The organism is Archangium sp., from assembly GCF_057119385.1.
On sequence record NZ_DBNGVP010000004.1, the window covers coordinates 1 to 56,218 of the forward strand.

Below are 56,218 nucleotides of genomic sequence, written 5' to 3' on the forward strand. Positions count from 1 at the left end.
GTGTACGACAACGTCGGCGGCGCGGTGATCATCGAGAAGGTGCCGACCCCGCAGACGGACCCCGGCGTGCTCGCCACCGTCTACTCCGGTGACAATTTCAGCGGCAAGGCCGTGGCGATCCGCTCCCTGGGAGCGTATGCGATGGACAGCGTGTGCGGCCCGGCCCTGGGATTGGGCGCGAGCAATGTGCTGGGTTTCCGTCCCCGCTCCATCCGGCTGGCCAGCGGCCGTCAGGTGAAGCTCCAGGGGTGGTACGGCAACCCCGGGGACACGCACTGCGCGGGACCCAGCGCCTCGCTGGTTCCATCCACCTGCGTCAATTCGAAGAACCTCTATGACGCGGGTTGCATCAGCAGCTGGGTGTACGACAACGTCGGCGGCGCGGTGCTCGTCGAGTAGAGCGAGCTGCCCTTTCAGGGGAGGGGGCGAGCGGGCAGTCTCACGGAGAACGTCGAGCCCTTGCCCGGCTCGCTCTCGACGTCCAGCGAGCCGCCGTGTGCCACCAGGATCTTCCGCGCCACCGCCAGCCCGAGCCCCACGCCGGGGATGGTTTCACGCGTGGAAGCGCTCCGGCGGAAGGGCTCGAAGATGCTCTCCTTCTCCGAGGGCGCGATGCCCACTCCCGAGTCCGTCACCTCGATGCGGTGACCCCCCTGCTCCGGCACGACGCGGATGCGCACCGGCCCTCCCTCGGGTGAGTACTTGATGGCGTTGCTCAGCAGGTTGTTGAGGGCCCGCTCGGGCGGAATCGTCCCGGAGCCGGCCCCGCTCGCGGCCAGCTTCAAGGCGGTGATGGGGTTGCGCAGATCATGGGCCACCCCCGCGAGGAAGCTCACCTGGGCCTCCCGCTGCCGCTCCAGCCGGGCCACCATGTCGTTGAAGGCCCGGGCGATGTTCCGCAGCTCCCGGGCGCCGAGCTCGGGTGCCGGCGTCCAGGAGGAGCCGAGCTGGAAGCCCACCAGTGCCCGCTGGAGGAGCTGCATCGGGCGGTAGACGAGGCGCTGCTCGGCCCAGAGCACCACCCCGACGCCCGTCAACAGCATCAGCACGGCGAGCAGCCCGATGAGATCGGCACGGTCGTCGCCGCATGAGGACGACCCCCAGGAGGGAGCCGTCACCATACCGATACGGGTGGGCAGGGGCTCCTCCCTGGCCGCCGGGTGACGACTTCTGGCCCATGGGCGCACCCACCGCATCGGCGGAAGAAGCAGGGGAGAGGATTCCTCGTTTTACAAGAATATCTTCTTGTGGTATGGATATCTTCCGTTGAGCCCGGAAAGCCCTGGACCCGGGTTTTCGGAGGAATACCCCCATGATGAGAGACCGGACTCGCTCCTCGTTCTCGCTCGTGCTGTCTGGACTGTTGCTGGCGGCCTGTGGCGTTGCCCCCGAGCCCGGGTTGGCGCCCACGGAGCCCCTGGGAACCCGGGAGGCGGCGATGTGCTCCGGCACGAGCGTCTCGGCCCTCGACTTCTACGGCATCAGCACGTACCAGGGCGAGATGGCGGGGAATGGAGGGTGGGCGGTGTCCGGCGGGGCCAACGCCATCTATCTGGACTACTACGTGGATGGCGCCCTCTACAGCTCCGAGTTGCGCATGGGTCTCTCCGGCACCTGGTACTTCAGCCAGGGGGGGATCTCCTGCGGCTCGCACTTGTTCGAGGTGAAGGCCTCCCCGGCGGTCATCGACAGCAGTGGGAATCAAACCTATTGCTGGATGTCCGGTCCCCGCGCGCTGTCCCAGTACGTCCAGGACGAGACCTGTGCGCCCCCTGCTTCCGGTGGCAATCCGTTCCGGTACGTGTCCGCGAGCGATCAACGCCAGGGCTGCTATGGAATCGCAGGCAGGAACTCCGCCTCTTGCGCGAGCATCAGCGACTTCAATGATCGGCAGATGTGTTACGGCCTCGCGACCGCCTCCCAGCAGCCCTGCACGTCCATGACGGATCGCAACATGCAGCTGGCCTGCTACGGCATGTCCATCAAGTACCCGTCCAACTGCCGCGACATCACTGACGCGAACATGCAAGCCTTCTGCTACGGGGTGTCGTACCAGAATGGCACGTATTGCAACAGCATCACCGACCGCAATACGCAGTTGTTCTGCTACGGGATGTCGAACCGGATCGGCTCCAACTGCCGCGACATCACCAACGCGAACGATCGGCAGTTCTGCTACGGCGTGTCGAGCAGCTACACCTCCGACTGCGCGTACATCCAGTAGGGGTTGCGGGCGGCGGGTTCGATTCCCGCCGCTTCCACTAGAAGTTGCCCGCCGCTCTGAGCCGCGCCCCTCTCCTGTGTTACCGAGCACGCTGGATGAGGGAGAAGTGGGCCTGGGTGAGCGCGCAGAATGATGGAGAGGCCCATGGCCGTGGCCAGGATTCCATCAGCAAGCCTGACGAAGAGGGAAGGAGGGGGAGGGTCCTGCGTGGAGGCCCGCCCCCGCGGGTCCGTGTCAGGCCGCGCCAGCACGCGTAGAGCACGTCGCCAGGAGGGCGGGCGGGGGCTCAGCGGCGGCTCAGTAGGAGTAGCCCTGGAAGCCGCTGCCGTTCCAGGTGATGTAGCCACCCACGAAGTTCTGCCGGGGCGCGCCGTTGGCGGAGTACTCGTCACCCGTGGGGAAGCCCAGCCAGCCCTCGCCACCGCCGTTGACCATGTACGCGTCACGGATGCCGCCGCGGACCATGTACGCCGTGCTGTAGCCGTTGCGGCGCATGCACATGTTGGGGCCGAGGTAGCCTCCCGTCATGTCCTGCGTCACGCCCGCGCCCCAGGTGTGCACGTACGCCGTGCCACCGCTGTCGAAGGGCAGGCCCGCCGCCGCCTGGCCCCCATTGCGGTTGTAGCAGTCCACGATGGACGGCTCGTACGCACCGCTGGCCCAGTAGCCCACCCGCGCCGACGTGTTGTTGTTGGCGTGGATGAAGCAGCTCGCCTGCGAGAGCGCGTACTGGTTGCGGCCGCTGCACGAGGCGTTCTGCTCCACCACGTTGGCGTACCCGCCGCTCACCGAGTCCACCACCGCCACGTGGCCCCACGTGTTCCAGTTGAACACCATCAGGTCTCCGTGCATCGGCTGGTAGCCGCTGCCCTGACGGTACACCGTGGAGCCCGCGGGCGCCCGGTCACACATCTGCGCCGCGTAATCCACCGGCCACATCTTCGGGCCCACGCCCCAGCGCTTGTAGAAGTAGCGCTGCGCCAGCTCCACGCACTGGTAACACAGGCCGAACTCGCAATAGCCCACACAGGAATAGCCCGTCCCCTGGCTCCCCGCGTTCGAGTACGCCGCGTGTCCGTCGATGCTCGCCATCACCGCGCCACACGCGCTGCTGCACGCCTCCTGCTCCCCGGTGCCCAGCTCCTCCCGCGTTGCCAGCTCCTCCTGCGTGTCCTCGACTCCCGCGCAGCCTGCCGCCACCGCGAGCAGCACCGCCATCAGCGTCGCGCGGATGAATCCATTCCGTGTCATCGGACTTCTCCCTTCCATACGGAGCCCTCGTTCCGGCCAGGCCCGACGGAGTCGTTGAAGGTGGGGTTTCCCGGCGCTCGTCTGGCGTCGGAGTGGGAAAAGCCATACACGATGACACGCGGGAATTTCAAGAAACGGGCGGATGGAAGGATTCCAGCGTCTTCGTATGTCCTTACATCCCTTACACGCCTTACATCCTCCCTTACAGCCCTTACAGCGCCTTACGCGCGCCCGTTTCCATGCAACTCGCGAGGGGGAAGATGCGATGATATGTCTCGAGCCGGGCATCGCATTGATTTCCCCCAGGCTCCGGATGGTTCCATGAGCTTCATTTCGCGCAAGTCCTCCCATTCCCCCTCCAACACGGCGAGTTCCCGGTCCCAGGGCACTGGGGACACCCCGCGCACCCACCGCGCCCCGAGCGAGTCCAAGCCGAACACGCCCCCGGGCTACTCGTCGCGCAGCTCCTTCGAGTCCAGCTCCGCGCCGCGCCGGTCCACCTTGAACATGATGGCGGCCGCGCGGCCGTCACCGGCCGATGGCATCCGCCCGAAGCCGGCATATGCCGCCGCCTTCCAGCCCCACCAGGTCGCTCCCAACGTCTCGGTCCCCACGAAGATCGGCGTCCACTGGGGCCCGGCGACGGCCTACTCCGACGTGGGCCGCATCAACGCGGTGGCGGATTCGCTGAAGGAGCGCGGCGTCGGTTTCGTCACGGTCATCGTCAACAGCGAGAACGTCGAGGCCCAGCAGGCCAGCATCAAGGCCCTGTTGGATCGCGGCATCGAGCCCGTCATCCGGCTGCTGCCCGGCAGCGACTACAACAAGACGATGGACCAGCTCTCCGACGCGGAGATGGAGTCCATGGCCAACGCCGCCAAGAAGCTCCAGGACATGGGCGTCAAGCTCATCCAGCTGGACAACGAGCCCAACCACGACGAGGGCGGCAAGCAGCTCTTCTCCAAGCTCGAGGCGCGCTACTCGCCCAACGCCACCGAGGCGCAGAAGCAGGAGTACGAGCAGGCCATGAACCGGTACGCCGACAATCTGGCGAAGACCATGTCCCTCATCGAGCAGAAGGCTCCTGGGATGGCGGTGGGCTTCGCGGCCTTCGCGCCGGGACGGCCGCACCAGGAGGAGATGTTCAACGATCTGGTGTGGAGGATGAAGTCGCACAACGATGCCTCGGGAGGCGAGCTCCTGAAGAACTCCTGGCTCGCCACGCACCCGTACAGCACCGGCCAGGAGGGGGACGGCGTCGCCCTGGCGGAGCACTGGCGGCACACGGCGGAGCAGGTGCTGGGCTTCCCCATCAAGTCGCTGGCCACCGAGGGCGGCAACGCCATCCGCCATGATCGCGCCACGACGGAGCAGCCCAGCTCCGACATCAACCTGGCCCAGATGCGCGCGGTGGCCAATGATCCCAACGCCACGCAGAACTACTGGCTCATCGGTGATCAGGTCCTCACCGGCAGCAGCGAGCCGGGCCCCTGGGAGATGGACTCGCTCGTCTACCTGAAGGAGGAGAACGGGCAGCTCGTCCAGAAGGAGAGCATCTTCTTCCAGAACATGCTCAAGGTGACCCGGGGCGAGATCGGCTGAGCGTCCGCCCCCGGACTCCACCCGACACCGGCGGCCCGCTCACACGAGGTGCGGGCCGAGGCTCAACGTTGGGCCTGGAGCGTCTGGACGCTCCGGGTACCGCCTCGCGACAGGGGGGCCTCGGTCTCCACCTGCAGCACGCGGCGCGCCTCGCTTTCGATCCACAGGATCATCTTCCGCGGCGCCTTCTCCGGCTCCTTCTCGCCGGTGGACTCGCGCAGCTCGACCTTGTAGCTCGCGACGTCCTTCTTCAGTCTCGCGAGACCCGAGACCGGGCCGGCGAAGGGAACGGAGACCCGCCAGGTGGAGAAGGGCGCTCCCGTCTCCATTCCCCCCGGGTCGAGCACCCGGACGCTCCCGGTGAAGCCCGGTGCCAGGGGAAGCGTGGAGAGGGCCAGCTCCAGCGGCGCACCCGGGAACAAGAGCGGCGTGTCTCCCACGTGCTGGTTGAACTTCACCGCACTGGCGCCCTTGCCCTCCGCGCGCAGGAAACCGTCGATGACTTCCAGCCGCCTCGAGGCACCGGGAGACCGGCTCACCCACCGGTAGGGAAGCAGGGTCTTCGCATCGAGCCAGAAGCGCTGCTCGAACGTCCCCGCCTGGGTGCGGCCCGTCTCGATGATGATGAGCGCGTCACGCTTCTTGTCGCGCTTGCGCTGGATGATGCGTTTGACCGTCGCCACGGAGAAGCTCCAGGGCATCCCCTCTCCGGGGAGCTTCTCCTGGATGCTCTGGTACTGGAGCATGCCTGGCTTGAGCAGCGAGGCCTGCACCCGCGCGGTGATGGAGGGAAGAGAGGGCTCGGGCCGGACCGAAGCGGAGGGCTCCGGGGTGGGCTGGGGCTCCGGAGCCAGGCTCGCGACGGCCTCGGACTTCCCCGGCGGGCCCTCCAGGCGAAAGGTGTTCATGAAGCGCTGGATGGCGTCCTCGGGGGGCAGCGTTTCACCGCCCACCTCGATGGCGGCGATCCGCGCGCCGATGAGCACCAACCGCCCCACTGTCCGATAGGTCGGCTCGTCGGTGGACTCGAGGCGGTAGTCGAGCGCGGGGAGATCGCCGACGTGTGTGGCCTCCTGGCGGACGATCCGGAAGCTTCCTTCCTCCGCACTCGTGTCCAGATGCTTCTGGAGGGACGCGGCGGGTGGCTTCGAGGACTCGGCCTGCGAGAGCGACGCGCTCAGGACCCACCCCTCCGCGGGGTACACATAGTGGCAGCCCGGCTCGTCCGCGTTCGCGTTCGCGTCGCAGGTGGGCGCCGCGGGAAACTCGATGCTGAACGGCCCGCCCGCGGGCGTCACCCGCTGGGGCGCGTCTCCGGGGGAGGGCTCGGCGGCCGAGGACGTGCCGCACAGCAGCGACAAGCCTACCGACAGACACAAGGACGCGACGACTCGCCGTGAACGGAAGCGCATGAGGGGGGTGTGTACCACGGTGGCCCCCGTGCCGTTCTACCCCGGGAGCGCGGGAGGAGCACCCGTTGTCAGCCCTGTCCCCGAGAGGCTAGAAAGTTCGGACCATGCCGACGAACGCTCCCGGACATCTGCTGCCCCTCGCGAATGGCTGGTCTCTCTGGAAGGACTTCTGCGTTCGTGGCGCGGGCTTCCCCGCGGAGGATGTGCTGCGGCTCGCCAGCCGGGAGCTCGCCTCGGCGGTGGACGCGTGGTTGGAGCTCGAGGAGCGCATCCGCGAGCTCCGTCAAACGCTCATCGCCACCCTCGACCGTGAACGGCAGGGGCTGCCTCCAGACGAGGCCCGCGCGCTCAACGGCGCCATCAAGCGGCTGGCCCGGGGAGGACTGCCCCAGGAGCTCCAGGCCGGGGACGAGGCCCGCACGCGCTTCGAGGCCCTGCGCTCCAGCCTGGCGGAGCTGGAGGCCGCCCGGGCCCGCCTGGACGCGCTGTTCGAGCGCGAGAGCACCCGTCTCGGCGAGGTCCTCCGGGCCCAGGCTCGCGACAGCCGGTTCCGCGAGGCCCTCGTGTGGCAGAACCGCGCCGCGCTCCACTCGGCCATCGAGCCGTTGCTGCGCAGCCCGCCGGATGAGCGTGGCGCCAAGGTCCGCACCCGGGAGCAGCTCGTCGCCAACTACCTCCAGCGCTACACCGTCAAGAACGACTCCATCGGCTTCTTCGGCCCGCTCGGCTGGGGCACCTTCTCCGAGGAAGGCCCCTCCGTCATGGCCCGGCCCGGCCCCTCGCTCATCGAGGGCCGCCGGGTGTCCCTCGACTTCTGGGCCATCGAGGCCCTGGCCCAGAAGTTCTCCAAGATGCCCGGCATCCGGCCGTGGCTCGCCCCCCGCCTCATGGCCTATGCGCGCATCGAGGGGCGCACCTTGCACATGCCCCTGGGCAGCGACGAGCTGTCCCCCACGGTGTTGCGCCTGCTCTCGCTGTGCAATGGCGAGCGGCTGGCCCGGGAGATCGCCCCCCCGGTGATCGCCGAGGGGCTGTTCACCTCGGAGGCGGACGTCTACGCGGCGCTGGAGGAGCAGCGGTCCCGCGGCGTCCTCGTCTGGGAGCTGGAGCTGCCCACCCTGGCGCTCGGGCGCGAGCGGGTGCTGCGGCAGCTGCTGGAGCGGGTGGGCGATGAGGCCGCGCGCTCCACCGCGCTCGCCCAGCTCTCGGAGCTGGAGGAGGCCCGCGAGGCCGTCGTCCGCGCGGCCGGAGACCCGGACGCGTTGGACCGGGCCCTCGGCGAGGTGGAGAGCCGCTTCAGCCGCCTGACGTCCATGGATGCCACCCGCAACGCCGGCATGACGTACGGCGGGCGCACCATGATCTACGAGGACTGCCGCCGGGGCCTCTCCGTGACGTTCGGTCCCGAGCTGCTCGACCGCATCCGGCGGCCCCTCTCGCTGCTGATGCTCGGCGGGCGCTGGTACAGCCACCAGCTCGGCCGCCGGTGTCATGAGGCCCTGCTCGGAGTCTTCCGCTCCCTGTGCGAGGGCCTGGGGACGGACACCGTGGAGGGCGTCCTGTTCTGGCCCGCCGCCGCCGAGCTCTTCCCCGAGAATGGCAAGCACCCCGCCTTCGCCGAGCCCCTGGTGGCCGACTACCCGGCGCGCTGGGCCCGCGTCTTCGGCCTGCCCCAGGCCCAGGGGCAGCGCGTGGTCGAGCTCACCTCGGATGCGATCGAGCCCCTCGTTCGCGAGCTGTTCGCCGCCCCCCATCCCGGCTGGCCCACGTCCCGCTACCACTCGCCGGATCTGATGATCAGCGCGAGGAGCCTGGAGGCCCTGCAGCGCGGCGACTATCAGGTCGTCCTGGGAGAGCTCCACTTCGCGGTCAACTCCCTCGAGCAGGAGTTCTTCATGGACTCGCACCCGGAGCCCGCGCGGCTGCGGGGCGCCATCGCCGAGGACGTGGGGCCGCGCTTCATCCCCGCCGTGATGAAGACCGACCTCTACAGCGGCCGCGGTGTCACGCCCCTCTCGGATCACCCCGAGGACGTGGTGTTCGAGTTCGGCGCCTCACGCTCCTGGCGTCCCCGCTCGCAGGTGGTGGCGCTCAGCGACCTGGTGATGCGGGTGGTGGACGGACGGCTCATGTCGTGCACCCGGGACGGCTCCCGGTGCTGGGACGTCATGCAGGTGGCGCAGATCATCCTCCCGGCCATCATGTTCCCGTTGCTGCCCCCGATGCCGTATGTGCCGCGCGTCACCCTCGACGGCCTCGTGGTGGCGCGCGAGGCGTGGCGCTTCCAGGTGGCCGAGCTGCCCTTCGTCCAGGCGCCCACCACCGTGGAGCGCTTCATCGGCGTGCGCCGGTGGGCCCGCGACCGGGGTCTGCCCCGCTTCCTCTTCTTCAAGGCCTCCTCGGAGCGCAAGCCCAGCTACCTGGACCTGGAGAGCCCCCACGCCGTGGACAACTTCCTGCGGATGCTCCAGGGCTCGCAGTCGGTGTTCGTCTCCGAGATGCTCCCGGCGATCGATCACACCTGGCTGCCGGATGCCGAGGGCCACACGTACACGAGCGAGTTCCGCATCGTCGCGGTGGACCCGGAGACCTGGCGGCCGGACTGAGGGCCTGCTCGAGCGCGTGTGGAGTGACGTCGCCACCTCGAGTGCTCTCCGGCCGGCGGGACAGGCTCCAGCCATGCTTGGCCCGGAGGGCCGTTTCGAGACACTTCCCGCGAGGCCCTCGCAGATGCCCCGGCGCTTCTGCCTCGGCGTGGCGAGCTGCCACCAGCCCTTCGATGACACGGGCGAGATGCACGAGCAGGGGCAGCGCCGCGGGCGCTACGGGACCCAGCCGGGCAGGGCGGCCGCCTGACGGATCCACTTCGCCAACCGCGCCTCGTCGAGCGGATCGTCCTCGTGGATGTCCAGGTAGCGCACTTCCTTTTGCTTGGACTCGCCGGGAGGGACAGGGCGAAGCGACGCGCCGCGGAAGAACGTCACCTTGATGTATTTCGTGAAGGTATGGAAGCTGAGGAACCAGCCCTGGCCCTCGACTCCGTAGAAGGGCGAGTTCCATTTGACCGCCTTGCGCACGCCGGGGACGGTGCGTGTGATGAGCGCGTCGAGGCGGCGCCCGGCGTCGCTCTTCCAGCCCGGCATGGCCGCGATGTAGGCCTGCACGGGGGCGTCGCCGTCGGCCTTCGCGATCTGAGGGTTGCCGCCCGCGAGGAGGGTCGGCTTCGCGGCCACCTTGCGTGGTTTGGCCGCCTTCGCGGCGACCTGCCTGGTGACGGCCTTCTTTGCTGCCTTCGCCGGCTTCTTGGATGTCTTGTTGGCCATTGCGTTCAATCTCACTTTCATCCGAGCCAGGAGAGGAGGGCGCGGACGGCGTCCTCGCGGCGCCGGGAGCTCTCCTGGACGCGCTGGAGCGTCCCCGCGAGCGCGCCCATGCCCTTCGAGGCCCGCTCGGGAGCGGTGCGGTAGTTCTCGGCGAGCTGCTCCAGTTGCTCGCGCAGCCGCGGGTGGCGCTCTCGCACCTGCGCGGGCCCGGTGTCCGGCTTCACCTCGGAGTGGAGCGCCGAGGCCAGCCGCTGCCACTCCTCGAGGCTCTGCCCTGTGCGTCTGGCGAAGCCACCGCGCACCATGGGCCTGACGAAGAACGGCATCGACGAGAAGTCGCGCCCCGTGTCCTCGAGGATGTTGCGGAGCGCGGCGACGAGCGTGACGGGGTCCTGGTTCATGGGGCGTGCAGCCTAACCCCACCGGCCCCCGGCTTCAGGCGGAACGTACAGGGGCGCCGGCCGAGGTGTTCTCGAGTGAAGCGATCAGGGACGAGGGCTCCAGGCGGAGCGGCAGGGCACGAGGCCCCCGGGCGATGATCGACCGCGACCAGTCGAGCTCCTTCCGCTGGAGCGAGAAGCCCCGGATGCGCGAGAAGAGCGCCTCCAGGCCGAGGCGTGCCTCCAGCCGTGCGAGCATCGCCCCCAGGCAGTAGTGGGGCCCGTGGCCGAAGGCGAGGTTGCTCGGGCTGTCGCGGTCGAGCAGGAACCGGTCCGCCTGGGGGAAGCGGCTCTCGTCGCGCATGGCCGCGCCCACCAGGGCCACGACGAGGGAGCCCCGGGGAATCGTCACACCGGACAGCTCCACGTCCTCCGTCGTCAGCCGGAGGCTGCTCTGTCCCGGTGGCTCGAAGCGGAGCACCTCCTCGATGAGCCGGGGGATGAGCGCGGGATTCTCGCGCACGCGCTCCAGCTCCCGCGGATGCTCCGAGAGCACCACCATCGTGTTGGCGAGCAGGTACACGGTGGTCTCGACGCCGGCCGGCACCAGGCCGAAGAGGAAGCTCAAGACCTCCTCGTGCGTCAGCTCACCGCGGAGCAGCTCGCTCACGAGATCCTCTCCGGGCCAGGCGCGCCGCTGCTCGATGAGCGCGTTGAAGCAGCGCTCCATCTCCTGGAGGCTGTGGCGGATCTCCTCCTGGCGCTCGGGCGAGGGCTGGCTGGCGGGGATGCTGACCAGATCATCCGCCCAGTGCTTCAAGCGCGGGGCCATGGCGGGCTCCAGGCCGAAGAAGAGGTTCAATACGCGGGCCGGGAGGGGCAGGGCGAGCTCCGCGATGAAGTCCACCTCCTGGCGGCGCACGGCGGCGTCGGCGAGTTCCTCGGCGATGGCGCGGATGCTCGGCTCCAGCCGGCTCAGCGCCGCGCCGTTGAAGGTCCGGCTGACGAGGGCCCGCAGGCGCGTGTGCTCCGGTGGATCCTTCATGACGAGCGAGTCCGCCGTGGGGTTCCGCTCCAACCAGGGCGGCCGGAAGCTCCGGCCCAGGCCCGCCGAGGAGAAGCGCCGGGGATCCTTGAGCACGGTCACCACGTCGTCGTAGCGGCTGACGGCCCACATGCCGCCCGGCTCCACCTGGCACACCGGCCCGCGCCGCAGCTCCGCGTACAGCGGATAGGGATTGGCTCTCACCTCGGGGGTCATCAGGTTCAGCGGCTGGCTCATGGTTCCGTTCCTCGTGTGAGGGGTTGCGGAACCCAGGAGGGCAAACGGCGGGCCAGCGCTCATCGCTCCGGAGTTTCAGAGGAGAGCGGGTTCACGAAGGTGGCGCCCGGGCCGGCGGTATCGGTCGAATCGACCGGGTGGGTCTTCCAAAGTGGAAGAGCGGGGGGGGGCTCCGTGGGGTGGGAGGCTCTGGTAGAGTCCGAGCGCTCGGGAGGAGCGTGTCATGTTCATCACGGTGCTGTGTGTGCTGCTCGCCATGCTGCAGCCCTTCGTGTTGTCGGTGCTGGCGCGCAGCTCCACGCGGAGGGGTGACTACCTGCCCAGCCCTCGCGAGTACAACGAGGGCCTCACCGGCTGGCACAAGCGGGCCCACTTCGCCCAGCTCAATGCCTTCGAGGCCTTCCCGCCGTTCGCCGCCGCCGTCGTCCTGTCCTGGTTGGCCGGCGTCCCCCACGGGCGCATCACCCTGTTGGCGGTGCTGTTCGTCGTGTTCCGCATCGGCCATGCCGCCTTCTACCTGGCGGACAAGCCGGGCCTCCGCAGCCAGAGCTGGAAGCTGGCCATGATGGCGGTGGTGGCCCTCTACGTGCTCACGCTGGTGCAGCTGGGCTAACGCTCGAGAACGAGCAGCTCCACGCGCCGGTTGAGCTCCCGGCCGCGCGCGGTGAAGTTGGGCGCCTTGGGTTGCGTGTCGGCGAGGCCCTGCGTCTCGAGGCGCGATGGCTCCAGGCCCGCGCCCACGAGCAGCTCCATCACCGCGCGGGCCCGTGCCTCGGACAGCTGCTTGCGCGCGCCCTCGTCACCCTCCTGGTTGTGGGTGTGGCCCTCGATGCGCAGCCGCCAGGTGGGGTTGCGCACGAGCAGGTCCACCAGCTGCGAGAGGCTGGCGCTGTCCGGCAGGGGAACGGGCTTTCCCTCGGGGAATCGCAGGGGTTTGGGCAGCTCCACCCGGCCGTTCTTGTCCTTGGCCAGCGCCTTCTTCGGCGCGCGTACCAGCGCGAAGTCCAGGGGCTGCGCGGTGCCTCCCTCGAGCCTCACCCGGCGCGTCTGGGCGAGGAGGCCGGGCGCGAGGACGTCCGCCACGTAGTCGCCCGGCGCCACCTCCACCTGCACGGGCGCCCGGGCCCCCTTCTTCAGCGACACCTGCTGCGCCGTGGCCCCGCGCAGCGAGACGGTGGCCGCCACGGGTTTCAGGCTCGACAGCACCCGCACCAGCAGCTTCGCCTTCTGCTGCCGTGCCGGGGGGGCCGGAGTGGGCGCTGGCCGCGGTGCCTCGGCCTTCTTCGCCGGGGGCGGAGGCGGAGGCAGCTCGGGGAGCGCGACGTCCTCGAGCTTGGCGATCATCTCCATGTTCACGCCGTGCGCCAGCTTGACCTTGAGCCGCGGATCCTTCGCCTCCGGGACCAGCACGGTGGTGGCCGTCACGTCCACGCGCAGCCCGTTCTGCGTCTGGAAGTTGAGTGTGGAGGTGAGGTTCCACAGCAGGCCGGACGTCGGGCTGAACATGTTCCACGACGCGTCCATGTAGACGACGTTGGTCACCAGCGTGTGCGGCCCATCCTTGACCTGCCGCGTCACCAGCACGTGCGGCCCCGGCGAGCCGATCTTCTCCACCGGCGGCGTGGGGAGCGGCTCTCCGTCCAGCGTGAAGTGGACCTCATCGAGCCGGTACTGCGTGGGATCCAACCCCACGAAGAGCAGCCGCATCTCCGGCGGCGGAGTGTTGACCATCTCGCTCAGCTGCCGGTCCAGCTCCGTGCGCACCTGGTCGACGGAGGGCGGCTCCGCGGCGTGCACCACGCCGACAGAGAGCACCAACGAGACCACGGTGGGCTTCAGCAGGGAGTCCAAGGGAGCGAATTCAGGCCTTTGACGCATAGCATCTCACGCCGGACGGCTCCTCCCCACTTCTCGGACAAGCCCGGTTGGAGGACAGGCGTCCTGTCTTCCTGCTATAACTTCTTATTCTCGGCCACTTCGAGAGGCTCCTTCACCCCCCCCGCCTCCAGGAGGTTCTTCCATGCACTTGTTTCCCAGGTCCGCAGGCCTGGCCCTCGTGGCCGCCTGCGCCGTGCTGCTCGGTGTGAGCGGCGAGGCCCATGCCACCGCGGGCGTGGTCTTCGTTCACGGCACCGGCGATCAGTCCGTCAGCTCGGCCACCAGCGGCTATTGGACCCAGAGCTCCATTGACACGATGCGCAATGGCCGGCCCTACCTCATCGTCGGCTATCCCGGCGCGAGCTGCGCGGGCTTCAGCCAGTGCAGCTGGGGCTCCATCGTGGATCAGATCGTCCCGTGGGTGAACGCCAACGGCATCTCCAGCTTCACCGTCATCACCCACTCCAACGGCTCGAGCCCGCTGCGCTACATGCTGGCCCACACCGGTGCGGTGAGCGCCAAGGGCTACGCCGTCAGCCAGGTGACGAGCAAGATCTCCCAGGTCATCTTCTCGGCGCCGGATCTGGCGGGCACGCCGCTGGCGGACCAGGTGACGACGAGCGGCTCGTTCCTCAACATCGCCAACAGCGTCGTCGAGTTCTTCGGCGGTGGCAGCTACAACAACCCGGCCGTCGTGCAGCAGCGCATGGACAACATGCGCGTGTACAACTCGAACGGCACCTTCGGCGGCACCCAGGGCGCCACCTCGGTGGGTGGCAAGCCCATCTCCGTGGTGCGTGGCAACCGCGTCTACGCCAACCTCTTCTCCAGTGACGCGCACTGCGGTGGCTACCTGTACTCCATTGGCCTCAAGGCGGCGGCGCTGCTCGGCTGGGGCAGCTTCAACGCCGGCACGGACGGCTTCATCGGCAATGACAGCTCCGGCTACTTCGGCAACATCATCATCGACGACGGCCGCCTCAACCACCACCAGTCGCGCCGCAGCTGCCACAACAGCGGCAACATCATCGCGCAGAAGGTGGCCAACGCCCCCATCCCCGCGCCCTCGCAGCAGACGTACGCCCCCGAGTACGCCGTGTCGGAAGCGGCCCAGGCCTGCAACAACTACGCGTCCGGCTACGCCACGGACTTCATGACCGGCAACACGGTGTGGAAGTACGGCTGCACCACCACCCAGCTCAACAACGGCTACATGGAGCCCGACTGCCTCATCGCCTATGGGCGCTCCAGCGGCTACACCATTCCGAGCACGGCGAGCTGGAACCCCTTCATCAACCCCTCCTACTACCCGACCTGGAGCCAGGTGTGCCCCGACTCGTGGCATGGCGACGGCATCTGCGACGCGTGCCTCGTGGCCAAGTACGGCTTCGATGCCACCACCGGCTCCACGGGCGCCAATGACTGCGTGCGCTCGCCTCCGGGTGGCTCCAACTGGTGCGGTGCCCTCGCCTGGGACACCTGGTACGGCTTCCACAACTACACCGTCGTGAAGGCGCTTCACTGAGCCCGAGAGAGAACGACCATGATCTTCCACCGCTCCATCGTTCAGTCCGCCAGCCTGTCGCTGGCGGTCCTCCTCCTCGGGGGCTTCACCCAGGAGTCCAACGTGTCCTCCACCCTGCGCAGCGCCTCGGGCGCCACGCTGGCCCCGGGTGACGTGGCCCCGGGCAAGCTGTACGCGCGTGATGCCACCGAGGCGCTCGGCAAGGGCCTCGTGTCGGTGTCCAACCCGGCCTCGCCCAAGCAGCCGCTCGCGGCGCCGCTCGCGCCCGAGACGCGCCGCTCCAAGTCCACCATGCTGCACGTGGCGCCGGGCTCGGCCCCCACCGAGGTGCGGCTCCCCATCACCGCGCCCGAGGACGCGTGGGTGATGTTCATCCCCAAGAGCAACAACCCCAAGCTGGGCGAGGAGGCGCTGCATGACGTGGCGCTCTTCGATCCCCAGGGCGTGCGCGCGGACCAGCGGGCGTCGCGTGCGGCCCACGCGGCGCTGGGCATGGACGCCGAGCGCATGAAGGCCGAGGGCGTCTCCCGCCCCATCTCCATGCTGCGCATGGACGCCAAGAACACCCGCGGCCTCTACAAGGTGAAGGTGGGCGCCAAGGCGGCCGCGCTGGGCCTCGCCATCGAGGTGCGGGAGCCCTCGTCCTCCATCGAGCTGTCGCTCACGGCCTCGGCGATGCAGCTGTTCCCGGGCAGCGACGGCTACGTGACGGTGGGCGTGACGTCGGCCGAGCCGGTGAAGCACGTGCGCTACGAGGCCTCGCTCTACAACCCGCGCTTCGAGCGCGTCCGCACGGTGCCGGTGGTGAAGGTGGGCAACGAGTACCGCGCCATGGTGTCGCGCGCGATGGACGAGCGCGATGAGCCGGGCTCGTGGGTGCTGGAGGTGCGCGCGGTGGGCTCCGCCGGTGGGCAGGACTTCGACCGGCTGGCGCAGACGGCGTTCGGCTTCGCGGTGCCCACGGCGCGCATCGCGTCCGCGGGCAAGGCGCGGCTGGTGCGCGAGGCGGGCGGCAAGGTGACGGCGCTCGAGCTGGACGTGGTGCTCGAGAGCCAGGCGCTGGACCGGTACGAGGTGACGGGCACGCTCGTGGCCACGGACGCCCAGGGCGTGGAGCGCCCGGTGGCCGAGGCGCAGGTGACGGACCTGCTCGGCGCGGGCACGCACACGCTGACGCTGCGCTTCGAGGCGGGCCACGCGGGCCTGTCCAAGCTCGAGGGCAGCTACGCGCTGCGCGGGCTGCAGCTGTACTCGCTGGGCACCAACACCCTGTACCACCGCCTCGCGAAGGGCCTGGACATCCGCATGCCGGCGGTCCGCGCCTCCGAGCTCGCCGCCGCCGAGGTGACGCCCGCCATCGACGGCCTGCTGCGCGCCGGTGAGTTCGACGTCGGTCAGTAGTGTAGGGTAGGGGAACACCGTTCGAGGTGTTCCCCTATGGCCCACCGCGATTTCAGCCGGGGCGAGTTCCTCGCCCTCTCTGGCCTGCTGGCCGGCTCCACGCTCCTGAAGGGCACGGCGCACGCCGCCGCGCCCAAGCCTCCCCCCGCGCCGAAGAAGGAGGTTCCAGCGGCCAGCCCGGCTCCGGCCACGCCGCCCGGCCCCACGCGGGAGGACTTCGAGCGTCTGCGCCGCGGCTGCCGCGCGTCTCTCACGCTCGGCACTTCCGGCAACGAGGGCGCCGAGCTGATCCGCATCGGCGAGTGGGTGCAGCGCCAGGGCCTCATGGGGGACGTGTACGGCAATGGCGAGCTCGTCCAGTCGCTGGAGAAGCGCGTGGCGGGCCTGCTCGGCTTCGAGGACGCGTGCTTCATGCCCACGGGCACCATGGGCCAGCTCATCGCGCTGCGCATGTACGCGGACGCCGGGGGCAAGCGCACCTTCGGTGTGCACCCCTCGTCCCACCACGTGCTGCACGAGAACGACAGCTACGCCGTGTTGCACGGGCTGCGCGCGGTGAACCTCTTGCCCTGGACGCGGCCGGTGCTCGCCGCGGACGTGCGCGAGGCCCGCGAGCCCCTGGACGTCGTCAGCGTGGAGCTACCGGTGCGGTGGCTGGGCGGGCAGCTCCAGACGTGGGAGCAGTTGGAGGAGCTCAAGCGCACCTGCCGCGAGCAGGGCGTGAAGCTGCACATGGACGGCGCGCGCCTGTGGGAGAGCCAGCCCTTCTACGGGCGCTCCTACGCGGACATCTGCCGGGGCTTCGACTCCGTCTATGTGTCCTTCTACAAGATGGTGGGCGCGCTGGGCGGGGCCATGGTGGCGGGCTCCCGTGACTTCATCCGCACCGCGCGCCTGTGGCGGCACCGGCATGGCGGCAACATCTTCCAGCTGTGGCCCTACGCGGCCTCGGCGGCCATGCGCCTGGACGACACGCTGGCCCGCATCCCCGGCTACGTGCAGCGCGCGAAGTCCCTCACCGAGGCGCTCGCGGCGGACCCCCGGCTCACCGTGCTGCCCCGGCCCGTGCAGACGAACCTCTTCCGCGTCTTCGTGCGCGCCGACGCGGGGGCCCTGAACCGTCAGCGCGATCGCATCGCGCGCGAGACGGGCATCTGGGTGGCCAACGGCTTCAGCCCGACGCGGGTGCCCGGCGTCGTCGAGACGGAGCTGCAGGTGGGCGAGGGGCTCACGGGAATCGACGACGCGGAGGCCACGCGGGCCTTCCTCCGGTTGCTCGAACCGGCGTAGCCGCCAGGGGCGTGACTCCGGGCGCCCGCATGCACGGACGCTCGGGAGACCGGGGGGCTTTTGTGAACTTTCCTGATGCTTCCCGTGCGGCCTAGAAGTTGGAATCGCGTCCTGGTGATTGTTTGTGTATCCAGCGTCTCGCGGCCGAGTCGCCCCCCACCATGTCCGACACCCTCGACTTCCAGGCGCTCTTCAACCACTCCCCCAACCCCTACATGGTGCTGGAGCGTGAGCTCCGGTACGTCGCCGCCAACGAGGCCTATCTCCGGCTCACGGTGAGCCGGCTCGAGGAACTCGTGGGGCGCTCCATCTTCGAGGCGTTCCCCCTGATCCCGCGGACCCCGACAACGCCAACGCGCGGATGCTGCGCACGTCGTTCGAGCGGGTCCTCACCCGGCGGGCGCCGGACATCCTGGCGCTGCTCCCCTACCGGGTGCCCGTGAGACGCCGGAGGGCGTGGTCGTGGAGGAGCGCTTCTGGAGCGCCACCCACACCCCCATCCTCGACAAGCGGGGGAGGTGGCCTTCCTCCTCCAGCACATGGACGGTGAGGCCGCCCCCTCCCGGGGTGCCAGGTGACCCGGGAGTGTCCGGCGGATGACACTTCCGAGGGGGGCTCGTTATGCTCGCCCCGCATGAGCGCCCGTTCCAACCCGGCCTTGCCGCCCGACGAGGTGGCCGAGAGTCTCTTCCATGCCGAGCATGAGACCCTGTTGCGCGCCATCCTCGGCAACTCCACCGATGGCTTGTTCGTGGTGGACGCGCAGAACCGCATCCTCTACGCCAACGACATGGTTCGGAGGATCCTCGGCCCCGGGTTCATGAACCACACGCACTACGACCCGAGGAACTGGAGCGAGCGCAACGGCCTCTTCTACCCGGACACGCGCACGCCGTACCCCGCCGAGGAGCTTCCGCTCTACCGCAGTCTCCGGGGTGAGCAGCCGCCCGAGGTGGACCTCTTCGTCCGCAATGCCGCCCACCCGGAGGGCCGTCACTTCCGCGTGAGATCCAGGCCCGTGCGCGACAGCCACGGACAGCTCCTGGGGGCCATCACCAACCTGAAGGACACCCACGATCAACGCCAGGCCGAGGCCGTCCAGCGCCGCAGCAAGCTGCGCTTCCAGCTCATGCTGGAGACCGCCCAGGAGGGCGTCTGGATGATCGACGCCGACAGGCGCACCACCTACGTCAACCAGTACGCGGCCACGCTGCTCGGCTACACGCCGGAGGAGATCCTCGGCAGGCACCTCTTCGAGTTCATCTGCCAGGAGGAGCTCGCCCGCTCGACCCAGGAGCTCGCGACGCAGGAGAGCGAGGGCCAGGCCGTCCTCGTCCATGACTTCCGGCTGATGCGCAAGGATGGGACGCCCGTGTGGACCCTGATCGCCGCCTGCCCCGTCCAGGACGAGAGCGGCGGATACCTGGGCTCGCTGGCCATGATCACCGACATCTCCCAGCGGCGCGAGAACGAGGAGAAGGCGCGCCGGCTCAACGCGGAGCTGGAGCAGCGCATCAGCGAGCGCACGGCCCAGCTCGAGTTCTCCAACCGCGAGCTGGAGTCCTTCGCCTACTCGGTGGCGCATGATCTGCGCGTGCCGCTGCGCAGCATCTCCAACTTCACCCAGGCGCTGTCCGAGGACTACTCCGCCACGCTCGACAGCACCGGCCGGGACTACCTGCAGCGCATCCGCGCCTCGTCCCAGCGCATGGCCGAGCTCATCGACGGCATCCTCGCGATCTCCCGCGTCAACAGCGCGGAGCTGGTGGAGACGGACGTGGACCTGTCCGGCCTGGCGAACACCGTCGCCGAGCAACTCCAGCGCTGGGCGCCCGAGCGCACCATCCGCTTCCAGATTCAAGAGGGGCTGGTGGATCGCGGGGATGCCCAGTTGCTGCGCCTGGTGCTGGAGAACCTGATGGGCAACGCCTGGAAGTTCACCCGCGAGAAGCCGGTGGCGGAGATCGCGTTCGGCACGCTGCCGGGGACGGGGAACGGGCGCGTCTACTTCGTCCGGGACAACGGGGCGGGCTTCGACATGGAGTACCAGAAGAAGCTCTTCGGTGTCTTCCAGCGGCTGCACACGCAGCAGGAGTTCGAAGGGCACGGGGTGGGGCTGGCCACCGTGCAGCGCATCATCCGCCGCCACAAGGGGCGCGTGTGGGGCGAGGGCCGGGTGTTGCAGGGCGCCACCTTCTACTTCACCCTCCACGAGCTCGCTGGCCCTCCACCCGCCTCCCGCTGAATCCAGAGGAAACCCCATGTCGAATCTCGATCCGAACCTGCGCCGGGAGACTTTCGGTTGGTACAGCCACCGGCTGGGCATGGACATGCCCATCGTCCGCTACGGCCACTGGGGCCCGGCCCTGCTGCTCTTCCCCACCGCCGGAGGTGACTTCCTCGAGGCCGAGCGCATGGGACTCATCCAGAGCGTGGCGCACCACCTGTTCGCCGGCCGGGTCCAGATCTTCAGCATCAACAGCATCAACCCCTGGGCGTGGATGAACGAGGGCCTGCCGCTCCACCAGAAGGCGCACAACCAGGCGCGCTTCTCGGAGTACGTGGAGGAGGAGGTCGTCCCGCACATCCGCCGCTGTCTGGGGAACGACCACGCGCGCCTCGGCGTGGCGGGGGCCAGCTTCGGCGCCTTCCACGCCGCCAATGCCTTCTTCCGGCGCCCGGACCAGTTCGAGCTGCTGCTCGGGCTGGGCGGCTTCTACGATCTCCAGGGAGAGTTCCTCCACGGCTACTGGAGCGACGACGTCTACTTCAACAACCCCGTCTCCTACGTGCCGAACCTGCCCGAGGGCCAGCGCATGGACCTGCTCCGGCACCACAGCCGCATCCATCTGGTGACGAGCCGCGGCGCCTGGGAGAACCCGGGGTACTCCGAGCACCTCAGCCAGCTGCTGCACCAGCGGGGCATCCCCCACAACCTGGACATCTGGGGCCACGACATGCCCCACGACTGGCCCACGTGGTACCGGCAGCTGGACCACTACATGGCCGAGCGGCTCGGGTACTAGACGGCCTTCCGGGGAGTCATCCCCTCCCGTGCCTGGAAACTATCCGTTGCATCGGGGGAGTGAGAAAGGCATGCATCGGGGATGCCTCATTTCACGTCCCGATTCATCGACTCGATGCCTGGAGATCCGCTCCAGGACGCGCGGCCGCGCCAGGTCCAGGGCGCCCTCTGGTCGAAGGTGCAGCCGACGCCCGTGTCGGCGCCCCGCATGGTGGCGTACTCGAAAGAGGTCGTGCAGCTGCTCGGCCTCGAGGAGGAGACGCTGCGCTCCCCCGAGGTCGTGCGGGTGCTCGCGGGCAACGCGCTGTGGCCGGGCATGGTGCCGTACGCGGCCAACTACGGGGGACACCAGTTCGGCAACTGGGCGGGGCAGCTCGGAGACGGCCGCGCCATCGTGCTGGGGGAGCTGCTCGCTCCGGACGGCCAGCGGTACGAGCTGCAGCTGAAGGGCGCGGGCCGGACGCCCTATTCCCGCCGGGGGGACGGGCGCGCGGTGCTGCGCTCCTCCATCCGCGAGTTCCTCTGCAGCGAGGCCATGCACCACCTGGGTGTGCCCACCACCCGCGCGTTGTCGCTGGTGGCCACCGGGGACGAGGTCATCCGGGACATGTTCTACGACGGCCATCCCGAGGCCGAGCCCGGTGCCATCGTCTGCCGGGTCGCTCCGAGCTTCCTGCGCTTCGGCAACTTCGAGCTCTGCACCAGCCGCGATGATCTGGGGCTGCTCGAGCAACTGGCCCGCTACACCGTGAAGCACTTCTTCCCCGAGCTCGGCGAGCCCGGGAAGGACACCTACGCCGCCTTCTTCCGCGAGGTGGCGCGGCGCACCGCCCGGCTCATGGCCCACTGGCAGGCGGTGGGGTTCGTGCACGGGGTGATGAACACGGACAACATGTCCATCCTCGGCCTCACCATCGACTACGGGCCCTACGGGTGGCTGGAGGACTTCGATCCCGGCTGGACGCCCAACACCACCGACGCCATGGAGCACCGCTACCGCTATGGCAACCAGCCCAACATCGGCATGTGGAACGTCGAGCGGCTGGGGGTCGCGCTCCTTCCGCTGCTGGAGGACCAGGAGGCGCTGGTCGAGGAGGGGCTGATCGAATACCAGCGCACCTTCTCGGAGGAGCTGTCGCGGCGGTTCGCGGCGAAGCTCGGGCTGTCCGCGTTGGAGGGCCAGGGCGATGTCGGGCTGGTGAACGAGTGCTTCGCCTGGCTCGCCGCGCACGAGACGGACATGACGATCTTCTTCCGCGGGCTGTCGCAGGTGGTCACCCTGCCGGAGGCTCCGCGCGAGCTGCCCCGGCCGGTGCGCGAGGCCTTCTACGGGCCCGTCCCGGAGGCGCACGCGGCCCGGGTGCTCGAGTGGCTGAGCGCGTGGTGGCAGCGCACGAGGAGTGAAAAGGCACCGCCCGCGGAGCTGGCGCGGCGGATGGACGCGGTGAATCCCAAGTACGTGATGCGCAACTGGCTCGCCCAGGAGGCGATCGACGCCGCGCACGACGGGGACGACAGCAAGGTGCACGCGCTGCTCGAGGTGATGCGCCGGCCGTACGAGGATCAACCGGGCCGCGAGGCCTACGCGGCGAAGCGGCCCGAGTGGGCGCGCTCGAAGCCGGGCTGCTCGGCCCTCTCGTGCAGCTCTTGAGCACGTTCTGCTAGGTTTCCTCCCATGGGAGTGGACATGGATCGAGCCAGAGACTTCGCGCGGCAGGGCTACCTCGTACTTCCCGGTTTCGTCCCGCCGGCCGCCTGCGATGCCTTGAAGGCCCGGGCCGAGCAGCTGGTGGCCGGCTTCCAACCGGAGACGGTCTCCATCTTCACCACGAATGATCAGACGCGGACCTCGGACGAGTACTTCCTCGGCTCGGGGGACGACATCCGCTTCTTCTTCGAGGAGAACGCCTTCCGGCCGGATGGCTCGCTGCGCCAGGACAAGGCGCTGTCCATCAACAAGATCGGCCATGCGATGCATGATCTGGATCCGCTCTTCGAGCGGTTCTCCCGCACGCCGGAGCTGGCGGGGCTGGCCTCGGAGCTGGGCCTGACGCAGCCGGTGCTGCTCCAGTCCATGTACATCTTCAAGCAGCCCCACATTGGCGGTGAGGTCAACTGCCACCAGGACGCGACGTTCCTGTACACGGAGCCGTCCACCTGTCTGGGCTTCTGGTTCGCGCTGGAGGACGCCACGCTGGAGAACGGCTGTCTGTGGGCGCTGCCGGGCGGGCACACGCTGGGCTTGAAGAAGCGCTTCGTGCGCGCCGCGGGAGGCGGCACGGCGTTCCAGGTGTTGGATCCCACGCCGCTGCCCGAGGAGGGGATGGTGCCGTTGGAGGTGGAGAAGGGCACCCTGGTGGTGCTCCACGGGCTGCTGCCCCACAAGAGCGGCGCCAACACGTCGTCCAAGAGCCGCCACGCCTACTCGGTCCACCTCATCGATGGAACGGCCCGCTACCCGGAGGACAACTGGCTGCGCCGCGCTCCCTCGCGGCCGCCCCGCGGCTTCGGTCCCCTCGCGAACGGCTGAACAGGCTTCAACTCCCGCGCAACTGCCGCCCGTTGCTCCGGGTACGCCTTCCCGCGGGTGACCCTCTGAACTTTCCGTATCCGTGGAATCAGGGAGGTCCGTGGATAGGGTCCAACACGGGAGACACCTGTCAGCCCGGTGGTGTATGGGGGTACCTCCCCTCGCAGTCCCCCCCAGAGGAGCCCCCCATGCGTCATCTTGGAACAGCCCTTCTCGCCGCGAGCCTGTTGGCCGGTTGCGGTGGTACCGAGCCCGAGTCGTCCAACGCGTCCATCGCGCGGCAGCAGGCGCCGCTCACCACCACGGACGTGGACGTGTCCCCGGAGTGCCAGGGCATCCTCCAGTTCGCGAACACGGCGTCCTACGAGACGCTGGACGCGTACCTGCCGAGCGATGTCGTCTCCAACCTCGTCGCCCGGCGGTCGGTCTCGCCGTTCGTGTCCCTGGCGGACATCTCCTCGGTGCGGCTGGTCGGTCCGGCCCGTCTCGAGCAGCTCGCGGGCGGCGCCCGGGCCCAGGGCTTCATCGGCTCCAGCTGTGTCGGCATCCTGGACGGCCTCGCGGTCTCCACGGATGACGCCGCCGCGATCGTGTCCCTGGTGAACACCATCAGCGACTCCGAGCTGCACGACGTGCTGCCGGACGCGTGGAATGGCGCCGTGAACCTGCTCACCCTGCGCCCGTTCACGTCCGTCCAGGCCATCTCCAACGTCGCGGGCATCGGCGAGGTGAGCCTGCGCAACATCCGCAACTCGGCCACGCTGAGCCGGCCCCTCGAGGCGCTCATCGACGCGGCGAATGCGGTGGGCAACCAGGGGAACAGCGGTGCGTACATGGCCCGCCACTTCGACTGGTGGCAGGAGGTGACGGGCAACGGCTCCTACCGCTACGGTGGGCTGGAGTGCTTCGGGCTCGAGCCGAGCAGCGTCCCGTATGGCGCCACCGTCCGGCCCTACCTGGCCGACGCCGCCGAGGTGCGTGCCGAGTTCGTGAGCACGCTGTCCTACGCCAACCGGTACAACCAGCTCTCCAGCAGCGTCATCTCCGCCGGCCTGGCGAACCTGGATGAGCGGATCGCTGGCCGCTCGTTCAAGGGCTGCTACTTCAGCTACGCGGACGATCCCTGGAGCGGGCACAGCGCCGCCATCTTCGTGGACACCGTGAACGGCTTCAGCCTGATGACCGACACCTACTGGGTCGAGTGATCGCACCGCGCTCCGGGGTGAGGGGCGCTCCCTCCCCCGGAGTGGCGGCTCCCTACGGCCAAGCGAGGAAGGCCCCCTGCTTCACGGACCACAGCTCCCGGCCATGCTCACCGTCGTTGGCGACGAAGAAGAGCCGCGAGCCGGAGGCGGTGAGCTGGAGCGGGGCGGCGCTCGCCGGGCCCTCGTGGATGTCCGCGAGGCGGTGGGTGCCCTCGGGCGTGCCGTCCGACGTCCACAGCTCCACGCCGCTCACGCCGTCCGAGGCGGAGAAGGCGAAGGCGCCCTGGTGGCCCATGGGCACGAAGGGGGCGAGGCCCACGCCGCTGCTCTCGGAGCCGGGCAGCACGTCGCGCAGCAGGACGGTTCCCTCGGCCGTGCCGTCGCTCTTCCATGGCTCGGTGCCGTGCACGCCGTCATCCGCCGCGAAGAAGAGGCCGCCGCCAATGGCGTACAGGCGCGCGGGGAGCTTCTGGTACGCATACGTCACCGGGAAGGAGGAGGCCGCTCCCGGGGCGACGTCCGCGACGAGCACGGTGCCCTCGGCGGTGCCATCGCTCTTCCACAGCTCGCGGCCGTGCACGCCGTCCTCGGCGGTGAAGAAGAGCGTTCCTCCCAGGTCCACCAGATCATAGAGGCTGGAGCCGCTCCGGCCCGGGAAGATGTCCTTCACGAGCACGGTGCCCTCGGCGGTGCCATCGGTCTTCCAGAGCTCCTCACCGTGGATGCCGTCGTTGGCGGTGAAGAACAGGGCCGTCCCCACCGGGAGCATCTCGGAGAAGCCGTAGCTGTAGATGGCGCTGCCCGTGCCCGGGAGGACGTCCTTGACGAGCACGGTGCCCTCGGTGGTGCCATCGCTCTTCCACAGCTCGCCGCCGTGGACACCGTCGTTGGCGATGAAGAAGAAGCCGTTCCCGGCGCGCGTCAGCTTCATGGGGCCGGAGCCGCTCCGGCCCGGGACGAGCTCCTTGAACAGGACGGTGCCCTCCACGGTGCCATCGCTCTTCCACAGCTCGCTGCCCGAGGCGCTCTCGTAAGCGGAGAAGAAGAGGGTGGAGCCCAGGGCGACACGTGACGTCACATCCCCGCCGGTGAAGCCGCGGAGCTCGAGCGTGCCGGCCGGGGTGCCATCGCTCTTCCACAGCGAGGCCGCGAAGTGGTTCGTCTGGAAGAAGAACACCGAGTTCCCCGCGGGAGTGAACGCGGTGGTGCGCACCCAGGGATCGGTGCTGATGAGTGGCTGGAGGAAGGTGGTGCCCTCGGCGGTGCCATCGCTCTTCCACAGTCCGGAGCCCTGCTCGGAGGTGGCGGTGCAGAAGAGCGTGCCCTCCACGTCCGTGAGGGACTGGGGATGGGAGGCGTTGGCGCGGAAGAGGTCGCGCAGCAGGCGGGTGCCACCGGGCGTCCCGTCCGTCACCCAGGGCTCCTGCCCGTGCAGGCCGTCATCGGCCCAGAACAGCACCCGGTTCCCCATCCGCGTGAGGTTCGACGGCGTGCGCAGGCGCTCTCCCTGGGCCGTCTGGAAGGGCAGGGTTCCCTCCACCGTCCCATCGGTGAGCCACAGGCGCGTCTCGCCCGAGGGCTCGCGGGCGGTGAAGAGCAGCCGGCCATCCGGGAGGGCGGCGCTCGTCCGCTGCTCCGAGGCCTCCGGCAGGCCGAGGTTCGCGAGCAGGAAGGTGCCCTCGGACGTGCCATCGCTCCGGTAGAGGCGGCCGTCCGTCGTCGAGAGGAGCAGGGTGTTCCCCACGGCCAGGGCCGAGGCGCTCAGGGATTGGATGTCGGAAGGAAGGTCCACGACCTCATGGCTCCCCGTCCCGGTGCTGTCGCTCTTCCACAGCGCCAGGCTCGGGCCCCAGGTGAAGGTGTCCGGGAGGGCGTAGGAGTCCGGGTCGTAGGCCGCGCCCGGGAGGGAGAAATAGAGCGCCCCGCCGGCGGCGGTGTGCACGGTGAGCGAGCTCTCGTACGGATTGAAGCCCGAGAGCTCGCCCGTCCCCTCGGGAGTGCCATCGCTCGTCCACAAGCTGGTACGCCAGTTGTAGCCGCCGTTGAGGAAGACCCTCGCGCCGGAGGTGAAGAACAGGGGGTTGCTCCAGCCCGTGATGTGGCCGACCGACGCGAGCGGCACCGTGCCCTCGGCGGTGCCGTCACTCTTCCAGAGCACGTTGTCCATGAAGGCACGGGCGTCCACGAAGAACAGCGTTCCCTCCGCGCAGACGACGGCTCGCGGGGGCTGCTCATAGGCGGTCTGGGGGTAGATGTTCACCGAGGCGAGCAGGACGGGGCGCTCGGGAGTGCCCTCGAGCGTCCACAGGCCCTGCGGATCGCGGAAGAAGATCCGGCCATTGCAGGCGGTGAGCTCACCGGGGCGGTCGAGCGGCAGGCCCTCGGGCCGCGGGAGCTCGAGGGTCCCCTCCGGCGTGCCATCGCTCTTGAACAGCCGGTTGCCGAGGCGCTCGTCATTGACGGCGAAATAGACGGTGTCGCCCACCGCGGCGAGCCACTCATGGAGGAAGCCGATCGCCGTCCTGGAGGTGAACTGCCGGACCAGGCGCGTTCCCTCGGGAGTTCCGTCCGTCTTGAAGAGCGCGGAGCCGCCGTTTCCATCGCGGGCTCCGAAGTAGGCCGTTCCGCTCGCGGTGACGACGGGGGGCGTGAACGCCCACGAGGTGTCCGCCCCCGCGGGGAGGGACTCGTCACTTACCTGGAGGTCCTTCACCAACGCGGGCCTGAGCCCGGGCGGCGGGGACTGCTTGAACGCGCTGGAGAGGAGGGAGGCCTCCTGCTCGGGCGCGGGGCCGGTGCAGCCGAGGGCGAAGGAGAGCAGCAGGGGTGACAGGGGACGGAGGGGGTGTCTGGCTTTGAGGTGCATGAGCGCGGCCGTGTGCAATGGCCGTGCTCGGCTGCCTGTCCCACGAGCAGGCGCTGCTCGTCAGAGGGAGCGGCCGGGGTTTCCACGACGCGCCAGCGCCGCGCGGGAGCAGCGGACTGACGTTTTTCGTCCCGCTCCGTGCCCTTCTTCGTCAGTGCTTGTCCCGGGCCAGCAGTGGTCCCACGAGCAACTGCTCCGACTTCTGCGGCTCCCCGAGACGCCAGCTCTGTCCGGAGCCGCTGTAGGGGTACAGCAGGAAGAGCGAGGAGGTGCGTGTCTCGATCTGGACACCCAGGCCGGATTCGCTTCCGGACTCGAGCGTGGTGACGATTGCGATGGCCCCGACATCGGCCGAGCCCGCGGCTCGCTCGAGATGCGCGAGGGTGGCCTCGAACAGCTCGTCCCAGGAGGCGCGTGGCAGTTGGTCCCGGGGAAAGAAGGTCTTGGGGTTGTCGCCCGCCGGGTCGAGCGTCAGGCCGAACGGGAGCACCGAGCCTTGCTTCCGCAGCAGGAGCAGGCCCGCTTCACGCGCCACATGCAGCGTCTTCCCCAACAACTCCTCGTCGTTCATCTTCGCCATCTCCCCTCCTTGGATCCTACCGGGGGCTCCCCCGGGTGCGGTCATGTGCCCTCGCTCTCGGAGGGCCAGCACCAGCAGACACACCCCGAGCAGGACCAGGCCAGGAATGAGAAGCCTTCTCGGAAACGAGGGAGCGCGCATCGGCCCCTGCATAGCATCTCCCGAGTGCTCGCGGATGGCACTACCGGTAGAAGTGGTCCGCGAGGAGGCGCGAGTTGAAGAGCATGGCGTCGTAGCTGGTGTAGACGCCGTGCCCGAAGCACGTGGCCAGGCAGTTGGGCAGGGCGCCCGTGCCCCGGTCGCCATAGTCGACGAGGTAGCTGAATCCGTCGCGAGGCACGCGCGCGCCGTGGCGCACGTGCTGGAGCCACGCCTTCACGTCGTAGCCCGCGCCGAGGATGGCATCGAGCCGGGCGGCCAGCTCCCGCTCCCGGGCGTTGCCCGGAGGAATGTCCGAGCCGGCGATGCCCCACAGGTGCACGTAGTCGCCGCTCTCGGTGTGGAGGACTCCGGCGACGGTGTTTCCGCGCGGCTCGGCTCCCCGGTGGTTGATGACGTGGAGGACGCGGCACTGCCGGCCGGTGGCCCAGCCGTAGCGCGGGGGCATGCCGAAGGTGGCGATGTCGAGCCGCGCGCGGGCCACCGTGCGGGCCATGTCCTGGAGGGCCTCGGTGGGCTCGCCCGCGTCGCGCACGGCCTGCCAGAGGGCCTCGGCGGTCCGCGCCGGGTAGACGAGCTGCGTGAGCAGGGCGAGCACCTGGCCACCGTGGCTGTGCCCCAGCAGCAGCGCCCGCTTGTTGCCGAGCTCCGAGGAGGCGAGGAGCTTCAGCAACTGCACGGCCGCGCGCAGGCGGGCGACGTGGTTGTTGGCCGAGCTCCAGACGAAGCGCGTGGTGGGGATGTCGACGCCCAGCGCCTTCTGGAAGAGCGAGACGTACTCGGGGGTGTAGTTGCCCAGGTCGCGCAGGACGCGATCGCTCGGGAGCTTGGAGAGGCGCTGCAGGGACGGCATGAGGCCGGGGCCCAGGGCCGAGAGGGGCCCCTCGAGCGCGGAGAGCAGCTGGGTGGGGTCATGGCCCACGAAGGTGCCGTGCACGAAGACGACGTGGCGCACCCCGGCGCGGCGCAGGCGGAGCCCGGCCTGGGCCATGGCCTCGCGCCAGGCGGGGGATTGGGCCTCGAGGACGGGCGTGTCGCGGACGATGGGCGGCATGGCCTCGAGCGCCCGCACCGCGAACGTCCCCGGCTGTGGCGCGGCGTCGTACTGCTGGGGCTGGCAGGGGGCTGGCTTCGGACGGCGCCGCCACGCGATGAGGAGCCCGGCGAGAACCGCGGCGAGAAGGAGGAGCGTGAGCGCGAGCCACATCGGGTGCTGCATGGCGCGCCAGCTTATCGGAATCTGGGAAATCCGGCGCAACTCCATGAGGGACGCCCCGACAATTCCGGATTGATTCGAGCCTGCTCACGTCCAACACCTGGACCCAGACGAAGGCGGTGGGCTCGAAGCTGTGGATCGCCCTCTACACGGGCACGCCGGGCAATCCGACGATCGGGTCTGCCTTCCCGAGCCCGATTGATGGCATGCCCGGACCCAATACGTACGCGGGCCTGGCGAACCTTCTGGACTGAACCGGCAACGGGGCGCCGCCGGGTGGACGAGGCCTCTGTCCACTGCGTGGCGCCTCGTTGCCCCTCTGGTGCGGGTGCCAGGGCTTCTCGCGTGACTACAGCTTCCCGGGGGTCCGGGGCATTCAGTGGCCTCGGGGAGGGGAAGACCATGAGACCGGGAGCCAGACGGCTGTCGATGCTGTTGCTGGCGTTGAGCCTCACCCACTGCGGAGTGTCTTCCGAGGACAGGGAGCAACCGTCCTCGGACAGGGTGATGGAGGTGGACGAGGCGCTGGCGGCGGCTGACTGCGTTCCGGCCACGCGGCTTCTGGAGATCACACGCATCCGGGGGCCGGAGGGAATGGTCGCCGTGGGGGACCAGCTCTTCTTCATCGTCGCGGGCTTCACGGACTGGTCGCTCTGGAAGAGCGACGGGACGACGTCCGGCACGGTCAGGGTCAAGGTCATCGCGCCCATCACCGCCCCCGAGGGCCCGCGGGCACTCACGGAAGCCCGGGGGCTCCTCTTCTTCTCCTCCAACGGCGTTCTCTGGAGGAGCGACGGGACCGCGTCCGGTACGCACCCGGTGGACGTGCCTCGGCTCACGAATGCCCATCACCTGAGGGAGTATCGGGGCCGGCTGCTCGTCATCCGGCCCGTGCCCGGAAGTGGGGACGAGCTGTGGCTCACCGACGGCACGGTCGCGGGGAGCCGCCGCATCCTGGGCACGCCTCCCGCGCTCGCCATCGACCGCTTCCCCTCGCGCAGCGTGGAGACGGAGCGCGGAGATCTCGTCTTCGTCGCGGAGCGGGTGGGGGACCCGGGCAGGCCCCGGGTGTTCCGGCTCACCCGCTCGGGAGCCCTGGTGGAGCTCTTCCAGGCCTCGAGGGGCGGCATCGGCATCACCCAATTGACCGCGGTCGGTGACAAGGTCTTCTTCTTCACCGACGAGCTGGCGCCGGGGGAGCCCTCCCACCTGTGGAGCAGCGATGGCGCGCCGGGGAGCGCCGTCCTGCTGCGGAACTTCGGGCTGTTCGGTCCGCCCTTCGGGCTCACGGCCTTCGACGGGCGGCTCTTCTTCACCGCCGGCGCCGAGGACGGGCCGCGGGGCTTCGAGCCGTGGGTGAGCGATGGCACGCCCGCGGGCACCCACCCGTTCGTGGACATCCGGCCCGGGGAATCGGCGGGCTCGCTCCCGACGAACATGACGGTCCTCGGGGACAGGCTCTACTTCGTGGCGGATGACGGCGTGCACGGCCGCGAATTGTGGGTGACGGATGGCACGGCCGCCGGTACCCGGCTCTTCATCGACCTCCAGCCAGGAGCGCCGTCCTCGTTCCCCTATGGGCTCGCGACGGCCAACGGGAAGCTCTACTTCGTGGCGGATGACGGCGTGCACGGGAGCGAGCCCTGGAAGGTATTCGAGGGCCGGCCCCGGCGGGTGGCGGATATCATTCCCGGTGGTGGCTCGGCGCCGATAGAGCCCGGCGTGGGACTCTTCGACGCACCGGCCGGGTCCTTCGTCCGCGCGGGGAGCTTCGTCTATTTCCTCACCGCGACCGGCGAGACTCCCGACAACGCGCTCTGGTCCATGAAGACGGGCTCGTACTGCCCGCCCCGCTGAGTCACCGGCGTGGGGCGCGGTATCCCCGACGGGATTCGAACCCGTGGCGCTCAGCGCCCATGGCCGAGGAGCAGCGAGGAGATGCTCGCCACGAGGGGGGACAGGACCGTGATGCCGTCCTGAAGCTCCTTGAGCACCGAGTCGCGCAGTCCGAGATAGGCGCGCACGGCCTGGCGCTCCTCGGTCCAGTTCTTCCAGGTCGCGTGGGGTCCGAGGGAACTCTGGAGGATCCGGCCCGAGAGCGCCTCGCCAGCGGCGTTCAGGGTCTGGCGGGCCGGCAGGTAGATACTGGCGAGCAGTCCAGTGAGATAGACGCCAATGGCCACCAGGAATGAAGCATCGAACGAGACGTGTCGAGCGGGCAGGGCATCGAGCACGACGTTGCGCATCGCCCCCAAGGCCAGGACGTTGGTGCCGATGCTCGCGGCGATGAGGTCGAGTGACCTCCTCAGCTGCGACCGGAGTTGCTGATACCGCAGCACGGCCGCCTGGAGCTCCCGGGTGTCGAGCACTCCGGGGGCCTCGTGGGGCTCCGCCCTGGAGCCAATGAGCTGGACGTGAATGCCAAAGCAGTGGGAGACATGCGGAATGGCCACCGCCGCTCCCAGGATGCCCAGGAGCGCGAGCTTCACGCGCGCGCCCGGCATCTCGGCAAGGGAATCCACATCCACGGGGAACACCTCCACGAGCGGGGAATTGAGGGGCACGACGATGGCTGGCAGGGCGCCCAGGACAAAGAACAGCACCGTGCAGAAGACCACGGCTCCGCGCTGAGTGGGCGTGCCGGCCCGGACAGGATGGGGGCTGCCCAGGGCCGCCAGGAGCGTGACCACATAGATCACGGGGAGGAGCGCGGCGAGCCCATGGAGGAGCCATGTCCTCGAGGAGTGCAAGAAGGCGTCGCCCACGCGGCCAGGGGACTGCAGCAGGAGCAGCGAGGCCAGGAAGACCCCGGGGCAGAGCACTGAAAGGGCGAGAGGTGAGCGCAAGAGCAGCGAGAGGAGCTCCTCCCTCGGCTGTCCCGGAACCCGGTGTCCCTCCCCATGACGCGGCTCCGGCATGCAGGCCTCCTGTCTCGTGGCGAATTCCTGGCGCGTGGAGAGGCTCGAGGATGTCACCAAGACACGTCTCGGGCACGCGCGGCTCCCGGCGCTTGTTGGCGAGCGAGCAGGAGCGTGATGCCCTTGCCTCACCTATCCGAGGAGTACGCGTGCCCCCGCCAGGATGTAGAGCCCGAGGCCGATGAGCACGAAGGGGAGCACGAGGTGCCCGTACCGCTTGATGGGCTCACCCAGCAGGCGGTTCTTGACGAGCGAGTATCCGGCGAGACACCAGAGCGCTGTCATGACGGCGAAGACCACCACATGTCCGGGGATGGCTCGCGGATCGCTCGCGAAGAGGGGGATGTACACGCCGAGGTTGTCGCCCCCATTCGCCACCGTCACCCCCGCGACGGCCAGCACCTGGGAATGAGTCCGGCGCTCCATGCGCTGCTCCGCGGCCTCGGCCTGCGCCTCCTCCGTGGCGCTGGCCCCTCGGGCCCGTATCAGCTCGCGGAGCTTGCGCACGCCCAGAATGAGTGGCACGGCGCCCAGGAGCGCGGTGTACCCCTCCGGAATGGCCAGTGCGGCGACGGAGGCCAGCACGCTGACGAGCACCAGCACCCCGATGCCGAGGAACTGGCCGGCGACGACGGCGCGTGCCCTCAGGTGCGGATCGGCGAAGAACGCCGCGAGCAGGAAGATGTCGTCGATGTTCGTCGAGACGAAGACCGTGGTGCTGATGCCGATGAGCGTGAGCGAGGCCGCCATGCGGGATGAAAATGGAGTACACTCCGAGTGAACCCAATTCTGGAGGCAGCATGGCACGGCTCGGAGCTCGTTCGATGCGCGGTACGGTCTTGTTCCTGGCAACCCTGTTCACCGTGGCGTGTGGTGGCCCCGTGGAGGAAGGAGACGGCCCGGCCGCTCCGTCCCAGGCGGCGGTCTCGGAGGAGGTCACCCCGGTGCCAGCCAACGTAGGGGCCATGAGCACCTGTGGAGAGAGCTACGGGAGCTGCGCGACGGGAGAGGTGTGCTGCTATCCCTGCGGCATCGAGGGCTGTCTCTGGCAGTGCATGGCCGTCACGCGCTGCCCGAAGGTTCTCTGAGATGGGCGAGGTGGGTCTCCCTTGTCTCCACCTCGTAGAGGGTGAGCAGCCGAGCGTGGAGGGGGCCGCGACGTCTAGAATCGGGTCAGGGGCGTCATCGACGCTCCTGCCCCCTTTCCAGACAAGGGTCCCCACATGGCGAGCAACCTTTCCGATGTGACCCCGCCGTCCTCGCCTCCCTCCCTCCAGCCGTGGCACCCCGTGGGGACGCGCCGGAGGTGGGGGATGTGGTGGATGGCCTGGCTGGACTCGTTCCTCTCCGAGCCTCTGCGCGGGGCCGCGCCCTCGGACCTCCTCCGCTATCGGGTGCTGGTCGGCAGCACGCTCTTCTGCCTGCTCTTCGGCGTGCTGAATCTGTTCGAGGGCATGCTGGCGCCCAACACCGAGGTCTCGAGAGCACCCCTCCTCCTCACGGGCTTGATCGTGCCGGGCACGCTGTTCCTGCTGCGCCGGAAGGCGTCGCCCACCGCCGCGATCTTCTTCTTCTGCGTGAGCTTGACCGTGGGGTTCGTCATCATCGCCATCCTCTATGGGGACCCCTTCGCCAGTGCGCACGCGGTGACCACGCTGCTGCCCGCGTTCGCGGTGTACCTGATGGGGCCCCGCCTGGGCCTGGCCATCACCCTCTTCATGGCCGTCATGCTGGGGCTCATCCGCCCCTTCCTTCTCACCCGCACCGGAGTTTCGGTGCTCACCATCCCCGCCGAGCTGCTGTGGGCCATGCACATCGGCGCCATCATCGCCGTGCTGGGCATCTGGGTCCTGGGCACGCTGCACAGCACCGCTCGCGATGAGATCCAGCTGAAGCTGGAGCAGGCCTTGAAGACGTTGCGCGACAGCGAGCGCAAGCTCAGCAGCCTCTTCGAGAACACCGATGACCTGGTGTGCTCGCTGGATGCCGAGGGGCGCCTGCTCGTGGCCAACACCGCCATGAAGCGGGCCTTCGCCCGGTACTTCGGCAAGGACCTGGCCCCGGGCCAGCCCCTGTTCGCGGAGGTGGAGCCCCGCGTCAAGGAAGCGTGGGACGAGCGCTTCCGCCAGGTGCTCCAGGGACAGCGCCTGCAGTTCGAGCTGGAGTACACGTGGGACGGCGCGCCCGTCGTGCAGGAGCTCTCCCTCGGCCCCATTCCCGGCGAGAGCGGGCGGCCCGAGGGCATCACCCTCTTCGCCCGGGACATCACCGTCCGCAAGCAGGCCGAGGCCCGGCTGGGAGAGATGCACAGCACCCTGGTGGATGTCTCCCGGCAGGCGGGCATGGCGGAGGTGGCCACCGGCGTGCTCCACAACGTGGGCAACACCCTCAACAGCGTCAACGTCTCGGCCAGTCTCGTCACCGATGGGTTGCGCAAGCTGCACGTGTCCGGGCTGGCCAAGGCCGCCGCGCTGCTCCACCAGCACTCCGCGGAGCTCCCCCGTTTCCTGGCGGGAGATCCGCTGGGGAAGCAGCTCCCGGAGTATCTCCAGGCCCTCTCCCAGCGGCTGCTCCAGGAGCAGGACTCCCTGGTGAAGGAGATGTCCTCGCTCAACGAGGCGGTCGAGCACCTCAAGTCCATCGTCAACATGCAGCAGAAGCACGCGCGCACCGTGGGAACCGTGGAGCAGGTGGCCGTGCCCCGGCTCATCGACGAGGCGCTGCGCCTGCACGCGGTCTCCTTCGAGCGCCTGGGTATCCGCCTCGAGCGCGACTACGCCGAGGTGCCTCCCCTCGTCATGGACAGGCACAAGCTGCTGCAGATCCTGATCAACCTGCTGAGCAATGCCCGGCACGCGTTGGTGGCGGGCTCGAGAGCAGAGAAGCGGCTCTGCATCCGGGTGCGGCTCGCCCCTGGCGGCCAGTGGCTGCGCATCGAGGTGGAGGACAACGGCATGGGCATCACCCCGGAGAACCAGCGGCGCCTGTTCTCCCAGGGCTTCACCACGAAGAAGACCGGCCACGGCTTCGGTCTGCACATCAGCGCCCTGGCCGCCACGGAGTTGAAGGGCCGGCTGTCCTGCACCAGCCCGGGGCCGGACCAGGGCGCCACCTTCACCCTGGAGCTACCGCTGGCGCTCCAGGAGGCCAGCGAGCCGGTGGGGGCCGCGCCATGACGCTCCCATGGAGCGGACGGCTCCTCCTGCCGCCCTGGCCAGTGTGAAGCACCTCACGACGGACTGCACGTCCGGGCCGTTGGCAGAAGGCCCTGGCGCGGGCACGATCTCCGCCTCGGAAAACACCCGACATCTCGCCCGAAGCCTTCCCCTCGTGTGGAGGTCGTGATGCGTGCATCCTCGAGGTCCATCCAGCTCTGGAAGCCCTGGCTTCCGAGCCTCCTCGTGCTCATCGCCCTGCTGTGGAGCACCCGCGCGCGAGCGCTCCCCTCGGGCCCCGTCATCCTGGGCGGCGCGACGCTCACGCGCTCGGGATACCTCGAGACGCAATTGGTGCCATTCAATGGCTTCCAGGGTCCGTCGCTCGAGCTGGGCTACGAATTCGGAACGCACTTCAACCATCAGTTCAGCGTCTTCCTCTCGGTGCTCGAGGGACGAGGGCTCGCCGCGGGCAACGAGCTCGTGCTGAGGCAGCACATCCTGGCCGCCGGCTACCAGCTCACCCTGGATGTGCTGGGCAAGCGGGGCTTCACCCCCTACTTCGGAGGAGGTGTCTTCTTCGGGATGACCCGCATGCAGACCGAGCTCGAGACGCCCTTCTTCACGCGCATCTCGGAGACGGGGCGCTACCTGGAGCTCCGGGGCGTGGTGGGGCTTCGGTACACCTTCGAGAACGGCCTCGGCCTGCGGGCCCAGGTCGCCTACGGCACGGGCAATGGCTTCCCAGGGTGGCAGCCCAGCCTCGGTATCGCCTTCCGGCTGTGAGCCACGTCAGGACAGGGAGAAGAGCATGCACTCGAGATTCCTCGTGGGGGTAGGGCTCTGGGCCCTGGCACTCCTGCTGGTGGGTTGTGAGGACGCGCCGCCCGCACCCGCGCCCATCCCCGGGCCCATCACGACTGAGCCGATCCAGCTCCCGGCGCCTACCGGCCCCCATCCGGTGGGCAAGCGCGTCACCTCGCTGGTGGACTTCTCGCGGGGAGGGCTCTTCCCCGGTGAGCCCGAGGACCGGCGCGAGCTGTCCATCCACATCTGGTACCCCTGCGAGCCCCCAGCCGGGGCTCCGCTCGCGCCGTACATCTCGCCGCGCATCATGGAGGTGCTGGGGTTTCCCCCGGAGCTCGTTCCGCTCATCCGGACGAATGCCTTCGCCGATGCGCCCCTCTCCCCGGCGCGGGACGCCTTCCCCGTGGTGCTCTTCTCTCCCGGCTTTGGCATGAACGCGGAGCTGTACACGGTCCTGCTGGAGGACCTGGCCAGTCACGGCTACGTGGTCGTCGGCATCGACCACACCTTCATCGCCACGCTGACGGTGTTCCCGGACGGGCGGGAGGTGCCCCTGGAGAAGGATCTCGCATTGAGCGTGCTCCCGGAGTCGACGCCCTTCAACCGGGGGAGGCAACTGGCCAGCATCACCACGCTCAGCGCGCTGCTGTCCGCCTATGAGCGGGTGATGGCGGACGATGACTCGTTCGTGCTCAGCGAGCTCGAGAAGTGGAACGCGGGGGCGCCGGGCGGGTGGTTCGCGGGCCGGCTCGAGGTGGCGAGTGCCGGCGTCTTCGGCCACTCCATGGGAGGAGCCTCGTCCATCCGGGCGCTCGGCCGCGACCCGCGGTTCGACGCTGGCATCAACATCGATGGGTACCTCCAGGGGCCGCCCGAGCGCTCCATCGAACAGCCGTTCATGCTGCTGAGCACCCCCGATCTGCGCCAGGGCTCTCCCGGGCTGAACCTCACCTACGAGTCGTTGAAGGGGGCCGGCTACGAGGTGGAGGTCTCGGACGCCGCCCACCTCAACTTCTCGGACGCGGGACCGATCCTCACCCATTTCCTCGGGAGGGAGGCCGCGGGCCAGGTGGCGCCTCTGGGGTCCATCGATCCGGTGCGTGTCATCCAGATCTCCCGGGCCTACGTGCGGGCCCTCTTCGAGCAGCACCTGCGGGGCCTTCCGAGCCCGCTGCTGCGAGGGCCCTCCGAGGAGTACCCGGAGGTGACGTTTGGCAGCCGGTGAGCGCCTCATGAGCCGGTGGGCGCGGGTGTCCGGTGGCCTGATCATCCTGCTGGGGCTGGCGCACCTGGCCCTGGCCGTACCCGATGGCGTGAGGGCCGTCGCGCCGCTCCCTCGGGAGGATGCCGCGGCCTTGATCATGGCGGACATCGTCACCGCGGTGGCGGTGCTCCTGGCGGGGTGGCTGATGCTCCAGGGTGCTTCGGGGCTGGGGCGCGCCGAGCGCTGGGCGCGGACGGTGGTGTCGAGCGCGGGGGGCTTCATGGTCCTGGTGGGCGTGGGCTACATCCTCGCCACTCTCGGCAACCCGTTTGCCTATGTCGCCCTGCTCGTGGCGCTCTCCTCGCTGGTGCCCCCCTTTCTCGCCTCGAGACGCTCGGGTGGCGAGCCCTCCCGTGGCCCCCAAGGGCCCAGGAGGGCCTGAGCGCGAGCACCTGGCCGGCGGGCTCCGCGTACGTCATCACCCGGTCCATCACCGCTTCCGTGTTGCCCCCAGAGCGCCGCCGTGCGCCACCTTGCCAGCGCCGGGAACACCCCCGGACGGGTAGAGTGGCGCCGTGTCTCCCCTCGTCCTTCGCGCCCTCGCTCCGGCCCTCGGGCTCGTGCTCGCCGGCTGTTCCGTGCCTCCTTCCTCGGAGCCCCGGCGCGAAGCCCGTGTCGAGGGCCGCGTGACGCTGGCCGGCCCTCCCGTGGGCAATGCGTTCCTGTTCCTCTTCGCTCCGGACGAGGCGCCTCCCGAGCAGCGGGGCCCTCCGAGGTACGTGGCCGCCGTTCCCGAGGTGCGCCTCGCCGCCGGGGACGCGCGCTTCGGGTTCTCGGGCGTGGGCCCCGATGTGTACCGGCTGTGGGGCTTCCTCGATGCCAATGGCGACGCGGACCTCACCGTGGACGTGCTCGCGCAACCGGGGGCGGGGGACTGGGTCCCCGAGTCCTCCGTCGAGCTGAACGTGCAGCCGGGCCAGACGTTGCCGGTGGAGCTCGCGCTGCCTCGCCGGGTGCACCGCCCGCTGCCCGCGTTCCAGGTGGTGGAGCAGGGGACGGAAGGGGTGTTCACCCTGACGGACTCGGCCACGGCCATCGTCTCGCTCAACGTGCGGAGCGAGGGCTTCGGGCTGCTGCGCGGGGACGCGCCCCGGTTCTTCGTCCGGCTCGCGGATGCCAATGGGGATGGGACGGCGGATGACGTGAATGGGGACGGCGTGGTGGACGTGTGGCCCCAGTTCTTCCTGCGCTTCGTCCCGAGGCCCGGGCAGACGGTGCCCGTCGACAGCCAGGGCCGGCCCGCGCAGGTGCTCGTGCCGCTGCTGCCCGATGTGACGCCCTTCCTCGGGAGCCTGCAGGGGGACCCGGGCGTCACCGTCGCCGCCGGAGCGCTGCAGCTCTTCGTCGTGCCGTTGGCCCAGGCCATCACCCAGGAGCCGGGGCGGGGGCGGGTGGTGACCACGCTCGGAGCCATCCCCGTGGGAGAGTACGAGCTATGGGCCGTGAACGATGAAGGGGGCTTCTGGTTCGTGCCCAATGCGCTGGGACGGCGCGCCGTGGAGCCCCTGCCCACGCAGGCGCTGCGCTTCCGCGTGGTCCACGCGGAGGGCACGGACGGTGGCACGGGCTCGCCGTAGTCCTTGGAATCGAGGGGGAGAGACATGCCAGTCCGAGCGTTGCTGACGTTTGCCGCGGTGGCCCTCGCCGTCGCGTGTGCCGGGTGCTTCTGCATTCCCTGGCCCCGGTGCACCCCGATGACGTGCACCGAGGCCCGGTCCAATTGCGGCGAGGTGCCGGATGGATGCGGAGGCGTGCTCGACTGCGGGACGTGCAGGGCGCCGGAGACGTGCGGTGGCTTTGGCACACCGAATGTCTGTGGTTGCACGCCGATGAGCTGTGCCGAGCGCGGCGCGGACTGTGGCGTCATCGACAACTGTGGAGAGCCTCTGGACTGTGGCACGTGCACCGGGCTCCAGACGTGTGGCGGGGGAGGGCGGCCGAACGTCTGTGGTTGCACCCCGGTGAGCTGCGCGAGCGTGGGAGCCAACTGCGGTTCGCTCCCGGATGGCTGTGGCAGGGTGCTCGAGTGTGGCTCCTGTACGCCGCCGTGGACGTGTGGCGGTGGGGTGGGCGGGCGCCCCAACGTCTGTGGCTGCAACCTGACGACCTGTGCGGACGAGGGAGCCAACTGCGGGACGACGCTGAATGACTGTGGGGAGCCCCTCTACTGCGGGACGTGCACGGCTCCCGAGACCTGCGGAGGCGGCGGTACGCCGAATGTCTGTGGTTGCAGGCCGGCGACGTGTGACGCCTCGGGCGCCACCTGTGGTGTCATCTCCGATGGCTGTGGCGGGACGCTCGAATGTGGCCCGTGTCTTCCCCGGTGCGGCAACGGCCGGCTCGAAGCGGGTGAGCAGTGTGATGATGGCAACACCGTGGATGGAGATCTGTGCGGTGCGAGCTGCCTGCTCGAGCCCGCCTGCCCGCCCGTTCCGGATGCGCCCACGACGGGCCTGGAGCCCGGGACGGCCCGAGGCAGTGTCTCCGTGGGCGAGGTCCCCAGGACCATCGACTGGAGCTCCGCGGCCTTCGTGCCCATCAGGGGAACCACGCAGTTCCAGCTCATCGTCTCGAACGATCCCCGGCTCTGCGACACGCTGGTCCATACCAACCAGTACGAGGAGACGGATCGCTGCCCGGATGACTATTGCTCGCTGTGTCCCGGCTGTTTCGGCAAGCGGAACGGTTACGCGTACCTCACGGCACGTTTCGACCAGACCGCTCCCGCCGGGAGTGCCACGGGCCAGCTCTCCTTCGTCGACGACCAGGCGAACGTGGTGGGGTGGGGCTTCCGGATGGCCGTGGATGGCGCCATCACGCCGGGCTCGACGGCGCTGACCGGACAGCTCGAGATCTGCAATGCCAAGTACGGCGCCCTCGGGACGGGCAGGTTCCACGCCACCCTGTGCGTGGGCGGTCTGCCCATCTTCCATTGAGGGTGTTCCCCACGCCCGAGTCCTAACGGGGGCTCCGCCAGTAGACGATGAACTTCCCGTGTGGGTACTCGCCCTTGTACCCGCAGGGCCATCCTCCGGCGCGGTACAGCGAGAAGAGCTCCTCCAGGAAGGGGCTCAGCTTCCCGCCACCGAGGAACCGCGCGGCCGCCACATGCGCCAGATCGGGCCCGATGTCCTCCGCCAGCTCGGTGCTCTCCTGGAGGTCATCCCGAGCGAGCAGGCTGTCCCATGCAGCCTGCACGATGCGATCCTCGAGGACGTCCAGCTCCTTGTGCAGCGCCCCGTATTCAGCCGGTGGAAGGGAGCTGGTGACGTCCTGATATTCGCTGAACTGGTGTGATCTGAGAGCGGCCCAGATCGAGACGTCCTCGGGAAGATCCTGGCTCTTCGCATACTGGAGCGCGTCTTCGAGCCTGGAGACGACCATCACCTTCTCGCCGTCCAATTTCCCCGAGAACGACAGGAGCCCGCCCTTCGTCACGAACTCCAGGACCTCGCCGGCCAGTACCAGGTTTCTTTCGATGGCCATGGGCCCCAACGCTTTCGTCAGGGCTCGAGGCGCTCGAAGCGCCTGAGGAGCCGGAGCGAGGACAGGTCGAGCGTGGAGAGCAGGCGGGAGCCCCGGATGACGAGTTCGGAGGGGCCCGTGACGAGGTAGAGCGCCTCCCAGGCGAAGTCGGAGCCGACGAAGCACCAGCTGTCCCCATCGGGCAGCAGACCCACGCGCCACGCGGGCATCACGTAGTGCTTGTAGCCCCAGAGCCGCTCACGGCTCACGTCCTCGAAGCGCACGTGGGGGTGGAACAGCAGGGGAGGGTGATGATCCTCGGGGTCCACGACGGCGAGACGCCCTTCCGGAGGAACGAGCTTGCGGAGCGCCTCGAGCACCCGCTGCTGCAGCTCGATGATCTCGTCCGCCACCGCCTCGTCGTAGGGAGAGAAGCCCTCGGGGATGCGGTAGCGCACCAGCTCGCGGTCCTCCTGCTGCAGGGTCTCGAGCACCGCCAGGGACGGGGTGATCGTCGGGTCATCGAAGTCGAGATGTTGCCAGGCTTTCATCGGAGTTCAGGCGGCTTCAGCTCGGGATGCTCTGTGTAGAGCGGGTTCATGATTTCCAGGAGCATGGTGGTCATGATCTTGGAAACCGAATCTCGGTATCGCTTGAACTCGACATCGTCCTCGGTGGATTGCACGAGGCGGATGGACTCATTCAGCTGCGCACCTACTGACACCATCAGGTCCGAGATGGCCTTGGCGGTGGTGTTGGTCATCGTCGTAGTCCCTTAACGGGACAGGCGGCGGACCCAGTCGAAGTACGTGGCTCTCGGGTCCTCGAGGGGATCGCGGAACAGCGTCCGGAGCTCCGCCCGGTCCACCTGGCCGCCATCGAAGTCGCGGTAGAGCGCGTCTCCCAGCAGGTAGCCGAGCGCGTGGCTGACACCGTGGAAGAGCCGGTCCTTGCGCAGGGGCAGCAGCTTCACCGCCTCGTCCGGCACCTCCACCTCCGCCGCCTTGTGCGCCAGCACGAACGCGGCGATCTGCCGCTCCACGCCTCGTGCTCCGGCGAAGCGCAGCGCCCACTCGCCCGTCCCCAGGCAGGTGCGCCGCGGATTCACCAGCTTCGAGCCGAAGAAGCCCAGCGCCTCCTCCAGGCACCGTGCGTAGAAGGCATCCGACGCCCTCCGGGGCGCCTCCATCGCGTCTCCCACCGCGCAGTGCCGCACGAAGTGCGCTGCCTCCTCGGCCGCGTGGTTCAGCGACAACGACGCCAGGTACGCCGTCCGCGCCCGGGGGATGTAGCAGCTCTCCCGCGACAGGATGTGCCGCCGCAGTTGCAGCAGCTCTCCCTGTGTGAAGCGGCCCCGCTGCTGGATGCGCCCCATCGCGTCCTCGTCCGCCGCCGTCACCACCTCCACCTCGTCCAGCCACCGGCCCACCGGCACTCCCGCCAGCCGGCCGATGAGGCTCGCCATCTCCCGGAAGCGCTCCGCCGCGCTCCGGTCCCTCAGCGGCGAGTCCCCCGACTCCGCCTCCAGGTAGTCCAGGAAGCTCTGCTGGCACACCACCGGCGAGGCATTCAGCAGGCACAGCGCGCCGTCCGGCAGCTCCACCGCGGGCGACATGCCCACCTTGCCCTCGCGCGCCAGCCGCCAGTAGACGCCCTCGGCGTTCTGGTACACCACCAGCCCGCGCGCCGCGTGCGCCTCGCCCAGGGCCCGCTCCACCTGCGCCGGCAGGTGACAGGGCGCCACGTGGTACTGACCCACCAGCACCATCACCCGCGGCTTGCCCTCCGCGCGCACCGCCCGGGCGATCCGCTCCGCCGCGTACGCGTCCCGCAGCTCCAGGGAGCGCTCGCCCTGTGCGCGCCGATCGATGCCCACCACCTCCAGCCGATGACGCTTCGCGTAGACCAGCAGCGAGCGCAGGCCCGACCACGAGCCCTGATTCGAGCCCTGGCCCAGCCGGGCGAGCAGGGCCCGCTCCGCCAGCCGGCCCGCGAGGTAGGCCTCCACCGCCGCCTGGTGCCGGCCCTCGACGCACTCGAGCGCCAGCACGACGCGGCGGCCCGCCTCCCGCACGCCCTCGACCAGCTCCAGGTACGTCTCCTGGGCCAGGGGCAGGGTGTGGTAGTCGCCCACGTACACCACGTCCGCCGCCTGCACCCGCTGGGACACGGCCGAGGCCGTCAGCACCCGCCGGTACTCGGACGTGCGCCGACGGTAACGGGCCTCATAGGCCCGGAAGGTCGCGGACTGCCCCTCGATGGCCCGGGCGATCTGGGCCTTCTGGCGGCGGAACAAGGCGAAGTGGAGGGCGAGCGACGCGCGCATGGACGATCACAACTCGCACGCGAGTGCCAGCCCGGCAAAAATTCAGCCCCCCCGATCCCCCTTCCTTGACGGGCAGAACCCCTCGGGAGACGATCCGGGTTGACCGTGAAGTCCGTACTTACGAGATCACGCCCCTTCCTCCTCGCGCTCGTGTTCCTCACGGCGTTGCCCGTGCTCGCCCAGGAGCAGGCGACGCTGTTGCACAACGCGCCCGAGCAGGCCGCGCCCGGCGTGGCGCTCGTGGTCGACGGCGTGCTCACCGGGACGCAGCGCATCATGCGCATGGTCATCCGCTACCGCGGCCCCGGCGAGCCCTACTCCGAGACGCCCCTGGAGTTGCAGTACGGCGACCTCTACCGGGGCATCATCCCGGCCTCGAGCCTGACCCCGCCCGGCGTCGAGTACTACGTGGAGGGATTCACTCCCAGTGGGGAGCGGGTGCCCCTCTTCAAGAGCGCCACGCGCCCGGCCCGTGTCGTCGTCGTGGGCCAGGTGACCTCCACGCGCACGCCGATCTCCAGCCGCACCGCCGAGCCCCGCACCGTCGAGCCCGAGCCCGCCCCCAGGGCAGAGCCGCCCTCCCGGAACGAGCGCACGGGCCGCAGGAGCGAGCCCACCGTGAAGGCGGAACCCGCCCCCAAGGCGGAGCCCACCCCGAAGGCCGAGCGCAAGCCCGAGCCCGTCCGGAAGGCATCCGGCTCCGATGACGCCATGGAGGCCCTGACGGCCGAGCTGCCTCCGGACCCGGGCAGCACCGCGTCCCGCCCGTCCGCCGTGCGGCCCGCGCGCTCCACCGAGTCCGAGCAGCCCGAGCCGGAGCGCTCGGAGCTGGAGGAGGACCTCGCGCTCTACACCGCCGAGGACACGCTGGCGCTGGCCACCCGGCACGAGGAGAAGGTGAAGAAGGTGCCCGCAATCGCCGCCTCCTTCGGGCGCGAGCAGATCCGCGCGCTGGGGGCGCGCACGGTGGCGGACGTGCTGGACGTGATGCCCGGCCTCACCCTCAGCCGGGACGTGCAGGGCTTCCACCGCGTCGCCATCCGTGGCCTGCGCAACGACGCCGAGGTGCTCTTCCTCCTCAATGGCCAGCGCCTCAACAACTTCTTCGACGGCAAGGCCCTGATGAACCTGCCGGTGGAGAACCTGGAGCGCATCGAGGTCATCCGTGGCCCCGGCTCGGCGCTCTACGGTGCGGGCGCCTTCCTGGGCGTGGTGAACATCGTCACCCAGCGCTCCGAGGGCCTGCTCGCGGCCGTGTCCGGCGGTGGCTTTCCCAAGCTCGACGACCGGCTCGCCACCACCTTCGATGGCCACCTCTCCGGGGCCCATTCCTTTGGCCGCCTCAAGCTCTTCGGCGACGCGGACGTCTGGCACCAGGTGGGGGACTCGGCGCCCATCGAGACGGACGCGCTGAGCGCGGACACGCTCGCCCAGAAGCTGCGCGAGCCGTTGGAGCCTTCCGGCACCACCCAGGACGACCGCTTCCTGCTCAACCTGGGGCTGGGGTTCGGCTACGAGCTGTCGTCCGAGAGCCACCTCCAGGTGTCCGCGCGGCTGCTCTCCGAGGAGCGCTCCGCCCTGGTGGGCCTCTTCGACACGGTGGGGCCGGGCTCGCGCCTGGGGTGGCAGGTGTTCCTCGGGGACATCACCTACGAGCACGAGCTGAACGACCGGGTGCGCCTGCGCGCGCGCCTCTACGGCGACCAGCAGAGCACGGATCGGCTCTTCCAGATCGGCCCGGACGGCTTCCGCACCGGCCCGGATGACAACCAGCTCTTCCCCGACGGCATGTTGGAGCAGACGCGCGTCACCGTGCGCTCGCTGGGCACCAGCGTGGACTCGGACGTGTCGCTCTTCGAGGGCAACCGCCTGTCGCTGGGCGCCGGGGCCGAGCTGCAGATGCTGGGCGCCTACGGCTACGAGACCAACTACACGCTCGACAGCCGGCGCCGGCCCGCGCTGACCACGCCCGAGGGGGTGGTGGACATGCTGACGCTGGCGGATGGCGCGGCGTCGAGGCGCCTGACCTTCAGCGCCTTCGCGCAGGACCAGTGGACGGTGGTGGAGCCGCTCACGCTCACCTTCGGGGTGCGCGCGGACGTCACCCAGCTGCCCTCGGTGGACAACGCCAACGCCATCACCGGGACGCAGCTGGTGCCGAGCGTCAACCCGCGCGTGGGGCTCGTCTTCTCGCCCACGGACTCGCTCGTCCTCAAGCTGCTCTACGGCCGCGCCTTCCGTCCGCCCACGCTCCAGGAGCTGCTGGAGACGATCCCCAACACCTACTACAACCAGGGCCGCTTCGAGGGGAACCCGGCCCTGCTGCCCGCGGTGGTGAACACGCTGGAGGCGGGCGCGGACCTCATCCAGGTGTCCGGCGAGTCGCGCGTGCGCATCCGCGCCAACGCCTTCCTGGAGAGCTTCTCCAACCCCATCGCGGCGGTGGACACCTCGGGCAACATCGTCCCGGTGCGCAACCGCGAGCTGGGCGTGCTCGTCTACGGTGTGGAGGGCGAGGCCCGGCTGGAGGCCTCCAAGCGCGCCACCACGTGGATCAACGCGAGCCTCTTCCGCGCCGAGGACCAGGGGCTGCCCGCCAACCACCGCTTCCTCACCGACACGCCCCAGGCGCGCTTCAACGCGGGCGTGTCCATGCCCATTGGCGACTTCATCAACTTCGACGTGGTGGTGCGTGCGGGCGCCGAGCGGCGCAACAACACGCGCTCCGTGCTGGAGCTCATCCGCCGCTACAAGATTCCCGCCTACGGCCTCATCACCGCGCAGGTGCGCACCGAGCCCATCGGCGACCACTTCGAGCTGGCCGTGGTGGTGCAGAACGTCTTCGACTCGGACCTGCGCGACGACGTCCCCCGGCCGGACCGCATGCCCGGCCTGATTCCGCGCGAGGGCGTCTCCGCCTTCCTCACCCTGAGGGCCCGCAACTGATGTCCCGCTCGCTCACCGCCGTCCTGCTGGCCGTGGCCCTCGCTCCGGGGCCCGGCTGCCTGCAGTACAACGATCAGTGCCAGCCGCTGGTGGCCGATCCCGAGTCCACCGTCGGCTACCTCGCCGAGGACGTGTTCCTCGACAGGCCCTATGCCCGCCACGACAACAACGCGCTCGGGCAGCTGGCCGCGGATGCCTTCCGGCATGCCGAGGACGGCTCCAAGGCGCCCGCGGAGCTGGGCATCATCAACGGGGGCTCGCTGCGCGCCGAGGGCCTGTGCGTCACCCGCACCGTCATCCCCAAGGGCCCGCTCAAGAATGGCCTGCTGCACGAGGTGCTCCTCTTCGAGAACGCCGTGGTGACGGTGAACCTCACCGAGCAGCAGCTGGTGGACATGTTCGAGCACGCGGCGGCGGGGCTGTACCTGGAGGGCCAGCCCATCCTCTTTCCCTCGGGTGCCTTCCTGCATGTGTCCGAGGGCACCACGGTGCGCCTGGACTGCTCGCGCCCGGTGGGCTCGCGCGTGGTGGGGCTGCAGGTGAACGCGCGCACGGTGCCGCTGCCGGCCCGCGCGGATCCATCCATCGTCTACCGGGTGGCCATGCCCGACTTCCTGCTCGGGGGCGGGGACGGCTACGGCACCATCTTCAAGGACGCGGCCACGGACCTGTCGCGCAATCCCGTCACGGCGAGCACGGCGGAGGGGAAGGCCACGGATGCCAACCTCACCGAGGCCCACATGCGGTCGAATCATTCGACCGAGAACCGGGCGCTTCGGGAGGCTGGCCGCATCCTCTTCGAGAACTGTGCCCGGCCCGCCAGGCCCGGGGTGCGGTAGGGCCGGGGGCTCGGGGCGACTTCACTTCAGACTTCAGGACTCCGGGGTCTCCGGACCGTTCGGCGGGTTCGGCGTGGGGCCGAAGACGTCGTTGGGCGACGGCATCTTGCGCAGCTCGGCGCGGGCCACCTTCCACGCCTGCTGGACGATCCACGAGAGCGAGCGATCCTGCCGCGTCGCCTCACGCTGGATTTCGTCCAGCATGTCCTCGGGGAAGTAGAGACTCTGTTTACGATGATCGGTGGCTGCCATGAAGCTCAGGACCTCCCTTCTTCACGAGGGTCCTGACGCTCGTCACCCGTCACGTCGTTCACCGCCGGGAACGACTTGATACGGTCTCGAGCGATCTTCCAGGCCTGCTGCACCACCCACGAGAGCGAGCGATCCTGGCGATTGGCTTCCTCCTGGATCTCCTTGAGCATCTCCTCGGGGAAGTAGAGGGACTGCTTACGCTTGTCGGTGCCTGCCATCCTGGCTCTCCGCAACGGATACGAGGTGACGACCTGAACACACCGGAGCCGTTATCCGACAGACGCCCTGACGGGTCAACGGTTTCGGAGTGCTCCCGTACCGTATGCAGTCGTACAGGCATCCGTCAGGGGAAAAATACCCGCAAAAGGGAACGCCCCGGATCCTTCCAGTGATGGAAGAACCCGGGGCGCTCCGGAAAGAAGGACCGCCAGGACTGATCCCGGCGGCCCCGTGGGCCCAGAGGGGGAGGGGGGGGACCCCTAGGCCCAACTCCGTCGAAAATTCACGTTCAAAACATCTTGCGTCGCGCGAACCATTCCCCTCTCCCTCTTTTCCCCGACCCGCCCGTCCCTCGCGACCTTCGTGACGATCATAAGAATCGTCTTCAGCCCCTTCAACCGGCTGCATCCGGTGTAACCGGACTCGCTCGATTCTGATTCCTTCCCCTGTTCAATGCCCTCCACTGCCGACGCCAGCGTCCTGTTTTCGACGGCCCTACGGGAGTCCTACCGGCAGCTCGGGCTGGAGGGCGGCTCCGTGCTGCTGGCCGTGTCCGGAGGGGCGGACTCCACGGCGCTCCTCGTGGGCACGGCCCGGGTGCGTGAGTCGCTCGCACTTCGGGTGGAAGTGGCCACGCTCGACCATGGACTGAGACCGGAGGCCCAGGCGGAGGTGCGGGCGGTCGCCGGGCTGGCCGCCCGATGGGAGATGCCCTGTCATGTCATCCCGTTGCAGGTGTCTCCGGGTTCCGGCGTGGAGGCGCGGGCCCGCGAGGCGCGGTACGCGGCCCTCGAGACGCTGCGGCGCGAGCGGGGCCTCCAGGTGGTGGCCACGGCGCACACGGCCTCGGACCAGGCGGAGACGCTCCTCATGCGGCTCGTCCGGGGCACCGCGCTGAGGGGGGCGGCGGGCATCCATCGGGCGCGGCGCTTCCTCGTCCGGCCGCTCCTCGAGCGCACGCGCGAGGAGGTGGAGGCCTTCCTGGCCAGGGAGGGGGTCTCCTTCGTGACGGACCCGATGAACAAGGACCCGGCCTTCTTCCGGACCCGCATCCGGCACGAGGTGCTGCCGGTGCTCGCTCGCGCCGCGGGCTTCCCGGTGGCGCCCCGGCTGGCGGCCTTCGCCCGGCTGGCCGCCGAGGACGAGGCCCTGCTGAGCGGGCTGGCGGACGGGGCCTGGGGCCGGCTCTCGCTCCCGGACGGGAGCCTGGACGCGGTGGGGGTGCGCGCCCTGGAGCCGCCCCTGCGCCGACGGGTGCTCGCACGCCTGCTGGCCGAGGCCGGCGCGGAGGTGGATGAGGCCTCGCTGGCGCGGGTGCTGAGGGCCGTGGAGACGGGCCGGGCCGTGACGCTCGGGGGTGGACAGGCTCGCGGGGGCCTCCAGTTGAGGACTGCGGGCGGGCGCGTGCGCTGCGTGCGCCGCGAGGCTCCTGGCCCCTCCGAGCCGCCCCCGGTCCTGGTGCTGGCGGGGGAGGGGGCCTCTGGAGTGCAGCCGGGCACGGGGTGGACCTTCTCCGTGGCGACGGTGCCGCCTCCTCCGGGCACGCTCGGCCTGCCCCTTCCCGAGGGACTCCGGTGGCCCCTCACGGTGCGCACGCGCAGGCCGGGAGACCGGGTGAGGGGGCCCGCGGGCTCGCGCAAGCTGCAGGACGTGCTGGTGGACCGGCGCGTTCCCGCCGAGCGCCGCGACCTGCTCCCGGTGGTGACGGACGCCGAGCAGACGGTGCTCTGGGTGCCGAGCGTCTGGAATTCCACGTCCGAGGCGGCTGTACGCCTCTTTCTGTGGGCCTCAGCACCGGTCACGAGCGTGCCCGGTCTCCCTCCGTTATAGAGTGGACCACTGCGGGGGAGGTGGGGGATGGAACCCCCAAAATAGTTGAGGCGTTTTTGCTGTTGCTGATACCGTCAGATAAACGGGCAACACGCCCGGTGTCGTGACAAACGGTCGAAACTGCTGGGCATTTTTCGGCCGTGCCCTCATACCGCCGAGCTCCGAAAGGGCAGCTGACACGTGCGTTCGACTTACAAGACCATCGGCCTTTGGGTCATCCTGATCGTCCTCTTCGTCGCCTTCTACAACTTCTTCTCCACGGGCGGCGACCAGGTACAGGAACCGACCTTCACCCAGTTCCTGGCCCACGTGGAGGCCAACAAGGTTCGCGCCGTCTCGGTGAAGGGGAACACCTACCAGGGTGTGTACGCCGGAACGGATGAGAAGTTCCGCACCACCGGCCCCGCGCCGGATGCCGCCGTGCTCGAGCAGCTGCGCAAGAACGGCGTGGACGTGAAGTACGAGCGGGAGGAGCAGAACAGCCTCTGGCTCACGATTCTGGGCCAGTGGATGCCCGTCGTCTTCCTGTTCCTCTTCTTCATCTTCTTCATGCGCCAGCTGCAGGGTGGCAGCGGCAAGGCGATGACCTTCGGCAAGTCCAAGGCGCGGCTCCTCAACGAGAGCCACAACAAGATCACGTTCGCGGACGTGGCCGGCGCCGACGAGTGCAAGGAGGAGCTGGAGGAGATCGTCGCGTTCCTCAAGGATCCCAAGAAGTTCACCAAGCTCGGCGGCCGCATCCCCAAGGGCGTGCTGATGATGGGCCCTCCGGGTACGGGCAAGACGCTGCTGGCCCGCGCGGTGGCCGGTGAGGCCGGTGTTCCGTTCTTCTCCATCTCCGGCTCGGACTTCGTGGAGATGTTCGTGGGCGTGGGCGCCAGCCGCGTGCGCGACCTCTTCGAGCAGGGCAAGAAGAACGCCCCCTGCATCATCTTCATCGACGAGATCGACGCCGTGGGCCGTCACCGTGGCGCGGGCCTCGGCGGTGGTCACGACGAGCGCGAGCAGACGCTCAACCAGCTCCTGGTGGAGATGGACGGCTTCGAGTCCAACGAGGGCGTCATCCTCATCGCCGCCACCAACCGTCCGGACGTGTTGGATCCCGCGCTCCAGCGCCCGGGCCGCTTCGACCGGCGGATCGTGGTGCCGCGTCCCGACCTGAAGGGCCGCCTGGGCGTGCTGAAGGTGCACACCCGCCGCGTGCCGCTGGCTCCCGAGGTGGAGCTCGAGGTCATCGCCCGCGGTACGCCGGGCATGACGGGCGCGGACCTGGAGAACCTGGTCAACGAGTCCGCCCTGATGGCCGCCCGCCAGAACAAGGAGCGCGTGGACCTCAGCGACTTCGAGCAGGCCAAGGACAAGGTCTTCATGGGCCCCGAGCGCAAGTCCATGATCATGACCGAGAAGGAGAAGCGCAACACGGCCGTCCACGAGGCGGGCCACGCGCTGATCGCCAAGCTGCTGCCCGGCTGCGATCCCCTCCACAAGGTCACCATCATCCCGCGCGGCCAGGCCCTGGGTCTCACCTGGAGCCTGCCCCTCGAGGACAAGGTCAACGGGTACAAGAAGCAGATCCTCGATCAGATCACCATGGCCATGGGTGGCCGCATCGCCGAGGAGCTGATCTTCAACGAGATGAGCTCCGGTGCCTCCAACGACATCGAGCGGGCGACCGAGACGGCGCGCGCCATGGTGTGCCGCTGGGGCATGAGCGAGAAGATGGGCCCGCTGTCCTTCGGCAAGAGCGACGGTGAGGTGTTCCTGGGCCGTGACTTCAACTCGGCCAAGGACTACTCCGAGGACACGGCGCGGCAGATCGACGCCGAGGTGCGCAGCATCGTCATCGGCTGCTACGAGACCGGCAAGCGGCTGCTGACCGAGCACCTCGAGGGCCTCAAGCGCGTGGCCGATGCGCTGGTGGAGTACGAGACGCTGGATGCCGAGGATGTGAACATCCTCCTCCAGGGCGGGCAGCTGACCCGCGAGCGTCCGCCTCCTCGCGTCGTGGCGCCGCCCACGAAGTCCACCGAGAAGAAGGACAAGCGGAAGATCCTCGACGCGCTCGAGGGGCTCCCCAACATGGAGCCGAACAAGGCGTAGCCTGAGCTCCGCTTCCGTGTAGAACCCGGGCCCTCTCCACTCACGTGGGGAGGGCCCTTCTACATTCCGAGCCCGCCATGATTCGTGCCCGCCCCGTCCGCGTCGATCGCCCCGCCGACCTCGAGCCCGCCTTCCTGCGCATGGGGCTGCCCACGCCCGCCCGCGAGTACCTGCTGGAGAAGCTGCCCGCGCTGCACGTGTTGCTCACCGGCCTGGAGCGCGAGCAGGGCCGTTTCCTCGCCGGGCTCTTCTCCGCCTCCGAGGCTCCCGGGCGCGAGGAGTACCCCTCCTGGGTGGCGGGAGATCTGCGCGTGCGGCCCGGCACGGGGCTGCTCTCCGGACGCAAGGAGCAGTTCGAGCGCGTGGTGGCCGCGGCGAAGGAGCGGCCGGAGCTGGCCGGACTGGCCGAGGAGCTGACGCGTGTGCTGGAGTCCTCGGTGCCACCGGCCCCGCTGGTGCTGGGCTCGCGGACCTTCACCTTCGGGGCGCGCACCTACGTCATGGGCGTGGTGAACGTGACGCCGGACAGCTTCTCGGACGGCGGGCGCTACTTCGGCACCGAGGCCGCCGTGGCCCACGGGCTGCGGCTCGCCGAGGCGGGGGCGGATGTGCTGGACGTGGGCGGGGAGTCCACCCGGCCCGGCTCGCCGCCCGTGTCGGCCGAGGAGGAGGTGGCCCGCATCGTCCCCGTGCTCGAGGGGCTGCGGGCCCGCACGGACGTGCCCCTGTCCGTGGACACCACCAAGGCGGCCGTGGCCCGCGCGGCGCTGAAGGCCGGCGCGGTGCTCGTCAACGACATCAGCGGCTTCCATTTCGATCCCGAGCTGTCCCGCGTGACGGCCGAGGCGGGCGCGGCCTGTTGCCTGATGCACATCCAGGGCACGCCCCAGACGATGCAGAAGGACCCGCACTACGAGGACGTGGTGGACGAGGTGCTGGCCTTCCTGGAGGAGGGCGTGGCGCGGGCCGTGGCGGCCGGTGTGCCGCGCGAACGTGTGCTGGTGGACCCGGGCATCGGCTTCGGCAAGACACTCGGGCACAACCTCTTCCTGCTGCGGCGGCTGGACGAGCTGCGCGTGCTGGGGCTGCCGCTGCTGGTGGGCACCAGCCGCAAGTCCTTCCTCGGGAAGCTCGCCGGGGGCAAGCCGGCGGACGAGCGCCTGGCCGCGACGCTCGGCTCGGTGGCGGCCATGGCGGCGGTGGGGAACGCGGACTTCGTGCGCGTGCACGACGTGGCCGAGGTGAAGGACGCCCTCGCGGTCGCCGACGCCCTGCGTACGGCCCTCGACGGTGGTGCCCTCTACCAGCCGGGAAAGGTGGGCGGTTGAGGGAGATTCTCCCTCAGGGAGGATGTATGAACCGGCCCGACCCACCACGGGGTGGGGCGGCCTGATTGGCCGCAAGCTTGTCCAGGGGGCTTCTACTCCCTAGCTTCGGGCGCTGTGGAGGGCGGGGTATAAGCCCTCGGCGTCGGCGGTCCGGCCTCATGGACGGCACAGGGAAAGGTGGAGCGGCACACTATGGCCTACAGGATGAACATGCCCCCCAAGGAAGAGCGGGCCTCGCAGCGGCTTTTCGGCACGGACGGTGTCCGGGGCGTCGCCAACGTCTACCCGATGACCGCGGAAGTCGCGATGCAGCTGGGCCGTGCGCTCGCGCATCTCATCCGCAACGGGCCCCACCGGCACCGCGTCATCATCGGCAAGGACACGCGCCTTTCTGGTTACATGCTGGAGCAGGCGCTCGCCGCCGGCCTCATCTCCATGGGCGTGGATGTGGACCTGGTGGGTCCGCTGCCCACCCCGGGCATCGCCAACCTCACCACCTCCATGCGGGCGGACGCGGGCGCCGTCATCTCCGCCTCCCACAACCCGTACCAGGACAACGGCATCAAGTTCTTCTGGCGTGACGGCTTCAAGCTGCCGGACGAGACGGAGGCCAAGATTGAAGAGCTGGTGGCCAGCGGCACCATCGACTCCATCCGCCCCACCGCGACGAAGATCGGCCGGGCCTTCCGCCTGGAGGACGCGCGCGGCCGCTACATCGTCTTCCTCAAGACGTGCTTCCCCCGCGAGCTGACGCTGGAGGGGATGACCATCGTCGTCGACTGCGCCAACGGCGCCGCCTACAAGACGGCGCCCGCGGTGCTCGAGGAGCTGGGCGCCAAGGTGATTGCCCTGGGCGTGCAGCCGGACGGCAAGAACATCAACCACAAGTGCGGCGCGCTCCACCCGGAGAACCTGTCGCGCGCGGTGGTGAAGCACGGGGCCCACCTGGGCATCGCCCTGGACGGTGACGCGGACCGCCTCATCGTCGTGGACGAGAAGGGCAACGTGGTGGATGGCGACGCCATCATGGCCATCTGCACCGGCGAGCTCGTCACCCGCAAGGAGCTCAAGAAGAAGACGCTCGTCTCCACGGTGATGAGCAACATCGGCCTGGAGCGGGCGGTGGCGCGCTGGGGCGTGAAGGTGGTCCGCACCAAGGTGGGTGACCGCTACGTCGTCGAGGAGATGCGCAGGAACGGCTACAACATCGGTGGCGAGCAGAGCGGCCACCTCATCTTCTCGGACCACACCACCACGGGTGATGGCACCCTGGCCGCGCTCCAGCTCCTGGCCGTCATGTGCCGCCAGCAGAAGCCGGTGAGCGAGCTGGCCTCCATCTTCCAGCCGGTGCCGCAGACGCTCGTCAACGTGGTGATCAAGCAGAAGCGCGAGCTGGGCGAGCTGCCCACCGTCATGAAGGCCATCCAGGACGTGGAGAAGAAGCTGGGCAAGGACGGCCGGGTGCTGGTGCGCTTCTCCGGCACCGAGCCCAAGGCCCGCGTCCTCATCGAGGGCATCGACGCCGCGCGCAACGAGCAGTACGCCCGGGAGATCGCCGAGGCGCTCTCCAAGGCTCTGAACGGTTGACTTCCGGTCTCGGGCCGCCAATAGAAGGGCGCGCACGGGCCGGAACGGACCAGGTTCCGGCCTGAAGCGCGAGGAGCGGCCGAGATGGGACAGCGATTGGGTGTGAATGTGGACCACGTGGCCACGCTGCGTCAGGCGCGGCGGACCCCGTATCCGGATCCGGTGACGGCCGCGGCCATGGCCGAGCTGGCCGGAGCCGGGCAGATCACCATCCACCTGCGCGAGGACCGGCGCCACATCCAGGAGCGCGACCTGCGCATCCTCCGGGAGACGGTCCAGACGCTGCTCAACCTGGAGATGGCCGCCACCCAGGAGATGGTGAAGATCGCCTACGAGCACAAGCCGGACGTGGTGACCCTGGTGCCCGAGCGGCGCGAGGAGCTCACCACCGAGGGCGGGCTCGACGTGGCCGGCCAGCGCGATCCCATCGCGAAGATCATCAAGAACCTCAAGGACGGGGAGATCACCGTCTCGCTGTTCATCGATCCGGACCTGGACCAGGTGCGCGCGTCGCACAAGGTGAACGCGGACCGGATTGAGCTGCACACCGGGCGCTACTGCGAGGCGCGCAACGAGCGCGAGCGGGCGCGGGAGCTGAGCCGCATCGTCGACGCGGCGAAGGCGGCGGCGCGGCTGGGCATGAGCGTGGCCGCGGGCCACGGGCTCAACTACGACAACGTGTTGCCCATCGCTCGCATCGAGGAGATCGACGAGCTGAACATCGGGCACTCCCTCGTGGCCCGGGCGGTGCTGGTGGGCTTCGAGCGGGCGGTGCGGGAGATGGTCGAGTTGATGCGCAACCCGGGGTAGGGCGCCATGGCAATCCTCGGCCTGGGGATGGACATCTGCTCGGTGGAGCGCATCCAGCGGATATTGGAGGGGCCGCGCGCCGAGCGTTTCCTCGAGCGCGTGTACACGAAGGCCGAGCGGGCCCTGTGCAGCGGGCGGGCGGATGCCGCGAGTGCCTACGCGGCCCGTTTCGCCGCCAAGGAGGCCCTGGTGAAGGCGCTGGGCGCCCCGCCGGGCCTCACCTGGCAGGACATGGAAGTGGTGCGCGAGGGCGGCCCGCCCCGGTTCCGCCTGTCGGGGGTGGCGCTCGCGGAGATGGAGAAGCGGCGCGCGGAGGCCCTCCTCGCGCTCACCCATGACGCCGGAGTCGCCGCCGCGACGGTGATTCTGCAAGACAGGAGCTGAGCCATGCGCCGTGTCCTCACCGCCGCCCGGATGCGCGCGGCAGACCAGGCCGCCGAAGCCCGTTTCGGCATGCCCTCGCCGCTGCTGATGGAGAACGCCGGCCGGTGGCTGGCGGACGCGGCGCGCGAGCTGGGCACCACCGCCTCGCGGTACGTGGTGGTGTGCGGGCCCGGCAACAACGGCGGGGATGGGCTGGTGGCGGCGCGCTTCCTCCACATCTCCGGGCTGCGCGTGACGCTGGTGCTGGTGGGAGACCGGGCGAAGCTGACGCCCGAGTCCCAGCGCAACCTGCACGCGCTGGAGCCGTACAAGCTCCAGCCCCAGCCGCTCGGCGCGGTGGAGGCGAGGGCGGGGGACGTGGTGGTGGATGCGCTCTTCGGAACGGGGCTCACCCGGGCTCCGGCCGGGGAGTTCGCCGAGGCCATCCAGCATATGCTCCGCTGGCGCGCGGCCGGGGCGAAGGTGGTGGCCGCGGACATTCCCTCGGGGCTGCACACGGACACCGGCGAGCCCTTCACCCCCTGCGTGGAGGCGGACGTCACCGTCACCTTCGGCTTCTACAAGCAGGGCCAGGTGCTGGAGCCCGGCGCCACCCTGTGCGGGGACCTGCGGTGCGTGGACATCGGCATTCCTCCCGAGGCCGCCACCCCCCAGGAGGGCCGGGAGCTGTTCCTCGTCGAGGAGGCCGACGCGCGAGGGGCCATCGCTCCCCGGCGCTCGGACACGCACAAGGGCAGTTACGGGCACGTGCTGGTGGTGGCCGGCAGCCACGGCAAGTCCGGCGCGGCGGCCATGTCCGCCCTGGGTGCGCTGCGCGGCGGCGCGGGGCTCGTCACCGT

The 56,218-nt window shown here is 69.5% G+C and carries 50 protein-coding genes (1 of these 50 cut by a window edge); 32 read left to right on the forward strand and 18 right to left on the reverse strand.

Annotation, left to right across the window (positions count from 1 at the left end; all coding sequences use genetic code 11):
- Positions 1-399 (forward strand): hypothetical protein (locus AC16DP_RS01865; protein ID WP_483956605.1); only part of this gene is annotated, 399 nt, incomplete at its 5' end.
- A gap of 14 nt (positions 400-413) precedes the next feature.
- On the opposite strand, the gene AC16DP_RS01870 is transcribed toward AC16DP_RS01865, so the two are convergent.
- Positions 414-1,043 carry a HAMP domain-containing sensor histidine kinase gene (locus tag AC16DP_RS01870; RefSeq protein ID WP_329734528.1) on the reverse strand — a complete coding sequence of 210 codons (630 nt, stop codon included), beginning with the start codon at positions 1,041-1,043 and terminating at the stop codon, positions 414-416.
- Between the two features lie 269 nt (positions 1,044-1,312).
- Between AC16DP_RS01870 and AC16DP_RS01875 the strand changes: the two genes are divergently transcribed.
- Positions 1,313-2,224, forward strand: coding sequence for a hypothetical protein (locus tag AC16DP_RS01875; protein ID WP_329734445.1), 912 nt, complete (start codon positions 1,313-1,315; stop codon positions 2,222-2,224).
- A gap of 297 nt (positions 2,225-2,521) precedes the next feature.
- Here the strand turns inward: AC16DP_RS01875 and AC16DP_RS01880 are convergent, their stop codons facing one another.
- Positions 2,522-3,475 carry a CHAP domain-containing protein gene (locus tag AC16DP_RS01880; RefSeq protein WP_329734446.1) on the reverse strand — a complete coding sequence of 318 codons (954 nt, stop codon included), beginning with the start codon at positions 3,473-3,475 and terminating at the stop codon, positions 2,522-2,524.
- 321 nt (positions 3,476-3,796) lie between these two features.
- Between AC16DP_RS01880 and AC16DP_RS01885 the strand changes: the two genes are divergently transcribed.
- Positions 3,797-5,077, forward strand: a complete 1,281-nt coding sequence (locus tag AC16DP_RS01885) for a hypothetical protein (RefSeq protein ID WP_329734447.1) — start codon at positions 3,797-3,799, stop codon at positions 5,075-5,077.
- A 62-nt stretch (positions 5,078-5,139) separates the two neighbouring features.
- Here AC16DP_RS01885 and AC16DP_RS01890 read toward each other — a convergent pair whose 3' ends face one another.
- A complete protein-coding gene (locus AC16DP_RS01890) occupies positions 5,140-6,489 on the reverse strand; it encodes a hypothetical protein (protein WP_329734448.1) in 1,350 nt (449 codons plus the stop codon).
- A 104-nt stretch (positions 6,490-6,593) separates the two neighbouring features.
- On the opposite strand from AC16DP_RS01890, the gene AC16DP_RS01895 reads away from it, so the two are divergent.
- Both AC16DP_RS01895 and AC16DP_RS01900 read left to right on the forward strand, forming a co-directional pair.
- Positions 6,594-9,095, forward strand: coding sequence for a lantibiotic dehydratase (locus tag AC16DP_RS01895; RefSeq protein ID WP_329734449.1), 2,502 nt, complete (start codon positions 6,594-6,596; stop codon positions 9,093-9,095).
- Between the two features lie 73 nt (positions 9,096-9,168).
- Positions 9,169-9,345, forward strand: coding sequence for a hypothetical protein (locus tag AC16DP_RS01900; RefSeq protein WP_329734450.1), 177 nt, complete (start codon positions 9,169-9,171; stop codon positions 9,343-9,345).
- Here the strand turns inward: AC16DP_RS01900 and AC16DP_RS01905 are convergent.
- The 3 genes from AC16DP_RS01905 to AC16DP_RS01915 are packed head-to-tail and all read right to left on the reverse strand — an operon-like array spanning position 9,312 to position 11,474.
- On the reverse strand, positions 9,312-9,812 hold the full coding sequence (locus AC16DP_RS01905) for a DUF1801 domain-containing protein (RefSeq protein ID WP_329734451.1): 501 nt from the start codon (positions 9,810-9,812) through the stop codon (positions 9,312-9,314). The genes AC16DP_RS01900 and AC16DP_RS01905 overlap by 34 nt on opposite strands.
- Before the next feature lie 17 nt (positions 9,813-9,829).
- The gene (locus tag AC16DP_RS01910) at positions 9,830-10,213 is read right to left on the reverse strand and encodes a hypothetical protein (protein ID WP_329734452.1); all 384 of its coding nucleotides are present in this window, start codon (positions 10,211-10,213) and stop codon (positions 9,830-9,832) included.
- A 34-nt stretch (positions 10,214-10,247) separates the two neighbouring features.
- Positions 10,248-11,474, reverse strand: a complete 1,227-nt coding sequence (locus AC16DP_RS01915) for a cytochrome P450 (RefSeq protein ID WP_329734453.1) — start codon at positions 11,472-11,474, stop codon at positions 10,248-10,250.
- Positions 11,475-11,697: 223 nt separating this feature from the next.
- Here AC16DP_RS01915 and AC16DP_RS01920 point away from each other — a divergent pair, with 223 nt between their 5' ends.
- Positions 11,698-12,087: an MAPEG family protein gene (locus AC16DP_RS01920; protein ID WP_329734454.1), complete on the forward strand. Its 390-nt coding sequence runs from the start codon at positions 11,698-11,700 to the stop codon at positions 12,085-12,087.
- On the opposite strand, the gene AC16DP_RS01925 is transcribed toward AC16DP_RS01920, so the two are convergent.
- Positions 12,084-13,325, reverse strand: coding sequence for an OmpA family protein (locus tag AC16DP_RS01925; RefSeq protein ID WP_329734455.1), 1,242 nt, complete (start codon positions 13,323-13,325; stop codon positions 12,084-12,086). The genes AC16DP_RS01920 and AC16DP_RS01925 overlap by 4 nt on opposite strands.
- Before the next feature lie 169 nt (positions 13,326-13,494).
- On the opposite strand from AC16DP_RS01925, the gene AC16DP_RS01930 reads away from it, so the two are divergent.
- From AC16DP_RS01930 to AC16DP_RS01970, 9 genes are all read left to right on the forward strand, one after another.
- Entirely contained in the window at positions 13,495-14,877 is a 1,383-nt protein-coding gene (locus AC16DP_RS01930; protein WP_329734456.1) for a hypothetical protein, read from the forward strand.
- An 18-nt stretch (positions 14,878-14,895) separates the two neighbouring features.
- Positions 14,896-16,278: a DUF4785 family immunoglobulin-like domain-containing protein gene (locus AC16DP_RS01935; protein WP_329734457.1), complete on the forward strand. Its 1,383-nt coding sequence runs from the start codon at positions 14,896-14,898 to the stop codon at positions 16,276-16,278.
- Positions 16,279-16,314: 36 nt separating this feature from the next.
- The gene (locus tag AC16DP_RS01940; protein ID WP_329734458.1) at positions 16,315-17,568 is read left to right on the forward strand and encodes a threonine aldolase family protein; all 1,254 of its coding nucleotides are present in this window, start codon (positions 16,315-16,317) and stop codon (positions 17,566-17,568) included.
- Between the two features lie 161 nt (positions 17,569-17,729).
- Positions 17,730-18,011, forward strand: a complete 282-nt coding sequence (locus AC16DP_RS01945; RefSeq protein WP_329734459.1) for a PAS domain-containing protein — start codon at positions 17,730-17,732, stop codon at positions 18,009-18,011.
- Between the two features lie 191 nt (positions 18,012-18,202).
- The gene (locus tag AC16DP_RS01950) at positions 18,203-19,813 is read left to right on the forward strand and encodes a sensor histidine kinase (RefSeq protein ID WP_329734460.1); all 1,611 of its coding nucleotides are present in this window, start codon (positions 18,203-18,205) and stop codon (positions 19,811-19,813) included.
- Between the two features lie 16 nt (positions 19,814-19,829).
- Entirely contained in the window at positions 19,830-20,594 is a 765-nt protein-coding gene (locus AC16DP_RS01955; protein ID WP_329734461.1) for an esterase family protein, read from the forward strand.
- Positions 20,595-20,675: 81 nt separating this feature from the next.
- On the forward strand, positions 20,676-22,244 hold the full coding sequence (locus tag AC16DP_RS01960) for a protein adenylyltransferase SelO (protein WP_329734462.1): 1,569 nt from the start codon (positions 20,676-20,678) through the stop codon (positions 22,242-22,244).
- Positions 22,245-22,280: 36 nt separating this feature from the next.
- On the forward strand, positions 22,281-23,123 hold the full coding sequence (locus AC16DP_RS01965; RefSeq protein WP_329734463.1) for a phytanoyl-CoA dioxygenase family protein: 843 nt from the start codon (positions 22,281-22,283) through the stop codon (positions 23,121-23,123).
- A gap of 188 nt (positions 23,124-23,311) precedes the next feature.
- On the forward strand, positions 23,312-24,328 hold the full coding sequence (locus tag AC16DP_RS01970; protein WP_329734464.1) for a hypothetical protein: 1,017 nt from the start codon (positions 23,312-23,314) through the stop codon (positions 24,326-24,328).
- Between the two features lie 52 nt (positions 24,329-24,380).
- Here the strand turns inward: AC16DP_RS01970 and AC16DP_RS01975 are convergent, their stop codons facing one another.
- From AC16DP_RS01975 to AC16DP_RS01985, 3 genes are all read right to left on the reverse strand, one after another.
- Positions 24,381-27,194 carry an ELWxxDGT repeat protein gene (locus tag AC16DP_RS01975; protein WP_329734465.1) on the reverse strand — a complete coding sequence of 938 codons (2,814 nt, stop codon included), beginning with the start codon at positions 27,192-27,194 and terminating at the stop codon, positions 24,381-24,383.
- Between the two features lie 151 nt (positions 27,195-27,345).
- Entirely contained in the window at positions 27,346-27,774 is a 429-nt protein-coding gene (locus tag AC16DP_RS01980; RefSeq protein ID WP_329734466.1) for a hypothetical protein, read from the reverse strand.
- 181 nt (positions 27,775-27,955) lie between these two features.
- Positions 27,956-29,152, reverse strand: a complete 1,197-nt coding sequence (locus tag AC16DP_RS01985) for a hypothetical protein (protein WP_329734467.1) — start codon at positions 29,150-29,152, stop codon at positions 27,956-27,958.
- A gap of 399 nt (positions 29,153-29,551) precedes the next feature.
- Here AC16DP_RS01985 and AC16DP_RS01990 point away from each other — a divergent pair, with 399 nt between their 5' ends.
- Positions 29,552-31,006: an ELWxxDGT repeat protein gene (locus tag AC16DP_RS01990; protein WP_329734468.1), complete on the forward strand. Its 1,455-nt coding sequence runs from the start codon at positions 29,552-29,554 to the stop codon at positions 31,004-31,006.
- 50 nt (positions 31,007-31,056) lie between these two features.
- On the opposite strand, the gene AC16DP_RS01995 is transcribed toward AC16DP_RS01990, so the two are convergent.
- Both AC16DP_RS01995 and AC16DP_RS02000 read right to left on the reverse strand, forming a co-directional pair.
- On the reverse strand, positions 31,057-31,995 hold the full coding sequence (locus AC16DP_RS01995) for a hypothetical protein (RefSeq protein ID WP_329734469.1): 939 nt from the start codon (positions 31,993-31,995) through the stop codon (positions 31,057-31,059).
- A gap of 204 nt (positions 31,996-32,199) precedes the next feature.
- Complete coding sequence (locus AC16DP_RS02000; protein WP_329734470.1) at positions 32,200-32,817, reverse strand: cadmium resistance transporter; 618 nt, start codon at positions 32,815-32,817, stop codon at positions 32,200-32,202.
- Between the two features lie 74 nt (positions 32,818-32,891).
- On the opposite strand from AC16DP_RS02000, the gene AC16DP_RS02005 reads away from it, so the two are divergent.
- The 7 genes from AC16DP_RS02005 to AC16DP_RS02035 all read left to right on the forward strand — a co-directional run bounded on the left by AC16DP_RS02005 (position 32,892) and on the right by AC16DP_RS02035 (position 40,229).
- Positions 32,892-33,155 carry a hypothetical protein gene (locus AC16DP_RS02005; protein WP_329734471.1) on the forward strand — a complete coding sequence of 88 codons (264 nt, stop codon included), beginning with the start codon at positions 32,892-32,894 and terminating at the stop codon, positions 33,153-33,155.
- A 234-nt stretch (positions 33,156-33,389) separates the two neighbouring features.
- Positions 33,390-35,243 (forward strand): two-component system sensor histidine kinase NtrB, encoded by a 1,854-nt coding sequence (locus tag AC16DP_RS02010; protein ID WP_329734472.1) that lies wholly within the window; start codon positions 33,390-33,392, stop codon positions 35,241-35,243.
- 168 nt (positions 35,244-35,411) lie between these two features.
- On the forward strand, positions 35,412-36,008 hold the full coding sequence (locus AC16DP_RS02015; RefSeq protein WP_329734473.1) for a hypothetical protein: 597 nt from the start codon (positions 35,412-35,414) through the stop codon (positions 36,006-36,008).
- A 25-nt stretch (positions 36,009-36,033) separates the two neighbouring features.
- Positions 36,034-37,254 (forward strand): alpha/beta hydrolase family protein, encoded by a 1,221-nt coding sequence (locus AC16DP_RS02020; protein ID WP_329734474.1) that lies wholly within the window; start codon positions 36,034-36,036, stop codon positions 37,252-37,254.
- A gap of 7 nt (positions 37,255-37,261) precedes the next feature.
- Positions 37,262-37,675, forward strand: a complete 414-nt coding sequence (locus AC16DP_RS02025; RefSeq protein WP_329734475.1) for a hypothetical protein — start codon at positions 37,262-37,264, stop codon at positions 37,673-37,675.
- A 133-nt stretch (positions 37,676-37,808) separates the two neighbouring features.
- Positions 37,809-38,870 (forward strand): hypothetical protein, encoded by a 1,062-nt coding sequence (locus tag AC16DP_RS02030; RefSeq protein WP_329734476.1) that lies wholly within the window; start codon positions 37,809-37,811, stop codon positions 38,868-38,870.
- Between the two features lie 24 nt (positions 38,871-38,894).
- Positions 38,895-40,229, forward strand: a complete 1,335-nt coding sequence (locus AC16DP_RS02035) for a hypothetical protein (protein WP_329734477.1) — start codon at positions 38,895-38,897, stop codon at positions 40,227-40,229.
- A gap of 22 nt (positions 40,230-40,251) precedes the next feature.
- On the opposite strand, the gene AC16DP_RS02040 is transcribed toward AC16DP_RS02035, so the two are convergent.
- The 4 genes from AC16DP_RS02040 to AC16DP_RS02055 are packed head-to-tail and all read right to left on the reverse strand — an operon-like array spanning position 40,252 to position 43,084.
- The gene (locus AC16DP_RS02040) at positions 40,252-40,779 is read right to left on the reverse strand and encodes a hypothetical protein (protein WP_329734478.1); all 528 of its coding nucleotides are present in this window, start codon (positions 40,777-40,779) and stop codon (positions 40,252-40,254) included.
- A 17-nt stretch (positions 40,780-40,796) separates the two neighbouring features.
- A complete protein-coding gene (locus AC16DP_RS02045; protein ID WP_329734479.1) occupies positions 40,797-41,309 on the reverse strand; it encodes a hypothetical protein in 513 nt (170 codons plus the stop codon).
- The gene (locus AC16DP_RS02050; protein ID WP_329734480.1) at positions 41,306-41,521 is read right to left on the reverse strand and encodes a hypothetical protein; all 216 of its coding nucleotides are present in this window, start codon (positions 41,519-41,521) and stop codon (positions 41,306-41,308) included. The genes AC16DP_RS02045 and AC16DP_RS02050 overlap by 4 nt, the downstream gene beginning before the upstream one ends.
- Positions 41,522-41,533: 12 nt before the next feature.
- Positions 41,534-43,084, reverse strand: a complete 1,551-nt coding sequence (locus AC16DP_RS02055) for a ChaN family lipoprotein (protein ID WP_329734481.1) — start codon at positions 43,082-43,084, stop codon at positions 41,534-41,536.
- 105 nt (positions 43,085-43,189) lie between these two features.
- Here AC16DP_RS02055 and AC16DP_RS02060 point away from each other — a divergent pair, with 105 nt between their 5' ends.
- A complete protein-coding gene (locus AC16DP_RS02060; RefSeq protein WP_329734482.1) occupies positions 43,190-46,030 on the forward strand; it encodes a TonB-dependent receptor plug domain-containing protein in 2,841 nt (946 codons plus the stop codon).
- Entirely contained in the window at positions 46,030-46,869 is an 840-nt protein-coding gene (locus AC16DP_RS02065) for a 5'-nucleotidase (RefSeq protein ID WP_329734483.1), read from the forward strand. The genes AC16DP_RS02060 and AC16DP_RS02065 overlap by 1 nt, the downstream gene beginning before the upstream one ends.
- Positions 46,870-46,902: 33 nt before the next feature.
- Here the strand turns inward: AC16DP_RS02065 and AC16DP_RS02070 are convergent, their stop codons facing one another.
- Both AC16DP_RS02070 and AC16DP_RS02075 read right to left on the reverse strand, forming a co-directional pair.
- Positions 46,903-47,121 (reverse strand): TIGR04563 family protein, encoded by a 219-nt coding sequence (locus tag AC16DP_RS02070; protein WP_329734484.1) that lies wholly within the window; start codon positions 47,119-47,121, stop codon positions 46,903-46,905.
- 5 nt (positions 47,122-47,126) lie between these two features.
- Complete coding sequence (locus tag AC16DP_RS02075) at positions 47,127-47,339, reverse strand: TIGR04563 family protein (protein ID WP_002628981.1); 213 nt, start codon at positions 47,337-47,339, stop codon at positions 47,127-47,129.
- Between the two features lie 454 nt (positions 47,340-47,793).
- Between AC16DP_RS02075 and tilS the strand changes: the two genes are divergently transcribed.
- The 7 genes from tilS to AC16DP_RS02110 form a co-directional block, all read left to right on the forward strand.
- Positions 47,794-49,170: a tRNA lysidine(34) synthetase TilS gene (tilS, locus tag AC16DP_RS02080; RefSeq protein ID WP_329734485.1), complete on the forward strand. Its 1,377-nt coding sequence runs from the start codon at positions 47,794-47,796 to the stop codon at positions 49,168-49,170.
- Positions 49,171-49,350: 180 nt separating this feature from the next.
- Complete coding sequence (gene ftsH, locus AC16DP_RS02085) at positions 49,351-51,270, forward strand: ATP-dependent zinc metalloprotease FtsH (RefSeq protein WP_329734486.1); 1,920 nt, start codon at positions 49,351-49,353, stop codon at positions 51,268-51,270.
- A 77-nt stretch (positions 51,271-51,347) separates the two neighbouring features.
- Complete coding sequence (folP, locus tag AC16DP_RS02090; protein ID WP_329734487.1) at positions 51,348-52,598, forward strand: dihydropteroate synthase; 1,251 nt, start codon at positions 51,348-51,350, stop codon at positions 52,596-52,598.
- A gap of 192 nt (positions 52,599-52,790) precedes the next feature.
- Positions 52,791-54,185, forward strand: coding sequence for a phosphoglucosamine mutase (gene glmM, locus AC16DP_RS02095; protein WP_329734488.1), 1,395 nt, complete (start codon positions 52,791-52,793; stop codon positions 54,183-54,185).
- A gap of 84 nt (positions 54,186-54,269) precedes the next feature.
- On the forward strand, positions 54,270-54,995 hold the full coding sequence (locus AC16DP_RS02100) for a pyridoxine 5'-phosphate synthase (protein WP_329734489.1): 726 nt from the start codon (positions 54,270-54,272) through the stop codon (positions 54,993-54,995).
- A 6-nt stretch (positions 54,996-55,001) separates the two neighbouring features.
- Positions 55,002-55,379, forward strand: coding sequence for a holo-ACP synthase (gene acpS / locus AC16DP_RS02105; RefSeq protein WP_329734490.1), 378 nt, complete (start codon positions 55,002-55,004; stop codon positions 55,377-55,379).
- A 3-nt stretch (positions 55,380-55,382) separates the two neighbouring features.
- Positions 55,383-56,218 carry the 5' portion of an NAD(P)H-hydrate dehydratase gene (locus AC16DP_RS02110; RefSeq protein WP_329734491.1) on the forward strand. It continues 694 nt past the right edge of the window, so the window shows 836 of its 1,530 coding nt (coding positions 1-836); it begins with the start codon at positions 55,383-55,385; its stop codon lies beyond the right edge, outside the window.

Excerpts from the sequence above, each read along its gene's own strand:
- AC16DP_RS01870 (WP_329734528.1), bottom strand. The coding sequence starts at position 1,043 with ATGCTGTTGACGGGCGTCGGGGTGGTGCTCTGGGCCGAGCAGCGCCTC.
- AC16DP_RS01875 (WP_329734445.1), top strand. The coding sequence starts at position 1,313 with ATGATGAGAGACCGGACTCGCTCCTCGTTCTCGCTCGTGCTGTCTGGA.
- AC16DP_RS01880 (WP_329734446.1), bottom strand. The coding sequence starts at position 3,475 with ATGACACGGAATGGATTCATCCGCGCGACGCTGATGGCGGTGCTGCTC.
- AC16DP_RS01885 (WP_329734447.1), top strand. The coding sequence starts at position 3,797 with ATGAGCTTCATTTCGCGCAAGTCCTCCCATTCCCCCTCCAACACGGCG.
- AC16DP_RS01890 (WP_329734448.1), bottom strand. The coding sequence starts at position 6,489 with ATGCGCTTCCGTTCACGGCGAGTCGTCGCGTCCTTGTGTCTGTCGGTA.
- AC16DP_RS01895 (WP_329734449.1), top strand. The coding sequence starts at position 6,594 with ATGCCGACGAACGCTCCCGGACATCTGCTGCCCCTCGCGAATGGCTGG.
- AC16DP_RS01900 (WP_329734450.1), top strand. The coding sequence starts at position 9,169 with ATGCTTGGCCCGGAGGGCCGTTTCGAGACACTTCCCGCGAGGCCCTCG.
- AC16DP_RS01905 (WP_329734451.1), bottom strand. The coding sequence starts at position 9,812 with ATGGCCAACAAGACATCCAAGAAGCCGGCGAAGGCAGCAAAGAAGGCC.
- AC16DP_RS01910 (WP_329734452.1), bottom strand. The coding sequence starts at position 10,213 with ATGAACCAGGACCCCGTCACGCTCGTCGCCGCGCTCCGCAACATCCTC.
- AC16DP_RS01915 (WP_329734453.1), bottom strand. The coding sequence starts at position 11,474 with ATGAGCCAGCCGCTGAACCTGATGACCCCCGAGGTGAGAGCCAATCCC.
- AC16DP_RS01920 (WP_329734454.1), top strand. The coding sequence starts at position 11,698 with ATGTTCATCACGGTGCTGTGTGTGCTGCTCGCCATGCTGCAGCCCTTC.
- AC16DP_RS01930 (WP_329734456.1), top strand. The coding sequence starts at position 13,495 with ATGCACTTGTTTCCCAGGTCCGCAGGCCTGGCCCTCGTGGCCGCCTGC.
- AC16DP_RS01935 (WP_329734457.1), top strand. The coding sequence starts at position 14,896 with ATGATCTTCCACCGCTCCATCGTTCAGTCCGCCAGCCTGTCGCTGGCG.
- AC16DP_RS01940 (WP_329734458.1), top strand. The coding sequence starts at position 16,315 with ATGGCCCACCGCGATTTCAGCCGGGGCGAGTTCCTCGCCCTCTCTGGC.
- AC16DP_RS01945 (WP_329734459.1), top strand. The coding sequence starts at position 17,730 with ATGTCCGACACCCTCGACTTCCAGGCGCTCTTCAACCACTCCCCCAAC.
- AC16DP_RS01950 (WP_329734460.1), top strand. The coding sequence starts at position 18,203 with ATGAGCGCCCGTTCCAACCCGGCCTTGCCGCCCGACGAGGTGGCCGAG.
- AC16DP_RS01955 (WP_329734461.1), top strand. The coding sequence starts at position 19,830 with ATGTCGAATCTCGATCCGAACCTGCGCCGGGAGACTTTCGGTTGGTAC.
- AC16DP_RS01960 (WP_329734462.1), top strand. The coding sequence starts at position 20,676 with ATGCCTCATTTCACGTCCCGATTCATCGACTCGATGCCTGGAGATCCG.
- AC16DP_RS01965 (WP_329734463.1), top strand. The coding sequence starts at position 22,281 with ATGGATCGAGCCAGAGACTTCGCGCGGCAGGGCTACCTCGTACTTCCC.
- AC16DP_RS01970 (WP_329734464.1), top strand. The coding sequence starts at position 23,312 with ATGCGTCATCTTGGAACAGCCCTTCTCGCCGCGAGCCTGTTGGCCGGT.
- AC16DP_RS01975 (WP_329734465.1), bottom strand. The coding sequence starts at position 27,194 with ATGCACCTCAAAGCCAGACACCCCCTCCGTCCCCTGTCACCCCTGCTG.
- AC16DP_RS01980 (WP_329734466.1), bottom strand. The coding sequence starts at position 27,774 with ATGGCGAAGATGAACGACGAGGAGTTGTTGGGGAAGACGCTGCATGTG.
- AC16DP_RS01985 (WP_329734467.1), bottom strand. The coding sequence starts at position 29,152 with ATGCAGCACCCGATGTGGCTCGCGCTCACGCTCCTCCTTCTCGCCGCG.
- AC16DP_RS01990 (WP_329734468.1), top strand. The coding sequence starts at position 29,552 with ATGAGACCGGGAGCCAGACGGCTGTCGATGCTGTTGCTGGCGTTGAGC.
- AC16DP_RS02000 (WP_329734470.1), bottom strand. The coding sequence starts at position 32,817 with ATGGCGGCCTCGCTCACGCTCATCGGCATCAGCACCACGGTCTTCGTC.
- AC16DP_RS02005 (WP_329734471.1), top strand. The coding sequence starts at position 32,892 with ATGCGCGGTACGGTCTTGTTCCTGGCAACCCTGTTCACCGTGGCGTGT.
- AC16DP_RS02010 (WP_329734472.1), top strand. The coding sequence starts at position 33,390 with ATGGCCTGGCTGGACTCGTTCCTCTCCGAGCCTCTGCGCGGGGCCGCG.
- AC16DP_RS02015 (WP_329734473.1), top strand. The coding sequence starts at position 35,412 with ATGCGTGCATCCTCGAGGTCCATCCAGCTCTGGAAGCCCTGGCTTCCG.
- AC16DP_RS02020 (WP_329734474.1), top strand. The coding sequence starts at position 36,034 with ATGCACTCGAGATTCCTCGTGGGGGTAGGGCTCTGGGCCCTGGCACTC.
- AC16DP_RS02025 (WP_329734475.1), top strand. The coding sequence starts at position 37,262 with ATGAGCCGGTGGGCGCGGGTGTCCGGTGGCCTGATCATCCTGCTGGGG.
- AC16DP_RS02035 (WP_329734477.1), top strand. The coding sequence starts at position 38,895 with ATGCCAGTCCGAGCGTTGCTGACGTTTGCCGCGGTGGCCCTCGCCGTC.
- AC16DP_RS02040 (WP_329734478.1), bottom strand. The coding sequence starts at position 40,779 with ATGGCCATCGAAAGAAACCTGGTACTGGCCGGCGAGGTCCTGGAGTTC.
- AC16DP_RS02045 (WP_329734479.1), bottom strand. The coding sequence starts at position 41,309 with ATGAAAGCCTGGCAACATCTCGACTTCGATGACCCGACGATCACCCCG.
- AC16DP_RS02050 (WP_329734480.1), bottom strand. The coding sequence starts at position 41,521 with ATGACCAACACCACCGCCAAGGCCATCTCGGACCTGATGGTGTCAGTA.
- AC16DP_RS02055 (WP_329734481.1), bottom strand. The coding sequence starts at position 43,084 with ATGCGCGCGTCGCTCGCCCTCCACTTCGCCTTGTTCCGCCGCCAGAAG.
- AC16DP_RS02065 (WP_329734483.1), top strand. The coding sequence starts at position 46,030 with ATGTCCCGCTCGCTCACCGCCGTCCTGCTGGCCGTGGCCCTCGCTCCG.
- AC16DP_RS02070 (WP_329734484.1), bottom strand. The coding sequence starts at position 47,121 with ATGGCAGCCACCGATCATCGTAAACAGAGTCTCTACTTCCCCGAGGAC.
- AC16DP_RS02075 (WP_002628981.1), bottom strand. The coding sequence starts at position 47,339 with ATGGCAGGCACCGACAAGCGTAAGCAGTCCCTCTACTTCCCCGAGGAG.
- tilS (WP_329734485.1), top strand. The coding sequence starts at position 47,794 with ATGCCCTCCACTGCCGACGCCAGCGTCCTGTTTTCGACGGCCCTACGG.
- folP (WP_329734487.1), top strand. The coding sequence starts at position 51,348 with ATGATTCGTGCCCGCCCCGTCCGCGTCGATCGCCCCGCCGACCTCGAG.
- glmM (WP_329734488.1), top strand. The coding sequence starts at position 52,791 with ATGGCCTACAGGATGAACATGCCCCCCAAGGAAGAGCGGGCCTCGCAG.
- AC16DP_RS02100 (WP_329734489.1), top strand. The coding sequence starts at position 54,270 with ATGGGACAGCGATTGGGTGTGAATGTGGACCACGTGGCCACGCTGCGT.
- acpS (WP_329734490.1), top strand. The coding sequence starts at position 55,002 with ATGGCAATCCTCGGCCTGGGGATGGACATCTGCTCGGTGGAGCGCATC.